This window comes from Actinacidiphila sp. bgisy167, assembly GCF_965342175.1.
In the GTDB taxonomy this organism is placed as follows: domain Bacteria; phylum Actinomycetota; class Actinomycetes; order Streptomycetales; family Streptomycetaceae; genus Actinacidiphila.
In genome coordinates, this window is sequence record NZ_CBDRBL010000059.1 from 1 (window position 1) to 44,263 (window position 44,263).

The 44,263-nt window shown below is 71.8% G+C and carries 40 protein-coding genes and 2 tRNA genes; 24 read left to right on the forward strand and 18 right to left on the reverse strand.

The annotated features are described in order from the left end of the window. Positions 1 to 20 precede the first annotated feature (20 nt). On the reverse strand, positions 21 to 2,657 hold the full coding sequence (locus tag ACRWND_RS21245; protein WP_431951726.1) for a valine--tRNA ligase: 2,637 nt from the start codon (positions 2,655 to 2,657) through the stop codon (positions 21 to 23). 440 nt (positions 2,658 to 3,097) lie between these two features. On the opposite strand from ACRWND_RS21245, the gene ACRWND_RS21250 reads away from it, so the two are divergent. Then, positions 3,098 to 4,045, forward strand: coding sequence for a hypothetical protein (locus ACRWND_RS21250; protein ID WP_431951728.1), 948 nt, complete (start codon positions 3,098 to 3,100; stop codon positions 4,043 to 4,045). A gap of 38 nt (positions 4,046 to 4,083) precedes the next feature. Here the strand turns inward: ACRWND_RS21250 and clpX are convergent, their stop codons facing one another. The 5 genes from clpX to ACRWND_RS21275 all read right to left on the reverse strand — a co-directional run bounded on the left by clpX (position 4,084) and on the right by ACRWND_RS21275 (position 8,762). After that, positions 4,084 to 5,370: an ATP-dependent Clp protease ATP-binding subunit ClpX gene (gene clpX, locus ACRWND_RS21255; protein ID WP_431951730.1), complete on the reverse strand. Its 1,287-nt coding sequence runs from the start codon at positions 5,368 to 5,370 to the stop codon at positions 4,084 to 4,086. 174 nt (positions 5,371 to 5,544) lie between these two features. Then, the gene (locus ACRWND_RS21260) at positions 5,545 to 6,210 is read right to left on the reverse strand and encodes an ATP-dependent Clp protease proteolytic subunit (RefSeq protein ID WP_431951732.1); all 666 of its coding nucleotides are present in this window, start codon (positions 6,208 to 6,210) and stop codon (positions 5,545 to 5,547) included. Between the two features lie 70 nt (positions 6,211 to 6,280). After that, positions 6,281 to 6,883, reverse strand: a complete 603-nt coding sequence (locus ACRWND_RS21265; protein WP_319139309.1) for an ATP-dependent Clp protease proteolytic subunit — start codon at positions 6,881 to 6,883, stop codon at positions 6,281 to 6,283. Between the two features lie 242 nt (positions 6,884 to 7,125). Further along, positions 7,126 to 8,520 (reverse strand): trigger factor, encoded by a 1,395-nt coding sequence (tig, locus tag ACRWND_RS21270; RefSeq protein WP_431951734.1) that lies wholly within the window; start codon positions 8,518 to 8,520, stop codon positions 7,126 to 7,128. Positions 8,521 to 8,685: 165 nt separating this feature from the next. Next, positions 8,686 to 8,762, reverse strand: a tRNA-Pro gene (locus ACRWND_RS21275). Positions 8,763 to 8,873: 111 nt separating this feature from the next. Here ACRWND_RS21275 and ACRWND_RS21280 point away from each other — a divergent pair. Next, a tRNA-Gly gene (locus tag ACRWND_RS21280) sits at positions 8,874 to 8,944 on the forward strand. A gap of 158 nt (positions 8,945 to 9,102) precedes the next feature. After that, positions 9,103 to 9,294 (forward strand): hypothetical protein, encoded by a 192-nt coding sequence (locus tag ACRWND_RS21285; protein ID WP_431951736.1) that lies wholly within the window; start codon positions 9,103 to 9,105, stop codon positions 9,292 to 9,294. A 541-nt stretch (positions 9,295 to 9,835) separates the two neighbouring features. Here the strand turns inward: ACRWND_RS21285 and ACRWND_RS21290 are convergent. After that, positions 9,836 to 10,186, reverse strand: a complete 351-nt coding sequence (locus ACRWND_RS21290; protein ID WP_431951738.1) for a hypothetical protein — start codon at positions 10,184 to 10,186, stop codon at positions 9,836 to 9,838. Between the two features lie 301 nt (positions 10,187 to 10,487). On the opposite strand from ACRWND_RS21290, the gene ACRWND_RS21295 reads away from it, so the two are divergent. Next, complete coding sequence (locus ACRWND_RS21295; protein WP_431951740.1) at positions 10,488 to 11,477, forward strand: CorA family divalent cation transporter; 990 nt, start codon at positions 10,488 to 10,490, stop codon at positions 11,475 to 11,477. A 25-nt stretch (positions 11,478 to 11,502) separates the two neighbouring features. Beyond that, a complete protein-coding gene (locus ACRWND_RS21300; RefSeq protein WP_431951742.1) occupies positions 11,503 to 11,889 on the forward strand; it encodes an arsenate reductase family protein in 387 nt (128 codons plus the stop codon). Between the two features lie 160 nt (positions 11,890 to 12,049). Here the strand turns inward: ACRWND_RS21300 and ACRWND_RS21305 are convergent, their stop codons facing one another. Next, on the reverse strand, positions 12,050 to 12,502 hold the full coding sequence (locus tag ACRWND_RS21305; protein ID WP_431951744.1) for an Lrp/AsnC family transcriptional regulator: 453 nt from the start codon (positions 12,500 to 12,502) through the stop codon (positions 12,050 to 12,052). 114 nt (positions 12,503 to 12,616) lie between these two features. Between ACRWND_RS21305 and ACRWND_RS21310 the strand changes: the two genes are divergently transcribed. Continuing rightward, a complete protein-coding gene (locus ACRWND_RS21310; RefSeq protein ID WP_431951746.1) occupies positions 12,617 to 13,621 on the forward strand; it encodes an asparaginase in 1,005 nt (334 codons plus the stop codon). Positions 13,622 to 13,692: 71 nt separating this feature from the next. On the opposite strand, the gene ACRWND_RS21315 is transcribed toward ACRWND_RS21310, so the two are convergent. Beyond that, positions 13,693 to 13,887, reverse strand: a complete 195-nt coding sequence (locus ACRWND_RS21315) for a hypothetical protein (protein WP_431951748.1) — start codon at positions 13,885 to 13,887, stop codon at positions 13,693 to 13,695. A gap of 452 nt (positions 13,888 to 14,339) precedes the next feature. Here ACRWND_RS21315 and ACRWND_RS21320 point away from each other — a divergent pair, with 452 nt between their 5' ends. Next, positions 14,340 to 15,506 (forward strand): acyltransferase family protein, encoded by a 1,167-nt coding sequence (locus ACRWND_RS21320; RefSeq protein WP_431951750.1) that lies wholly within the window; start codon positions 14,340 to 14,342, stop codon positions 15,504 to 15,506. Here the strand turns inward: ACRWND_RS21320 and ACRWND_RS21325 are convergent. Then, positions 15,487 to 16,629 (reverse strand): PP2C family protein-serine/threonine phosphatase, encoded by a 1,143-nt coding sequence (locus ACRWND_RS21325; protein ID WP_431951752.1) that lies wholly within the window; start codon positions 16,627 to 16,629, stop codon positions 15,487 to 15,489. The genes ACRWND_RS21320 and ACRWND_RS21325 overlap by 20 nt on opposite strands. 128 nt (positions 16,630 to 16,757) lie before the next feature. Between ACRWND_RS21325 and ACRWND_RS21330 the strand changes: the two genes are divergently transcribed. Continuing rightward, positions 16,758 to 17,987, forward strand: a complete 1,230-nt coding sequence (locus ACRWND_RS21330; protein ID WP_431951754.1) for a GNAT family N-acetyltransferase — start codon at positions 16,758 to 16,760, stop codon at positions 17,985 to 17,987. Between the two features lie 158 nt (positions 17,988 to 18,145). Here the strand turns inward: ACRWND_RS21330 and ACRWND_RS21335 are convergent, their stop codons facing one another. The 5 genes from ACRWND_RS21335 to ACRWND_RS21355 form a co-directional block, all read right to left on the reverse strand. Beyond that, positions 18,146 to 18,277 carry a hypothetical protein gene (locus ACRWND_RS21335; RefSeq protein WP_431951756.1) on the reverse strand — a complete coding sequence of 44 codons (132 nt, stop codon included), beginning with the start codon at positions 18,275 to 18,277 and terminating at the stop codon, positions 18,146 to 18,148. 99 nt (positions 18,278 to 18,376) lie between these two features. Further along, the gene (locus ACRWND_RS21340) at positions 18,377 to 18,919 is read right to left on the reverse strand and encodes a hypothetical protein (protein ID WP_431951757.1); all 543 of its coding nucleotides are present in this window, start codon (positions 18,917 to 18,919) and stop codon (positions 18,377 to 18,379) included. A 468-nt stretch (positions 18,920 to 19,387) separates the two neighbouring features. Continuing rightward, a complete protein-coding gene (locus tag ACRWND_RS21345) occupies positions 19,388 to 20,203 on the reverse strand; it encodes an Fpg/Nei family DNA glycosylase (protein WP_431951759.1) in 816 nt (271 codons plus the stop codon). Positions 20,204 to 20,210: 7 nt separating this feature from the next. Further along, positions 20,211 to 20,699, reverse strand: coding sequence for a ribose-5-phosphate isomerase (locus ACRWND_RS21350; protein WP_431951761.1), 489 nt, complete (start codon positions 20,697 to 20,699; stop codon positions 20,211 to 20,213). A 166-nt stretch (positions 20,700 to 20,865) separates the two neighbouring features. Then, the gene (locus ACRWND_RS21355) at positions 20,866 to 21,459 is read right to left on the reverse strand and encodes a biotin transporter BioY (RefSeq protein WP_431951763.1); all 594 of its coding nucleotides are present in this window, start codon (positions 21,457 to 21,459) and stop codon (positions 20,866 to 20,868) included. 250 nt (positions 21,460 to 21,709) lie between these two features. Between ACRWND_RS21355 and ACRWND_RS21360 the strand changes: the two genes are divergently transcribed. After that, entirely contained in the window at positions 21,710 to 22,639 is a 930-nt protein-coding gene (locus tag ACRWND_RS21360; protein ID WP_431951765.1) for a carbohydrate kinase family protein, read from the forward strand. Positions 22,640 to 22,714: 75 nt separating this feature from the next. After that, positions 22,715 to 23,416, forward strand: coding sequence for an HAD family hydrolase (locus tag ACRWND_RS21365; RefSeq protein WP_431951767.1), 702 nt, complete (start codon positions 22,715 to 22,717; stop codon positions 23,414 to 23,416). 14 nt (positions 23,417 to 23,430) lie between these two features. Here the strand turns inward: ACRWND_RS21365 and ACRWND_RS21370 are convergent, their stop codons facing one another. After that, positions 23,431 to 24,096, reverse strand: coding sequence for a DsbA family oxidoreductase (locus ACRWND_RS21370; RefSeq protein ID WP_431951769.1), 666 nt, complete (start codon positions 24,094 to 24,096; stop codon positions 23,431 to 23,433). A 140-nt stretch (positions 24,097 to 24,236) separates the two neighbouring features. Here ACRWND_RS21370 and pepN (ACRWND_RS21375) point away from each other — a divergent pair, with 140 nt between their 5' ends. The 5 genes from pepN (ACRWND_RS21375) (at position 24,237) to ACRWND_RS21395 (ending at position 32,478) form a co-directional block, all read left to right on the forward strand. Continuing rightward, positions 24,237 to 26,816 carry an aminopeptidase N gene (gene pepN, locus ACRWND_RS21375; protein ID WP_431951771.1) on the forward strand — a complete coding sequence of 860 codons (2,580 nt, stop codon included), beginning with the start codon at positions 24,237 to 24,239 and terminating at the stop codon, positions 26,814 to 26,816. Between the two features lie 419 nt (positions 26,817 to 27,235). Next, complete coding sequence (locus ACRWND_RS21380; protein WP_431951773.1) at positions 27,236 to 28,210, forward strand: hypothetical protein; 975 nt, start codon at positions 27,236 to 27,238, stop codon at positions 28,208 to 28,210. A 251-nt stretch (positions 28,211 to 28,461) separates the two neighbouring features. Then, the gene (locus ACRWND_RS21385; RefSeq protein WP_431951775.1) at positions 28,462 to 29,904 is read left to right on the forward strand and encodes an amidase; all 1,443 of its coding nucleotides are present in this window, start codon (positions 28,462 to 28,464) and stop codon (positions 29,902 to 29,904) included. Between the two features lie 202 nt (positions 29,905 to 30,106). Continuing rightward, the gene (malQ, locus tag ACRWND_RS21390) at positions 30,107 to 32,191 is read left to right on the forward strand and encodes a 4-alpha-glucanotransferase (RefSeq protein ID WP_431951777.1); all 2,085 of its coding nucleotides are present in this window, start codon (positions 30,107 to 30,109) and stop codon (positions 32,189 to 32,191) included. Between the two features lie 50 nt (positions 32,192 to 32,241). Further along, a complete protein-coding gene (locus tag ACRWND_RS21395) occupies positions 32,242 to 32,478 on the forward strand; it encodes a hypothetical protein (RefSeq protein WP_431951802.1) in 237 nt (78 codons plus the stop codon). A gap of 287 nt (positions 32,479 to 32,765) precedes the next feature. On the opposite strand, the gene pepN (ACRWND_RS21400) is transcribed toward ACRWND_RS21395, so the two are convergent. Next, positions 32,766 to 35,336 carry an aminopeptidase N gene (pepN, locus tag ACRWND_RS21400; protein ID WP_431951779.1) on the reverse strand — a complete coding sequence of 857 codons (2,571 nt, stop codon included), beginning with the start codon at positions 35,334 to 35,336 and terminating at the stop codon, positions 32,766 to 32,768. Between the two features lie 752 nt (positions 35,337 to 36,088). Between pepN (ACRWND_RS21400) and ACRWND_RS21405 the strand changes: the two genes are divergently transcribed. The 8 genes from ACRWND_RS21405 to ACRWND_RS21440 all read left to right on the forward strand — a co-directional run bounded on the left by ACRWND_RS21405 (position 36,089) and on the right by ACRWND_RS21440 (position 42,344). Then, on the forward strand, positions 36,089 to 36,508 hold the full coding sequence (locus ACRWND_RS21405; protein ID WP_431951781.1) for a hypothetical protein: 420 nt from the start codon (positions 36,089 to 36,091) through the stop codon (positions 36,506 to 36,508). A 64-nt stretch (positions 36,509 to 36,572) separates the two neighbouring features. Next, positions 36,573 to 37,856 (forward strand): hypothetical protein, encoded by a 1,284-nt coding sequence (locus ACRWND_RS21410; protein ID WP_431951783.1) that lies wholly within the window; start codon positions 36,573 to 36,575, stop codon positions 37,854 to 37,856. Next, positions 37,853 to 38,452 (forward strand): hypothetical protein, encoded by a 600-nt coding sequence (locus ACRWND_RS21415; RefSeq protein ID WP_431951785.1) that lies wholly within the window; start codon positions 37,853 to 37,855, stop codon positions 38,450 to 38,452. The genes ACRWND_RS21410 and ACRWND_RS21415 overlap by 4 nt, the downstream gene beginning before the upstream one ends. After that, positions 38,449 to 39,195, forward strand: a complete 747-nt coding sequence (locus ACRWND_RS21420; RefSeq protein WP_431951787.1) for an ATP-binding cassette domain-containing protein — start codon at positions 38,449 to 38,451, stop codon at positions 39,193 to 39,195. Before ACRWND_RS21415 ends, ACRWND_RS21420 begins: the two co-directional genes overlap by 4 nt. A gap of 521 nt (positions 39,196 to 39,716) precedes the next feature. Further along, a complete protein-coding gene (locus ACRWND_RS21425) occupies positions 39,717 to 40,256 on the forward strand; it encodes a PadR family transcriptional regulator (RefSeq protein ID WP_431951789.1) in 540 nt (179 codons plus the stop codon). Beyond that, positions 40,253 to 40,963: an ABC transporter ATP-binding protein gene (locus ACRWND_RS21430; RefSeq protein WP_431951791.1), complete on the forward strand. Its 711-nt coding sequence runs from the start codon at positions 40,253 to 40,255 to the stop codon at positions 40,961 to 40,963. The genes ACRWND_RS21425 and ACRWND_RS21430 overlap by 4 nt, the downstream gene beginning before the upstream one ends. Next, a complete protein-coding gene (locus tag ACRWND_RS21435; RefSeq protein WP_431951793.1) occupies positions 40,960 to 41,496 on the forward strand; it encodes a hypothetical protein in 537 nt (178 codons plus the stop codon). Before ACRWND_RS21430 ends, ACRWND_RS21435 begins: the two co-directional genes overlap by 4 nt. Before the next feature lie 356 nt (positions 41,497 to 41,852). Beyond that, complete coding sequence (locus ACRWND_RS21440; RefSeq protein ID WP_431951800.1) at positions 41,853 to 42,344, forward strand: FtsX-like permease family protein; 492 nt, start codon at positions 41,853 to 41,855, stop codon at positions 42,342 to 42,344. A 150-nt stretch (positions 42,345 to 42,494) separates the two neighbouring features. On the opposite strand, the gene ACRWND_RS21445 is transcribed toward ACRWND_RS21440, so the two are convergent. After that, entirely contained in the window at positions 42,495 to 43,031 is a 537-nt protein-coding gene (locus ACRWND_RS21445; protein ID WP_431951795.1) for an HNH endonuclease, read from the reverse strand. Between the two features lie 233 nt (positions 43,032 to 43,264). Between ACRWND_RS21445 and ACRWND_RS21450 the strand changes: the two genes are divergently transcribed. After that, on the forward strand, positions 43,265 to 44,263 hold a 999-nt coding region (locus tag ACRWND_RS21450), incomplete at its 3' end, for a mechanosensitive ion channel family protein (RefSeq protein WP_431951797.1).

Below are 44,263 nucleotides of genomic sequence, written 5' to 3' on the forward strand. Positions count from 1 at the left end.
CCCGCCGCGTCAGCCCTGCGTCAGCCTTGGGGCAGGGATGCCAGCTGCGCGGTGATGCGGGCGATGTCCGCCTCCGCCGCCTCGAGGCGGGTGCGGATCTTGGCGACGACCGGCTCGGGCGCCTTCGCGAGAAACGCCTCGTTGCCCAGCTTCGCCGTGGCCTGCGCCTTCTCCTTCTCGGCCGCGGCGAGGTCCTTGGCGAGCCGCTTGCGCTCGGCCTCCACGTCGATCGCCCCGGACAGGTCGAGCGCGACCGTCACGCCCGCGACCGGGAGGGTCGCCGTCGCGGTGAAGTCCTCGCCCTCCGGCTGCAGACGCAGCAGTTGGCGGACCGCCGCCTCGTGCGCCGCGAGACCGGTGGAGCCGAGGTCGAGCCGGGCAGGGACCTTCTGACCCGGCTGCAGGCCCTGGTCGGCGCGGAACCGCCGGACCTCGGTCACCAGCGACTGCACCGCCGCGATCTCCTTCTCGGCTGCCGCGTCACGGAAGCCGGAGTCGGCCGGCCAGTCGGCGATCACGATCGACTCGCGCCCGGTGAGCGTCGTCCACAGGGTCTCGGTGACGAAGGGGACCACCGGGTGCAGCAGCCGCAGCAGCTTGTCCAGGACCTCGCCCAGCACGCGCCGGGAGACCTCTGCCGGGCGGCCGCCCGCCAGGAAGGTCGTCTTGGACAGCTCGACGTACCAGTCGAAGACCTCGTCCCACGCGAAGTGGAAGAGCGCGTCGCTGAGCTTCGCGAACTGGTAGTCGTCGTAGAGCGCGTCCACCTCGGCGACCGTGGCGTTCAGCCGGGACAGGATCCAGCGGTCGGTGGCGGACAGCTCCTCGGGGCCGGGCAGTTCGCCCTCGACCGTGGCGCCGTTCATCAGCGCGAAGCGCGTGGCGTTCCAGATCTTGTTGGTGAAGTTGCGGGAGCCCTGGACCCAGTCCTCGCCGATCGGCACGTCGGCGCCCGGGTTCGCACCCTTGGCCAGGGTGAAGCGGACCGCGTCGGAGCCGTACTTGTCCATCCAGTCCAGGGGGTCCACCGCGTTCGGATTGGACTTCGACATCTTCTTGCCGAACTCGTCGCGAACCAGCCCGGTGAGCGCGATGGTCTTGAAGGGGACCTCCCCGTCCATCGCGTAGAGGCCGAACATCATCATCCGGGCAACCCAGAAGAAGATGATGTCGTGGCCGGTGAGCAGGACGTCGGTCGGGTAGAACTTCTCCAGATCCCGGGTCCTCTCAGGCCAGCCCAGTGTGGAGAACGGCCACAGGGCGGAGGAGAACCAGGTGTCCAGGACGTCGGAGTCCTGCGTCCAGCCCTCCCCCGTCGGCGGCTCCTCGTCGGGACCGACGCAGACGACCTCCCCGTCGGGGCCGTACCAGATCGGGATGCGGTGGCCCCACCACAGCTGGCGTGAGATGCACCAGTCGTGCATGCTGTCGACCCAGTCGAAGTAGCGCCGCGACAGGTCCTCGGGATGGATCCCCACCCTCCCGTCGCGGACCGCGTCACCGGCGGCCTTCGCCAGCGGACCGACCTTGACCCACCACTGCATCGACAGGCGCGGCTCCACGGTGGTCTTGCAGCGCGAGCAGTGGCCCACGGAGTGCATGTACGGGCGCTTCTCGGCGACGATCCGCCCCTGCTCGCGCAGTGCCCCGACGATGGACGAACGCGCCTCGAAGCGGTCCAGGCCCAGGAACGGGCCGTGGACGGTGATCACGCCGTGCTCGTCCATGATGGTCAGGGCGGGCAGGTCGTGGCGCTGACCGATGGCGAAGTCGTTGGGGTCGTGCGCCGGGGTTACCTTGACGGCACCGGTTCCGAACTCCGGGTCGACATGGGTGTCGGCGACGACCGGGATGGTCCGGTCGGTGAGCGGCAGCTTGATGTGCCGGCCGACCAGGTGCCGGTACCGCTCGTCGTCGGGGTGGACGGCGACCGCCGTGTCGCCGAGCATCGTCTCGGCACGAGTGGTGGCCACGACGATGGAGTCCTCACCCTCGCCGTAGCGGATGGAGACCAGTTCCCCGGCGTCCTCCTGGTAGTCCACCTCGATGTCGGAGATCGCGGTCAGACAGCGCGGGCACCAGTTGATGATGCGCTCGGCGCGGTAGATCAGGCCGTCGTCATAGAGCTTCTTGAAGATCGTCTGGACGGCGCGGGAGAGACCCTCGTCCATCGTGAAGCGCTCGCGGGACCAGTCGACCCCGTCGCCGAGGCGGCGCATCTGGCCGAGGATCCTGCCGCCGTACTCCTCCTTCCACTGCCACACACGCTCGACGAAGGCCTCGCGGCCCAGGTCGTGCCGGGACTTGCCCTCCTCGGCGAGCTGCTGCTCGACCTTGTTCTGGGTGGCGATGCCCGCGTGGTCCATGCCGGGCAGCCACAGCGCCTCGTAGCCCTGCATGCGCTTGCGGCGCGTCAGGGCGTCCATCAGCGTGTGCTGGAAGGCGTGGCCCAGGTGGAGGCTGCCGGTGACGTTCGGCGGCGGGATGACGATGGTGTAGGGCGGCTTGTCGCTCTTGGCGTCGGCCTCGAAGTAACCGCGTTCTACCCAGCGCTCGTACAGGGGCCCCTCTACCTCGGCCGGCGCGTACTGGGTCGGCAGTTCGGGGGGCGCGCTGTTCGGTCCGCTCGCGGCGGCCTGCTGAGTGTTGTCGGTCACGGCGCTCAGTTTACGGGCGGGGCGGGCAGTGTCACGAATCCGCCGGTGCCCGGGCAGGAGGGGCGAGGAGGGCGGCCGGGGTGAGGGGCGCCCTCCGGGGGTCCGGCCGGGAGCCCCGCCGGCCCGGGTCCGGGTGGCGCTCGGCGCGACCCACCGGACATGTGGACGGCAGGCGGCTCGGCGGGCGCGGACGTGCTCCAGGCCGGCCGATCCCGGCGGCGGCACGCGAACCGGTCAGCCGCAGGGCGCCTCTGGCGGCCACTCAACCGGCCGGACACATAGGTGCGATTCACGCCTTTGGGCTGTAGGGCGATCAACCGAACATGCGTACCGCGTTGTTGCCAAGTCCTGACGGTCCCGATGTAAGGACGGTTTAAATGTTCCGCAAGGATGAGCACGAGGAGTACGAGTAGACAGCAGTTCAACGAGGGGACTCACCGATGAGCTTCAACCAGCCGCCGCCACAGCCGGGTTCCGACGGCCAGCCCGGCTACGGAGGCCCTGCGGGCCCGCCCCAGCAGCCGCCGGCCCCGCCGCAGCAGCCCGCACCCGGGTACGGCTATCCGCAGCAGCCCACGGCCCCGCAGCCGCCCGCCGGCTACGGCTATCCGCAGCAGCCCGGCCCGTACGGCCAGCAACCGGCCTCGCACGGGCAGCAGCCCGGCCCCTACGTCCAGCCCGCTCCCTACGGTCAGCAGCCCGGCCCGTACGCTCAGCCGGGCCCCTACGGCCAGCCCGGACCCTACGGTCAGCAGCCGGGCGCCTGGGGTGCCCCGCCACCGCCGCCGTCCGGCGGCAAGGGGAAGATCATCGGCATTGTGGTCGGCGTCGTGGTCGCCGTCGCGGTCATAGGAGGCGGCATCGTCGCCCTCACGAACAGCGGTGTCGCCGGCGGCGGTGGCGGCGACTACAAGCTGTCCATGCCGGCCGCGCTGCTCGACGGCCAGTACACCAAGTCCACCAACGACGCGTCGCTGAGCAACGGCAAGACCGGCGACGACACCGGCATCGCCGACGCCACGACGGTCTCCGGCACGTACAAGAAGGACGGCACCCAACTCATCGTCACCGGCGTCTACGGCGACGTCAACGACACGAACGCCGTCCTCGACAAGATGCTCAGCGCCTTCACCTCGACGGCGGGCACTTCGGGTGGCGAGCCCCCGAAGGAGGTCCGCCCCTCCGGCTTCGACGGCGACATCATGAAGTGCGGCACGCTCGGCAACGCCGCGGCGGCCTTCCCGTACTGTGCCTGGGCCGACGACAGCACGGTCGCCATCACGGTCAACATGACCATGGACTTCACCGGCGCCACCAAGGCCCCGTCCCTGACGGAATGGGCCGACAGCACCGCCTCGATCCGCAACGAGGTGCGCGTCAAGAAGTGACCCGGCCACCACGCCCCCTTCCATGTGGCGGGTGGGCGCTACGCGCTCTTCTGCTCGCCCTTGCCGATGATGCGCGGCTCACGCGGCACCAGGGTGGGGTTCACGTTCGAGTGGACGACGTCCTCGGTGATGACGACGCAGGCGACGTCCTTGCGCGAGGGCACCTCGTACATCACCGACATCAGCACCTCCTCCATGATGGCGCGCAGACCCCGGGCGCCGGTCTGGCGGAGGATGGCCTGGTCGGCGATGGCCTCCAGGGCGCCACGCTCGAACTCGAGCTCGACGCCGTCGAGCTCGAAGAGCCGCTGATACTGCTTGACCAGGGCGTTGCGCGGCTCGACCAGGATCTGCAGCAGCGCCTCACGGTCGAGGTTGTGCACGCTGGTGATGACCGGCAGACGGCCGATGAACTCGGGGATCATGCCGAACTTCACCAGGTCCTCCGGCATGACCTCGGAGAACTGGTCGGCGGAGTCCATCTCGCGCTTGGAGCGGATGGTCGCGCCGAAGCCGATGCCCTTGGCCCCGGCCCTGGACTCGATGATCTTCTCCAGACCGGCGAAGGCGCCGCCGACGATGAACAGCACATTGGTCGTGTCGATCTGGATGAACTCCTGATGCGGGTGCTTGCGCCCGCCCTGCGGGGGCACCGATGCCGTGGTGCCCTCCAGGATCTTCAGCAGCGCCTGCTGCACGCCTTCGCCGGAGACGTCCCGGGTGATCGAGGGGTTCTCGCTCTTGCGGGCGACCTTGTCGATCTCGTCGATGTAGATGATCCCCGTCTCGGCCTTCTTGACGTCGTAGTCGGCCGCCTGGATCAGCTTGAGCAGGATGTTCTCGACGTCCTCGCCGACGTACCCGGCCTCGGTCAGCGCCGTGGCGTCCGCGATGGCGAACGGTACGTTCAGCATCCGGGCCAGGGTCTGCGCGAGCAGGGTCTTGCCGGAGCCCGTGGGGCCGAGCAGCAGGATGTTGGACTTGGCGAGCTCGATGCCGTCGTCGTGCCCGCGGCCGCCGCCGTTCTCACCGGCCTGCACCCGCTTGTAGTGGTTGTACACCGCGACGGAGAGCGCCTTCTTCGCCGGCTCCTGGCCGACCACGTAGCTCTCGAGGAACTCGTAGATCTCGCGCGGCTTCGGCAGGTCCTCCCAGCGCACCTCGGAGGATTCGGCGAGCTCCTCCTCGATGATCTCGTTGCAGAGGTCGATGCACTCGTCGCAGATGTACACACCGGGTCCTGCGATGAGCTTCTTCACCTGCTTCTGGCTCTTTCCGCAGAACGAGCACTTGAGCAGATCGCCGCCGTCACCGATGCGTGCCACGAGGTGCTTCCCCTTCGCCTGGGTCCCGCCAGTTCGACGAGTCCTGGTGCTTGCCTATCGACGGTACCTTGCCGCGCCCCCGCTGCGGGCCCCCCTTGGAGCTACTGGGTCGTGACCTGCACAACCCAGCGGCTCCAAGAGGGGACTTCTCGTCGCAGAATGCCCTGCCGGGCGTCAGACCGCGACCGAGGAACCCTTGCGGGTCGAGACGATCTGGTCGACCAGACCGTAGGAGAGGGCCTCCTCAGCCGTGAGGATCTTGTCTCGCTCGATGTCGTCGCGGATCTTCTCGATCGGGGTGCTGGAGTGCTTGGCCAGCATCTCCTCCAGCTGGGCCCGCATCCGCAGGATCTCGTTGGCGGCGATCTCCAGGTCCGAGACCTGGCCGCGGCCGGTCTCGCTGTACGGCTGGTGGATCAGGATGCGGGCGTTCGGCAGCGCCATCCGCTTGCCGGGGGTGCCGGCGGCGAGCAGCACGGCCGCGGCGGAGGCCGCCTGGCCCATGCAGACCGTCTGGATGTCGGGCTTGACGAACTGCATGGTGTCGTAGATGGCCGTCAGCGCCGTGAAGGAGCCACCGGGGCTGTTGATGTAGACCGAGATGTCACGGTCCGGGTCCATCGACTCCAGGCACAGCAGCTGCGCCATGACGTCGTTGGCCGAGGCGTCGTCGATCTGCACCCCGAGGAAGATCACGCGCTCCTCGAAGAGCTTCGCGTACGGGTCGTACTCGCGGATGCCCTGGGAGGTGCGCTCCACGAAGCGCGGGACGACGTAGCGGGCCTCGGCGGCGTTCGCGCGGTCGTACAGGCCGCTGCCGGGGAAGTTCTGGGTGGTCACGTTCACCGTCCTGGAGATGAGCAGTGGGCTGGGGTCGGTCCTGCGGGGCTGTAACGGGCTCACGGCCCGGTCAGGCCCCGGTGCCGCCGCCGCCCGGCACGTTCACGGCGTGCGTGATGACGTCGTCGATCAGGCCGTACTCCTTGGCCGCCTCGGCGGAGAACCAGCGGTCGCGGTCGGAGTCGCGGGTGATCGCCTCGACGCTCTGGCCGGAGTGCTCAGCGATGAGCTCGGCCATCCGCTTCTTGGTGCGGAGGAGCTGCTCGGCGTGGATCTTGATGTCCGAGGCCGAGCCGGCCAGGCCGGCGGACGGCTGGTGCATCAGGATGTCGGTGTTCGGCAGGGCGAAGCGCTTGCCGGGGGTACCCGCGGTCAGCAGGAACTGGCCCATGGAGGCCGCCAGGCCCATGGCGATGGTGACGACGTCGTTCTTGATGAACTGCATCGTGTCGTAGATCGCCATACCGGCCGTCACCGAGCCGCCGGGGCTGTTGATGTAGAGGTAGATGTCCTTGTCCGGCTCGGCGGCAAGGAGGAGCAGCTGCGCGGTGATCTTGTTGGCGATGTCGTCGTCCACCGGCTGACCGAGGAAGATGATCCGCTCGCCGAGCAGCCGGTTGTAGACCTGGTCGCCGAGGCCACCGATGGTCGGCTCGCCGGCGGCGGAAGGCATCGGAGTCGTCACGTATCCACCTGCTCGTTGTCGGACGGCGCGGACGCCGTCACAGGGTCTTCTCGTAGGGCACGGGCCCTCGTACTTACGGACCCTAACGCGCAGGTGGGGCCCGGCAATCCCCCACGCGGAACTGTTCGCTGTGAGCGCAGGGAGGGGGTACGCGCAGAGCGGAACGAAGCAGGAACGGGCCCGGACGCCACTGTCGTCCGGGCCCGTCGGATGTCGCTTCGGGACGAGGCTCAGGCCTCGGAACCCTCACCCTTGGCGGTGTCGGCGTCCGTGTCCTCGGAGGTGGCCTCGACCGTCTCGGCGGTCTCGTCCTCCTCGTCCTCCAGGTCGACGACCTCGCCGTTGGTGTCCTTGACCGTGGCGGCCTCGACGACCAGGGCCAGCGCCTTGCCGCGGGCGACCTCGCCGACGAGCAGCGGCACCTGGCCGCCCTCGACGACCGCCTGGGCGAACTGGTCGGGGCTCATGCCGGAGGAGGCGGCACGGCGCATGAGGTGCTCGGTGAGCTCCTCCTGGTTGACCGAGAGCTTCTCGGTGGAGACGAGCTCGTCCAGGACGAACTGGGTCTTGATGCCCTTCTTCGCCTGCGCCTCGATCTCGGCGTCATACTCCTCGCGGGTCTTGCCCTCGTTCTCGAGGAACGATTCCCAGGTCAGGCCCATGGCCGGGAACTGGTGGTGCTCGAGGTTGTGGACCCGGGTCTCGATCTCGTCCTTGAGCAGCTTCTCCGGCAGCGGGATCTCGACCAGCTCGAGGAGGGCGTCCAGCACCTTCTCCTGGGCCTGGGTGGCCTGGTCGTACTGCTTGATGCGCTCCTGGCGCTTCACCGCGTCGGCGCGGAGCTCCTCGAGGGTGTCGAACTCGCTCGCCAGCTGGGCGAACTCGTCGTCCAGTTCGGGCAGCTCGCGGGCCTGCACCGAGGTGACGTCCACCTTGACCTGGGCCTGCTTGCCGGCGGCGGAGCCGCCCTTGAGCTCGGAGGTGAAGGTGGCCGAACCGCCGGCCTCCAGGCCGATGACGGCCTCGTCGATGCCGTCGAGCAGCTGGCCGGAGCCGATGGTGTAGGTGACGCCGCTGGCGACGCCGTCCTCCAGCACCTCGCCGTCCACCGAGGCCTCCAGGTCGACGACGACGACGTCGCCGTCGGCGGCGGCGCGCTCGACCACGGTGGTGGACGCGAAGCGCTCCCGCAGCTGCTCCAGGGCCTTGTCGACGTCCTCGTCGGACACCTCGACGGCGTCGACGGTGACCTCGATGCCGGAGTAGTCCGGGATCTCGATGGCCGGGCGGACGTCGACCTCGGCCGTGAACTTCAGCTCCTGGCCGTCGTTGAACTCGGTGATGTCCACCTCGGGCTGGCCGAGGACGTTCAGCTCGCCCTCGTTGACCGCCTCCGTGTAGAACTTCGGCAGTGCGTCGTTGATGGCCTCTTCGAGGACCGCGCCACGGCCGAACCGCTGGTCGATGACGCGCGCGGGGATCTTGCCCTTACGGAAGCCCGGCACCGTGACCTGCTGGTTGATCTTCTTGTACGCCGCGTCGAGGCTGGGCTTGAGCTCCTCGAAGGGCACCTCGACAGTGAGTCGAACCCGGGTCGGGTTCAGAGTCTCGACGGCGCTCTTCACGGTTGGGTCTCCTTGGGGGCTTTACGTTGATGGGCGGCCACTTCGCGATCATGCGGGGCGGCTGGTGTTCGACCTGGCTGTTCCGCGTATCAGGTGGCCGACGACCCATCCTACCGGTACCACAATCCTGCGGCCGGGCCTGCTCGGAACAGGACGGTCGAGCAGTGGTCGGGGTGGCCGGATTCGAACCGACGACCTTCCGCTCCCAAAGCGGACGCGCTACCAAGCTGCGCCACACCCCGTCGGTGCGACACGTAGAGTACATGCCCCCGCACACAGCGACCGCCACATATGTGGTGCGCGGGAGCCGGGTCGATCGGCTACGATCTGATGTGCCAGAATGACTGGCCGTTGCGGGCGTAGCTCAATGGTAGAGCCCCAGTCTTCCAAACTGGCTACGCGGGTTCGATTCCCGTCGCCCGCTCTGTGTGGCAAGGCCCCAGGTCAGCGAGATGATCGCAGGCTCGGGGCCTTGTTCGTACGCGGCCGGGTGCGGGTGCTCCTGCCGCACGCGTGCCACCGGGCCCACGGTTGACGTCCGTCTTCTGCGCTCATGAAACGGCGAGAGGTCATGATGTACGCGTGATCCCGCGCATCAGCATCGCGCTCTCGGCGTTCGGCGTCGCCGTCAGTCTGGGGCTTCTCGCCGTCTCCATCCGGGACTGCCGCTCGGGTGCCTCCGTCCTTTGGCCGGCGGGTGCAGGTGCCATCTTCCTTGCCGCGGCCTTCGCTCTCGTGCGTGACGTCCGCAACACCCGGCGCCAAGCCCGCTGACCCACCGCGAAGGCCTCATCGGTGGCCGCTGCGCGGCCGACTCGACCAGGGCACTCACGGCATCCGCGATCAATGGTTCCCGCTCGGCGCTCGCGTGCTGGTGGATCGGCGTGGCCCTGAGCGAACTGTGCCCCATCCGGGCCATGCAGCATTGGCCTCGAACTGCGGGGCTGTCGCCGCGCCGCCCTGCGGTCACGAGGATCGACAGGGGGACGGCCCCGGCCGCCCGCGCCGCGCGCCCACACAGGCAGGCCGAGGGCATGAGGCCAGAACCGCATCCGAGGCTTCGGGCGTGGAGTGATCCCGTGCGGGGCGGATCGCCAGTCGAGACGCTCGGCCTGATGCGCCCGACGGCGCGGCACCGCCCGCCCCTCATGATCCTTCCTTCGCCTCGCGCGATCCTCACGCTCGTCCCCGCCGTCCCCGCTGTCCCCACCGACGCGTCCGCGTCCCGTTCGACGGGCCACGCCAGGGGCCTTCCGGCGCGCCTGCGCGGCCGGCGTGGGGGACCGGCCGCGCGGGGCGGAGATGGCGAAGGACCTCAGTTGTTGAAGACCGGAATGTTGTTGTTCACCCCTCCCCCGAAGAGACCGCCCCCGCCGTTGTTGAAGATCGGGATGTTGTTGTTCACCTGACCGAAACCGCTGCCGTTGTTGAAAATCGGGATGTTGTTGTTCACCGGGCCGCCGAAGAATCCACCGGGATTGTTGAAGACCGGGATGTTGTTGTTCACGCCGCCGTCGTCGACGTGGAGGGCGTGCTGCTGAGGTGCGGCCTGGACGGCGCCGGCATGGGCGGGGGTGGCAGCGAACGCACTGGTCGGGAGCAGGGCACCACCGGCGGCCAGGGTGGTGGCGGCAGTCAGCATGACGATCTTGCGAGTGCGGGACATGGCAGTTCTCCTCAGACGGTCCTGGGAATGCGAGTTCCGGACGATCCCTTTTCGGATGTTCCGGCACCGGGGAAAGTCCCGGTGTTTCTTTTCGGTCGGTGTCGCTCGACCTCATGACTCCAGTAAGCCCTGGCGTACCGCCCGCGTCACGTCGCTGAATTTCGGGGCTTGACACGCGCGGGAGGCCTGCCTATGGGCGCCCCGCCCCGGACTCCGGGCCACCGGACCGAGCACTCCCGCATGCGTGGGTGGCGGAGTCTGCGCAGGCTGGAGATGTGCCGGCGACCCGCGGTGAGAAACCATGATCGTTACGGTGGTGTCGATGCCCGAGGGCGTCGCCGCCCGTGTCTCCGTCGCGGAGGCGCGTGAGCGGCTGGCGGCGTCGCGGTTCCTGCTCGTGGACGTCGAGACACCCGGTGGAGGCCAGCCCGGCGCCGAGGTGCCGATCGCCCGCGAACTCGGCCTGGGCTGCGAGGATCTGACCTGGTTGGGCAAGGAGGGCGAGTCGGCGCGGGCGGAGTTCCACGGGGACGACGCCCGCTTCGTGGTGCCCGTGGTCGACGAAGGCGGGGTCGTGCACGTCCACGTCTTCGTGACCGAGCGGCACCTCGTCACCGTCCACCGGGGGCCGAACAGGTCGGTCGAGCGGTTCGTCACCCGTTTGCCGCACGAACGGCCGGCGGACACCGCGGCCGTGCTGTTCCTGCTGCTCGGGGAGGCACTGGAGACCTTCCGCCGGTCCGCCGTGGAGGCGCTGCTGCAGGTGGAGGATCTCGAGGACGAGATGTTCGAGAGCCGGCACCCGCAGCAGGTGTACCGGCTGGCGCGGCTGCGGCGGCGGGCGGCCCTGCTGCACCACGCGCTGCTGCCGTACCTCCAGGCGGCCGACGAGACCATCACCCGGCGGATGATGAGCGGCAGCTTCCCCGAGGAGCGGCAGCGGCTCGCCGCCTCCTACCAGCGGGCCGCCCGGATGGTGCTCGCCAGCATCGAGTCGCTCCAGGACGCGACCCGGCGGGCCTTCGCCAGCTACTCCTCGCTCGTGTCCGGCGAGCAGAACGGAGTGATCAACCGGCTGGCGATCGTGTCGACGATCTTCCTTCCGCTGACCTTCCTGACCGGTTTCTTCGGCATGAACTTCACCTATATGACCGACGAGTTGGAGAGCCGGGTCGTCTTCTGGCTGCTCGCCGTGGGACTGCAGGCAACGGTCCTGCTCATCGCCGTCTATGTGCTGCACCGCACCAGGATCTGGCGCAGGCTGCGCGACGACGGTCGCGACGACGGCTGAGCGCTGGGCTCAGTACATTGGCGGGGTGGAGATCTGGATCAACCCCGCATGCTCGAAGTGCCGTTCCGCGCTGAACCTGCTGGACGAGGCGGGGGCGCGATACACCGTCCGCCGCTACCTGGAGGACCCGCCGGACGCCGGGGAGATCCGCGCGGTGCTGGAACGGCTCGGACTGGAGCCATGGGACATCGCGCGGACCCAGGAGGCCGAGGCGAAGGCGCTGGGCCTCAAGGAGTGGCCACGGGAGCCGGGCGAGCGGGAGCGCTGGATCGGGGCGCTGGCGGCGCACCCGCGGCTGATCCAGCGCCCGATCATCACGGCCGAGGACGGCACGGCGGTCGTCGCGCGCTCGGACGAGGCGGTGCGGGACGCCCTCGGACGCGTTCCGGGCGCCGCCGGGGACCCCGCCTGAGAACCGGCGGCCCGATGGCGGCGCCGAAGCGCGGCGTGGCATCGTCTCGCGCCGCATGCGGCTGTCCCGCCGAACAGCCCACCCACCGGAGGTCCGCACGCCCTTGCCCGGATCCGGCGCCCGCGGGGGCCTTGCGCGCTCGCTCGCTACGCCTGGAGCGCTAGCCGACCGGCACGCCTTGCGGCTCCTTGATCCGCTTCATGATCATCTGTGAGTTCACCTCGCTCACGCCCGGCAGCGCGATCAGCTGCTCCGTCCAGAAGCGTTCGTAGGCGTCGCTGTCGGCCACCGCGATCCGCAGCAGGCAGCCGGGCGCGCCGTAGAGGCGGTAGGCCTCGACGATGTCGGGGATGGCCTTCACCTGCTCCTCGAACGCGGCGACGGACGCGCGGTCCCGCCGCACCTCGACGGAGGTGAAGACCTCGAAACCGCGCCCCACGGCGGCCGGCGCGACGACGGCCCGGTAACTCTGGATCACCCCGCCCTCCTCCAGTTGTCGCACCCGGCGCAGGCACGGGGACGGGGTGAGGCCGACCCGGGCGGCCAGCTCCTGATTGGTGAGCCGCCCGTCAGCCTGCAGCTCGCGCAAGATTCTTCTGTCAATGGCGTCCATAGCGGGAACACATACCATGCTCACCCGTTCTACGCGGGCTGATTCGCAATCGAATGCCAGCGATGAGCGCATATCCTTGCGGAAGAGCTGGCGAACGCATGAGCGAGGGGACACGTGAAGCACATCGTCGTGATCGGCACCGGCGGCACGATCGCCAGCAGGTGGCAGGGGGCCGGGTACGCGGCCGAGGCGGCCGGCGACGAGGTGCTGGCGGCGGGCGCCGTCCCCGAGGGGGTCGAGGTGACCGTCCGGAACCTGTTCACCGTGAACAGCTCGCGGCTGACCTCCGCCCACCAGCTGGAACTGCTGCGGACGGTCCACGATGTGCTGGCCGACCCGGCCGTGGACGGCGTCGTGGTGACGCACGGCACCGACACCATGGAGGAGTCCGCCTTCTTCCTGGACCTCCACCACGACGACCGGCGCCCGGTCGTCTTCACCGGTGCCCAGCTCCCGCTGGACTCCGTGGACGGGGATGCCGCGGGCAACCTCTACGACGCGCTGCTGACCGCGGCGACCGGCCAGGACATCGGTGTGGTCATCACCTTCGGCGGCTTCGTGCACGCAGCCCGGGGCACGGTCAAGGCGCACACCCTGGATGTCCAGGCCTTCGCCGATCCCTCACACGAGCCGCTGGGCCGCGTCACGTTCGGCCAGATCGACTGGAGCGCTCCGCGGCCGCGAGCCGCGGCGCTGCCGCTGCCCGCCCCGGGCGGCGCGGTACCGCGCGTCGACATCGTGACGCACCACGTGGACGCCGACCCCGTTCTCTTCGACGCCGCGCTGGGCGCGGGGGCCCAAGGGATCGTGCTGGTGGGAACGGGGGCGGGCAACGCGACCCCCGACTTCGTGACGGCGGTGCGCCGTGCGGTGGACGCCGGCGTGCTGGTCGCCGTGAGCACCCGGGTGGCGGCGGGGCCGGTGGCCCCGATGTACACCGGGGGCGGCGCCGTGGACCTCGTCGCGGCCGGCGCCGTGCTGGCCGGGACGCTGCGGGCGGGGCAGAGCCGCATCGCCGTGCTGGCGGCGCTGCTGTCCGCGCTGGGGCCCGAGGAACGGACCGCCGCACTGCGCCGCATCGTCACCTCGGTCGAGGACCGCACACCGGCCGTCGCCTGACTCCCCGTCACCCGGCGTGTTCACCACGCTGGGTGACGGGTGACCTGCGACAGGGACGGCGGCCGGGTGCGTCAGAGGTTTATCTGGTTGATGGTGTCGGCCAGCGAGTCGAGGAACCTGCTGATCGACGGGGCCATGCCCGTGGAGGCAAGGAAGAAGCCGAAGAGCGCGGCGACGATGGCCGGGCCGACCTTCAGCGACTTGCCTCTTATCAGGACGACCATGATGACCGCCAACAACACGACCACGGACAGGGAGATGGCCACGGGGGATCACATCCTCGGTCTGCGCCTCACCATTCCCGGGGGAGCCACGGCAGCCACACCCCCACGACGTCCATCGTGCCACCTGCCACCGACACCGTGACCCCGCGGGACACCCCTTCCCCGCGCGCCGGAGCCGCACACCTGCGACGCATGACGTCGGGATCAGTCCTGCTCCCTTCGGATGAGGCAAATCTCGAAATTTCCATGCCACGTTCGAGTGAATTTCCCTCAAGCTATTTCCCCACATGGCCACTTGCCACACAAAGGATCATCAAAAAACCTGCACAGTCGTCAACCCTCCTTCCAATATGCCCCGTTCACCCCTTACGCGATCACCCATAGCAGCACGGAACGGACAGCTGCATGACCTGCGCATTACCGGGCAGCAGCGCGGCGACCGCCATTCCGGGCGGAAATTTACTCAGCCAGAGGCGCCCGCTATGGTGCATCAAATGTTCCAGCTCCCCCGCACGAACACCCTGTCCCCCGGCAGGACCAAGACCGGGAATTCCGTTCTCCCCGCCCCGCGCAAGGAACCCTCCCCCGGCCACGGGCCGGCCGCCCCCGCAGGATCCGCCGCCCCTGCCGCGCACCACTTCCCCTCCGCCGGGCGCGACCCGTTCTTCGACAACGCCAAGTACCTCGCCATCGTCCTGGTCGCGATGGGCCACGCCTGGGAACCGCTCACCGGGCACAGCAGGGCCGCCGGCGCGCTCTACCTGCTCGTGTACACGTTCCACATGCCGGCGTTCATCGTCATCTCCGGCTACTTCTCGAGGAGTTTCGACGCCCGTCCGGACCGGGTCAGAAGGCTGGTCACCGGCGTCGCCGTCCCGTATGTGCTCTTCGAGGCCGCGTACTCGCTCTTCCGGAACTGGGCCGACGACAGCGCCTCCCAGGCGATCAGCCTGCTGGACCCCTGGTACCTCACCTGGTTCCTCGTCGCCCTCTTCGTCTGGCGCCTCACCGCGCCCGTCTGGCGGGTCGTGCGTCACCCGGTCGCGGTCGCCCTGGTGATCGCGGCCCTCGCGTCGAGCTCCCCGGCCATCGGCGACGATCTGGAACTTCAGCGCGTCCTGCAGTTCCTGCCCTACTTCGTGCTCGGCATGTGCCTGAGGGCCGAGCACTTCCACCTCGCACGGCACCGGGTGGTGCGCGTGCTGTCGGTTCCGGTGGGGCTGGCCGCGCTGACCGTCTGCTACTGGGCGGCGCCGCGGATGGACCGCGCCTGGCTCTACCACCGCACCAGCGCGCAGGAACTCGGGGCGCCCTGGTGGGCGGGACCGGTCATGACCGCGGCGCTGTTCTGCTGCTCCCTGGCGCTGACGGTGAGCTTCTTCGCCTGGGTGCCGCGCCGCCGCACATGGTTCACGGCGCTGGGCGCCGGCACGCTCTACGGCTACCTGCTGCACGGCTTCCTCGCCAAGGGCTCGCGCTTCGGCGGCTGGTACGACCACGGCTGGATCCACACCCCGCCGGGCCAGGTCGCGGTCACCGCCCTCGCCGTCGTGGTGGTCACGGCGTTGTGCACCCCGCCCGTACAGCGCGTCTTCCACTTCGCGATCGAGCCGAGGATGCCCTGGGCGTTCCGGCCGGCGCCTAGTCCCGGGACACGATGAGCAGGGCGCGGTCGTCGTTGACGTCCTTGGCGACCGCCTCGATCAGCTGCCACGCCGCGCCGCGGAAGCCATGGGCGACATAGCGGTCGGCCTCGCCGATGAGCCGGTCGATGCCCTCGGTGAGGTCGCGGCCGGCGGCCTCGACCAGGCCGTCGGTGAAGAGCAGCAGGACGTCGCCGGAGCGCAGGGTGCCCTTCACGCTGTGGAACTCGGCGCCGTCGTACACCCCCAGCAGCGGTCCCTCGGCCGCCTTCTCCTCCCAGCGACCGGTGCCCGCGCTGAGCTGCATACCCGGCAGGTGGCCCGCGGAGAGCAGCTCGTAGTCGCCGGACTCCAGGTCCAGCACCAGGTGGACGGAGGTGGCGAAGCCCTCCTCCCAGTTCTGGCGCAGCAGGTAGCCGTTGGCGGCGGTGAGGAAGGCGTGCGGCGGCAGCGAGCCGAGCAGACCGCCGAAGGCACCGGACAGCAGCAGCGCGCGCGAGCCTGCGTCCATGCCCTTGCCCGACACGTCGGTGAGCACGGCCTCCAGGACGCGCCCGCCCGACGTGCGGGTGGCCACCACGAAGTCGCCGGAGAAGGACTGGCCGCCGGCCGGCCGCAGCGCCATCTCGGCGTGCCAGCCCTCGGGCAACCGCGGCAGCCTGCTCTGCACCCGGATGCGCTCGCGCAGGTCGAAGAGCATCGTGCCGCCGCGCATCCAGGGCACGCCGACCCGGGCGCGGAACTGCGCGACGATCAGCCCGGCCAGCGCCACCGCCGCCACCACGAGCACGATCCCCGGGGTCACTCGGCCCACGCCGCCGCGGTACGGGCCGAGGACGGCGGACTCCACGACCAGCGCCGCGGCGGCGGCTCCGTACAGCAGGAGGAGGCTGGAAGGGCGCAGCAGCAGGCCGCCGACGAGGACAGGCAGCACCAAGGTGGTGGGCGGGCACCATTGCGGCGCCAGCACCGTGCCCCAGGCGATCAGCGGCACGGTGGCCGTCAGGACGGTGAGGGCGAGCCAGTCGGCCGCGTCGCCGCGGAAGTAGTCCACGGCGGATTTGCGCAGGCTGACCCGGGCCCGGTGGACCGTCCTGCGCCACCGGGCCCTGAATCCGTCTCCTGCCGGGCGTCGTGCCATCTTCCCGGCGACCCTATCCACCCTCACCCACTCCTCGCATGGGTGGTGCCCCCCAAGGTGCGCCGTTCGCCGCAGGAACCGGCGAAAACCGGTCGCCCGTCCCAAGGGACGGCTGGTAGGCAGGGCACATGACGGTGGAGTTGCGGGTTCTCGAGTCCGGACAGTGGGACGAGTGGTTCAGCGCGCTGGAACGCGCGTTCGGCAGCGCGCGCGAACCGGTGGAGGAACGGGAGTTCGACCGCGGTGTGACCGAGCTCTCCCGGTCGATCGCGGCGTGGGACGGGACGGAGGTCGTCGGCACGGCGGGGGCGTTCTCCTTCCGCATGGCGGTGCCGGGCGGCGCGGTGGTCCCGACGGCCGGCGTCACCATGGTCAGCGTGGCGTCGACACACCGCCGGCGCGGGCTGCTGACCTCGATGATGCGGCGGCAGCTGGACGAGGTGCACGCGGGGGGCGAACCCCTGGTGGTGCTCACGGCGTCCGAGCCGGCGATCTACGGCCGGTACGGCTACGAGGTCGCCACCCGCCAGATGTCCCTGGAGGTCGACACCCTGCGCGCGGGCCTCAGGGCGCCCGCGGGCGCCGACGAGGTCACCCTGCGCTTCGCCGACCCGGAGGAGTCCCTGGGGCCCTGCGAGGAGGTCTACGCGCGCCTGGTGCCCACCCGGCCGGGCATGCTGGAGCGGCGGCCGAACTGGGAGCGCAAGGGCGTGCTCGACCCTGAGGCATACCGGGACGGCGCCTCGAACCTCCTCTGCGTGGTCGCCGAACGGGACGGCGAGGTGCGGGGCTACGCGCGCTACGCGGTGAAGCCCTCCTGGAACGCGGCTGGCCCCGACGGGACGGTGGTGCTGCGGGACCTGGAGGCACTGGACCCGGACACCACCGCGGCGCTGTGGCGCTATCTGTTCGGCATCGACCTCACCAGCCGCGTCACCTCCCGCAACCGTCCCGCCGACGACCCGGTGCTGCACCTGGTCGACGACGTCCGCCGCTGCGGCGTCCGCTTCCGGGACGGCCTGCTGCTGCGCCCGGTCGAGGTGGGCGCGGCACTGTCGGCCCGCTGCTACGCGGCCCCGGTGGACGTGGTGCTGGAGGTCACCGCCCCCTTCTGCCCGTGGAACGAGGGCCGCTGGCGGCTGGGCGGCGACGCCAAGGGCTCCTCGTGCGAGCGGACGACGGACCCCGCGGACCTGGCGCTGTCCGTGCGCGAGCTGGGAGCGGCCTATCTGGGCGACGTCTCGCTGACCGCGCTGGCACGGGCCGGCCGCGTGCGGGAACTGCGGCAGGGTGCGCTGCGGGAGGCCGCGGTCGCCTTCGGCGGTGACGTCGCCCCCTGGCTCCCGCACGGCTTCTAGTGCCGCATCAGGCTCGCGACCTCGCGAAGGCGTTCGTCGGCGGTGTGTTCGTTCGGCCGGACGGCGTCGCGGCAGATCATGCTTCTCTGCTCCTCATGGCTGGTGTGACGGCCACGAGAGCGAGGTGGCGCAGGGCGGTGGCCCGGGCCTCGATCCGGTTAACGCCAGGCGCTGTTGCTCGCGGCGTAGGCGAGCTCCACGGTGTTCGCCGACGCCCACGTCGCGACCCGCTGGCAGCGCCTCGCGGTCGGGTGCGGGGAGTAGTCGTCGCAGACGATCGCGATGCGCACGTCCGCCGGGTGCGGCCAACGGGCAGCGGCAGAACTCGGCACCTTCGGCCTGTTCTTGACCATCTGGGCGTGCCCGCAGAGCTGGGCCTCGGCGAGCGGTCAGCGCTGCTCGGCGGCGAACCGGCGTATGGCGACGCGCTGCCACTCGGTGACCCGCACGACCACCCACGGCAGCACGAAGAACGCCACCACTCCGGCCGAGAAGTGCAGCGCGACCGCTCCGGCCGGGGTCGGCCCACCCCAGGCGTCGGTGGGGTAGGGCTCCCAGCCCCAGATCGGGTAGGTCAGATTGCGCGCGGACACGATGGCCCAGCCGATTGCGGCCGCGAACGACAGCGCGGTCAGGGCCATGTTGACGAAGAAGAACACGACGGCGCCCGAGAAGCGGGCGGAACGGCGCGGCGCCAGGTGCTCACCGAAGAAGACCCTCAGCCGCATGCGCTCGAAGAGCGGCCCGACCGCGGCGGCGGCCACCAGCGCCGCTGACAGCACCAGGGGTCCCAGCCCCGGATGCGCGCTGTCCTGGGTGGCCTTCATCACGGACTGCAGGGCCAAAACCAGGCCGGCGACGAGCGGCACCAGCAGCGCGTACAGCAGATGCCGCCAGGTGTCGCCGCGGAACGGAAGCGTCAGCAGGCCCACGGGCCGGTGCGGAGCGGCCGGGTCTGCGTGCCGGGGCGGGTGGAGTCGGGCACGAGAGGTTCTTTCCTCTCCTGAAGTCCGGCGGATACGGAAACGTCGGGACAGGGCACGGCCCTCGCGGTCGCGTTCAGGCCGCGCTGGTCGTCGCCCGCTCGCCGGCGGACTCGGCGCAGCCAGGTGAGAGCAACTGCAGCGCCATCGCGGTGCCGGTGGGCCCAGCGCGCTGTCGTGCGGGCTCAGCACCTGGTTCACCGTCTCCCGGCCTGCACGTGCGACCACATGATCATTCTAGCCGTCCGGTGCCGCCTGGAACAGCGATCGAGCGGTGCATCACGGCAGAGCGGACGTTGCTTGATGCGGCACGGGGCGGTGTTGTCCTGGGCCGGTCCCGGGCGCCCGGCGGCCGTTCCCCGGACGGGGGCTCCGTTGCGGGCGTTTCCCCTCCCGGCCGGCCCGCAGGAGGCGGCGTCAGCTCGCGGCGGGCTGGCAGGAAGGGCACCAGAAGAGGTTGCGCGCCGCCAGGGAGGCGGTGCGCACCTCGGTGCCGCAGATGTGGCACGGCATCCCGGCGCGGCGGTAGACGTAGACCTCGCCGCCGTGGTCGTCGACGCGTGGTGGACGGCCCATGGCCTCGGGGGTGTGTTCCGGACGGACGGTGTCGATGCGGTTGTGCCGCACGCCCTCACGCATCAGGGCCATCAGATCGGCCCAGATGGCGTCCCACCGGTCGCGGTCCAGGCCGCGGCCCGGCAGGTAGGGGTCGATCCCGTGCCGGAAGAGGACCTCGGCGCGGTAGACGTTGCCGACGCCGGCCACGACCTTCTGGTCCATCAGCAGGGCGGCTACGCTGGTGCGGCTGCGCGCCACGCGGGCCCAGGCGCGTTCCCCGGTGTCGGCCGGCCGGAGCGGGTCCGGACCGAGCCGGTCGTGTATCGCCTGCTTCTCCGCCCCGGTGATCAGCTCGCACGCGGTCGGCCCGCGCAGGTCGGCATGGTGTTCTCCGGTGGCCAGACGCAGCCTGACCTGGCCGACGGGGGGCCCGCCGGGGCCGGTGCCGAAGCCGAACTTCCCGTACAGCCCGAGGTGGACGTGCACCCAGCCGACCGGGCCGAACCCGAGGAAGAGGTGCTTGCCGTGGGCCTCGGCGGACTCCATCACGGCGCCGTCCAGGAGGGCGGCGCCGTCGGAGAACTTGCCCTGCGGACTGCTCGCGCGGACCTCGCGGCCGGCGAAGCGTTCCCGGTGGTCCGCGGCCAGGCGGTGGATCGTATGCCCCTCGGGCATGCCCGGATCAGCCCTCCTGCGGGTGGTGCGGGGGGATCGGGGGCAGCTCGCCGGTGGTCTCGTAGACGCTGAGCATGTCGATGCGGCGGGAGTGGCGCGGCTCGCCCGAGTACGGCGTGCCGAGGAAGACCTCGACGAACCCGGTGGCCTCGTCCGTGGTGTGCATGCGGGCACCGACGCTGATGACGTTCGCGTTGTTGTGCTCGCGGCCGAGGGTCGCGGTCTCCCGGCTCCAGGCGAGCACGGCCCGGACGCCCTTGACCTTGTTGGCGGCGATGGCCTCGCCGTTGCCCGAACCTCCGATCACGATGCCGAGGGAGTCGGGGTCCGCGGCGGTGCGCTCCGCGGCGCGCAGGCAGAACGGCGGGTAGTCGTCCTGGGCGTCGTAGACGTGGGGGCCGCAGTCGACGGGCTCGTGCCCGTTCGCCCGGAGCCACTCGACGAGGTGGTTCTTGAGTTCAAAACCGGCATGGTCGGAACCGAGGTACACACGCATACGGCGAGTGTCGCACGGGTGCGCCGAGCGACATGCCGTGGGTGTTCCCCGAGGGGTTCCCGGCGCCGAACACGGCGGCGTACAAAGGCCGCGGGGGCGGGGCCTTGCCCCGCCCCCTCCTGGGCGCCGTACGCCGTACCGGTCCGGCGCCGGTGCGCCGCACCGGTCAGCCGCGGCGGCCGGCCAGCTTCCAGGCGGCGGGCAGCGCGCCCATGGCGAGGGCGGCCTTCAGCGCGTCGCCTATGAGGTACGGCGTCAGGCCCATCGCCAGGGCCTGGCTGGGCGACAGATGCGCGGCCAGCGCGAGGTAGGGGACGCCCACCGCGTAGGTGACGGCGCTGCCGGCCACCATGACGCCGGCCATCCGCCACACGCCGCGGTCCGCACCCCGCCGGGCCAGCGCGCCCACGAGCGCCGCCGCCAGCGCCATGCCGAGGATGTAGCCGAAACTCGGCGCCGCCGCGCCGGACGACCCCTCCGCGAACCACGGAACACCGGCGACACCGGCCACTGCGTACAGCGCGAGCGCCAGGAAGCCGCGCCGCGCGCCGAGGGCCGTGCCCACCAGCAGCGCGGCGAAAGTCTGCCCCGTCACGGGCACCGGCGATCCGGGGACCGGCACGGACAACTGCGCGGCCAGGCCGGTCAGCGCCGCGCCGCCCACCACGAGGGCCACGTCACGCAGGCGCGACGCGGGGATGAGGTCGGCGAGGACCGGGTGGGTCCGTACGGCGGAAGCGGGGGTGACTGCGCTGGCCATCGGTGACTCCGCAAGGTGAGGGCGGTTCGGGACACCGTGACGTTAACCCGCCGCGCCCTCCCTGATCATCGTCCGTCGATCACAAAGGCGGGATCACAGCGTTTATGGCGTCCCCACAAGGAAGCTCCGTCAAGCGTGAGCTTCGTCACCCGGTTCTTAGTGGGGTTTCTCCAATCCAACTGAGGCGAACGCCGGCGGGATGCTGCGCCGTGGCCCCGACCCTTGGACGGCGGCCTCCTATGCTGCCCGCATGAGCGCTCCGTCCTCCCCCTCCCGCGTCGGCGTCGTCGGCGAGGTCCTCGTCGACCTGCTGTGGCGTTCCGGGGAGCGGCAGGTCACCCCGGCGCCGGGCGGCAGTCCCGCCAACGTCGCGGTCGGCCTGCGCCGACTGGGCCGGCCCACCACCCTGGTCACCACATGGGGCGACGATCCGCCCGGTGAACTGGTGCGCAGGCACCTGGAGTCCACCGGGGTCGAGGTCGTGCGCGCCGTGAGCCCGGCCGGGCGCACCACACTGGCGGTGGCCTACCTGGACCGGGACGGCTCGGCCTCCTACGACTTCCTGGCCGCGTGGGACCCGGAGCGGCTGGCGCTGCCCGCGGACACCGCCGTGCTCCACACCGGTTCGCTCGCCGCGGTCGTCGAACCGGGGGCGACACGGGTGCTCGAACTCTGCCGCGAGCTGCACGCCGTACCAGGGCGCACCGTCGTCGTCGACCTCAATGTGCGGCCCGCCGTCCAGCCCGACCGGCTCGCCTACCGCAGGGCGTGCCTGCGGCTGGCCGGCGTCAGCGACGTGGTCAAGGCCAGCGACGCGGACCTCGCCTGGCTCTTCCCCGGGCTCGCCCCCGAGGACGCGGCGCGGGCGTTGCTCGCCGAGGGACCGCGGCTCGCGGTCGTCACACTGGGCGCGCGGGGCGCGTTCGCGGTGACCGACGGCGGCCTCGTACGGGTGGCCGCCCCCGAGGTGGGCGTCGTGGACACCGTCGGGGCGGGCGACGCCTTCCAGGCGGCGCTGCTCGACGCGATCGCGGGCGCCGGCGTACCCGCCTCGCGGGACGCCCTCGTCGCCGTGCTGGAGCGGTGTGTCACGGCCGCGGCGCTCAACTGCACGCGGACGGGCGCGGATCCGCCGTCCCGCGCCGAGCTGGACGCGGCGCTCGCCGCGCGACGCGCCTGACGCCACCGGTCCGGCGGGGCGCCGGCGGCCGCGAAAAGCGCGGCACCGGGTGCCGGCCGTGGTTACCCTCGCATGATGAGCGAGACGCGGCTGACCGGACAGGTACTCGTCTTCGACGCGGACGACACGTTGTGGGAGAACAACGTGGTCTTCGAGCGGATCATAGAGGACTTCCTGGACTGGGTGGACCATCCCGTCCTGGACCGCTCGCAGATCAGGGCGCTGCTCAACGAGATCGAGGCGGCGAACGCGGTCGTGCACGGCTACGGCAGCAAGGTCTTCCTGCGCAGCCTCGGCGAACTCCTGGAGCGGTTGCGCGAAAGGCCGGTGACACCGGCGGAGCGCCGACGCGTGGAGGAGCTGGCGGTGGCCTTCGTGGAGCACAAGGTGGAGCTCATGCCCGGCGTGGCGAGCACGCTGGAGGAGCTGGGATCCCGCCACGAACTGCTGCTGCTCACCAAGGGCGACGACGAGGAACAGGCGCGCAAGGTGGCGGCCTCGGGGCTGGCGGACCGCTTCCTCGGGGTGCACATCGTGCCGGAGAAGGCCGCCGGCACCTATAGCGCGCTCCTGGCGGAGTACGGCTTCGCGCCGGGCAGGAGCTGGATGGTCGGGAACTCCCCGAAGTCGGACATCCTGCCCGCGCGTGAAGCCGGGATGAGCGCGGTCTTCATCCCCAATGTGAACACCTGGGTGCTGGAGCAGTCCGAGCTCGACCCGGCCGACGAGCGGGTGCTGCGGCTGACGGCCTTTCCCGAACTGCTCCGGCACTTCTGACCGGAGTCGCCGGCTCAGTCGAAGATCGGGCCCTGCTCGCGGGTCCGCTTGATCTCGTAGAAGCCCGGCGTCGACGCGACGAGCAGCGTGCCGTCCCACAGGCGCGCCGCGGCCTCGCCCTTGGGCGCCGGCGTGACGACCGGACCGAAGAAGGCGATCTGCTCGCCGTCGGCGCCGGGGACGGCGATGACCGGGGTGCCGACGTCCTGGCCGACCTTGGAGATGCCCTCCTGGTGGGAGGCGCGCAGCTCCGCGTCGTAGGTGTCGCTGTCGGCGAAGTCGGCGAGGTCGGTGGGCAGGCCCGCCTCCTCCAGAGCGGCGACGATCACGTCGCGGTCCTTGTGGCCCAGGCCCTGGTTGTGGATGCGGGTGCCCAGGGCGGTGTAGAGGGCGCCGAGCACCTCGCTGCCGTACTTCTGCTCGGCGGCGATGCAGACGCGGACCGGGCCCCAGGCCGTGGTCAGGAACTCGCGGTACTGCTCGGGCAGCTCGTCGCGGTTCTCGTTCAGCACCGCGAGGCTCATCACGTGCCACCGCACCTCGACGTCGCGTACCTTCTCCACCTCCAGCATCCATCGGGAGGTCATCCACGCCCAAGGGCATGCGGGGTCGAACCAGAAGTCCACCGGGGTGCGGGTGGTTGTGCTGTCGCTCACGTCTCTCTCCTCCGGGCACGGCATGAAGACACTGCACTTCACAGCGCCCAACGCCCTCGGCTCCATCTCCATTCCCGAGTCCCGCCGCCGGGCCCGACATGCGAAGATGCCTGACATGCGCAGGAAAGATCCCCGCGACGGCGTGCGAAGGATGGAGACCCCCCGTGCCCGGTGAGAACCTCACACGTGACGAGGCCCGCGAACGGGCACGGCTGCTGGCCGTCGACGGTTACGAGGTGGCCCTCGACCTCCGGTCGGCGCTGAACCCGCAGGAGCGGACGTTCCGGTCCGTGACCACGATCCGCTTCCGCTGCGCTGAGCCGGGCGCGTCCAGCTTCGCGGATCTGCTCGCCCCCTCGGTGACGTCGGTGACGCTCAACGGCCGCGCACTGGACCCGGCGACCGTGTTCGACGGGACGCGGATCGCGCTCGACGACTTGTCCGCCGAGAACGTCCTCGTCGTGGACGCCCAGTGCGCCTACAGCCGGACGGGCGAGGGTATGCACCGCTTCGCCGACCCCGAGGACGGCGAGGTCTACCTCTACACGCAGTACGAGCCGGCCGACGCCCGCCGGGTCTTCGCGAACTTCGAGCAGCCCGACCTGAAGGCGCCGTTCACCTTCTCCGTCACCGCGCCCGAGTCCTGGGTGGTGCTGGGCAACGAGCGCGTGGCCGAGGTCCTCGACGACGGCCTGACCCGGCGCTTCGCGCCGACCCGTCCGATCTCCACCTACATCACTGCGGTCGTGGCCGGCCCGTACCACATGGTCCACGACACTTACCGGCGCGTGCTGCCGGACGGCACGGAGTTGGAGATCCCGCTCGGTGCGCTGTGCCGCAAGGGGCTCGCCCGGCACTTCGACGCCGCCGAGATCTTCACCGTCACCAAGCAGGGCCTGGACTTCTTCCACGACCACTTCGGCTACCCGTACCCCTTCGGGAAGTACGACCAGGCCTTTGTGCCCGAGTACAACCTCGGCGCGATGGAGAACCCGGGACTGGTCACCTTCCGCGAGGAGTACGTCTTCCGCGGCAAGGTCACGCAGGCGTCCTACGAGGGCCGGGCGAACGTCATCCTGCACGAGATGGCGCACATGTGGTTCGGCGACCTGGTCACCATGCGGTGGTGGGACGACCTGTGGCTCAAGGAGTCCTTCGCCGACTTCATGGGCACGTTCTCCCTGGTGGAGGCCACCCGCTTCCAGCAGGGTTGGATCACCTTCGCCAACCGCCGCAAGGCGTGGGCCTACCGAGCCGACCAGCTGCCCTCCACCCACCCGGTCACGGCCGACATCCGCGACCTGGAGGACGCCAAACTCAACTTCGACGGCATCACCTACGCCAAGGGCGCCAGCGTGCTCAAGCAGCTGGTCGCGTACGTCGGGCGGGACGCCTTCCTGGAGGGCGCGCGCCGCTACTTCCAGCGCCACGCCTACGGCAACACCGAGTTGGGCGATCTGCTGTCGGTCCTGGCCGAGACCTCGGGGCGCGACATGACCGGGTGGTCGCGGTCCTGGCTGCAGACGGCGGGCGTCAACTCCCTGACGCCGCAGGTGACATACGGTGCGGACGGCCGGATCGCCGAACTGGCCGTGCTGCAGGAGGCGGCGCCCTCGCACCCCGAACTGCGGCCCCACCGGGTCGCCGTGGGGCTCTACCGGCGCACCGCGGAGGGCACGGTGGAGCGCTACGCGCGGGTCGAGGCCGACGTCGCGGGCCCGCGCACGGTGGTGGCCGAACTGGCCGGGGCGGAGCGGCCCGACCTGGTGCTGGTCAACGACGACGACCTGACCTACTGCAAGATCCGCTTCGACGAGGACTCCCTGGCCACGGTGCGGCAGCACCTGGGCTCGCTCGCCGACCCCATGGCCCGCGCGCTGACCTGGTCCGCGGTGTGGAACATGACCCGTGACGGGCTGATGCCCGCCCGCGACTACCTCGGCCTGGTGCTGCGCTTCGCGGGCGCCGAGACCGACATCGGCGTCCTGCAGGGACTGCACACACAGGCCCGCACCGCGCTGCACGACTACGCCGCGCCCGCCTGGCGCGAACAGGGCGCGAGCGAACTGGCGGAGGGCGCGCTGCGCGAGCTGCGCGCGGCAGCCCCCGGCAGCGGCCACCAGCTGGCCTGGGCCCGCTTCTACGCGGCCGTGGCCGCCGGGGACACCGGGGCGGAGCTGCTGCGCGGGCTGCTCGACGGCACCGAGAAGGTCGACGGGCTCGAGGTGGACCAGGAGCTGCGCTGGACGTTTCTGGGGGCGCTGGCCGCCGCCGGCGCGGCCGACGAGGCAGCCGTCGCGGCGGAGCTCGCCCGCGACGACACCGCTTCCGGCAAGCGGCACCAGGTGCGCTGCCTGGCCGCGCGGCCGTCCGCGGCTGTCAAGGAGCAGTGCTGGACGTCGGTCGTGGAGTCCGACACGCTCTCCAACGCGCTGGTCGAGGCCACCATCGCGGGCTTCGACCAGGCGGGCCAGCGCGAGCTGCTCGCCCCCTACGCGGACCGCTACTTCGACGCGATCGAGCGGATCTGGAAGGAGCGCTCGATCGAGATCGGCATGGCCGTCGTCCGCGGACTCTTCCCGCACCACCAGGACCGGCAGGCCACGCTCGACGCCGCCGACGCCTGGCTGAGCGGTCACACGGACGCCGCGCCGGCGCTGCGCCGGCTGGTCGCCGAGTGCCGTGACGACCTCGCGCGGGCGCTGCGGGCGCAGGAGCGGGACGCGGCGGCGGAAGCCGCCTGAGGCACCCCTTTGGGCGGGGAACCCTCCAGGAGGGTTCCCCGCCCGGAGGCGGAACGCTGCGGGAGGGGCACGCTCCCGGAGGGGGAACGCTGCGGGAGGGGCACGCTCCCGGAGGGGGCGCTCCGGGTGGGGCACGCTCCCGGAGGGGGCGCTCCGGGTGGGGCACGCTCCCGGAGGGGGCGCTCCGGGTGGGGCACAGGCACCGGTCACCCCTTCGGAGTACAGGGCTATGGGCCCGAACCCGGTGTTGCCACGGCATCCCCGGGTCCGGCCGCAGGTGACCGGGGGCTCTTCACCCGGATAGGTGAAAACGGCAGTCGGCAACCGAACGCCTGAACTTTAGTGTGGGGATGTCCGCATTTGTCGACAGAACGGTAACAGCCGTTAGGCTCCCGGAGGGATGCGGGAATCCACCCGCCATGAACCACAACATCCCCCTCAGCCCCCGCCCCCTCGACCACCTCTCCCGCACCCGGCCGACCGTGTTGTCGGCGCGCCAGTTGCGGGAGCACGGCGTCACCCCCGAGGCGCTGGCCGAGCGCTGCCGGCCCGGCGGCCCCTGGCAGGAGGTGCTGCCCCGGGTGTACGTCCTGCACCGCGGCCGGCCCACCGGCGAGGAGCGGGTCCAGGCGGCACTGCTCTACGGGGGCCGCGAGGCCATGGTCACCGGACTCGCGGCGCTCGCCCTGCACCGCTTCTCCTCGGTGCCGCCGCTGGTCGGCCTGGACCGGATCGACTTGCTGGTGACCCGGCAGCGCCGGCTGCGCGCCATCGGCGACGTCGGGCTGGTACGCACCCCCGAACTGCCCCGGCCGCGGGAGGTACAGGGTGTGCCCTGCGCGCCCCTGCCCCGGGCGCTGGCGGACGCGGTGGAGGAGCTGGACGACGCGCGGACGGTGCGCCTGTTGCTGACCGAGGCGGTGCGCGGCGGCCACTGCGAGGCGACGGCGCTGGTCGCTGAGCTGAGCCGGGCCCGTCTGCTGTCCCGGCCGCACGTCGTGGAGGCGGTGGACGCTCTGGTGGCCGAGGGCCGCGCGATCGCCGAGAGCCGGCTGTACGCGATGGTGCGCTGCTTCGGGCTGCCCGACCCGCTGTGGAACGTGGACCTGCGGCTGCCGGGCGGCCCGCACCTGGGCGGCGTGGACGCGTACTGGCCGGAGCACGCGGTCGCGGTGGAGCTCGACACGCGTGTGCCACGGCAGGCGGACGAGGCCCTGTGGGCCGGTTACGCCCGCAGGCGCGAGCACCTGGAGCGGCTCGGCATCACCGTCGTCCACATCACGCCGCGCAAGCTGCGGGAATCACTCGAGCAGCAGGCCGCCGTCGTCCGTACGGCCCTGATGGCGTCGGCCGACCGCACCCCCGCGTCCTGGGTGGTGGTGCTGCCGCGGTGAACCCGGCCGTCAGCGCTTCTCCGGCAGGGGTTCCACGTCGACTCCGCCCGGCTCGCCGGCGAGGGCCGTGCCGGACTCCCCCGCGGAGAAAGCCGGCCCGCCGGGCTTCGTCCCGGCGTATCAGCCCCCGCCCTCGCGTGATCACCTTGATGACACGGCGGCACACGGGACATGCCCCACCTCGGCTCCGCCCTGCCCCACCTCTGCTCCGCCCTGCCTTCGCCGCGGACGACGGCCCCTACCCTGGCGGGATGTCCGCCCCTCATGAACTGACCATGCTGGAACAGGCCGCGGCCATCCGGGCGGGCGAGTTGTCGCCCGTGGAGCTGACGGCCCACTACCTCGACCGGATCGAGCGGCTGGACCCCGTCCTCGGCGCCTACCTGACCGTCACGCCAGAACGCGCCCTGCAGGACGCACGGCGCGCCGAACGCGTTCTCACGGAGGACGGGCCGCTCCCGCCGTTGCTCGGCGTGCCGGTGCCGGTGAAGGATCTGACGCCGGTCGCCGGGGTGCGCTTCACCTCCGGGTCTGCGGTCTTCGCCGATCGGGTCGCCGACCGGGACGCGTACCTCGTCTCGCTGCTGAGGGACGCCGGGACGGTGCTGACCGGCAAGACCAACACCCCCGAGTTCGGGCTCCCCGCCTACACCGAGGGTGCCGCGGGCCCGCCGGCCCGCACCCCATACAACCTGACGCGCGGGGCGGGCGGCAGCAGCGGCGGCGCGGCCGCGGCCGTGGCGGCCGGGCTCGCGGCGGCGGCGCACGGCAGCGACGGAGGCGGCTCGATCCGCATCCCCGCGAGCTGCTGCGGTGTCGTCGGGCTGAAGCCCAGCAGGGGCCGGGTGAGCCCGGCTCCCGGGGGCGACGCGAGCGGGCTGGCCGTCAGCGGGCCCATCGCCCGCACGGTCCGCGACGCCGCGGCCCTGCTCGACGTGCTGGCCGTGCCCGCGCCGGGCGACCCCTTCCGGCTGCCGCCGCCGGAACGTTCGTTCCTGCGCTGGTGCGAGCGCGAGCCGCACCGGCTGCGGATCGCCCGCTGGGCGGTGCCTGACGTCCAGGGCGTGGCGGTCGACCCGCAGGTGCTGGCGGCGTACGAGCGCACCTCGGCGCTGCTGGCCGGGCTCGGGCACGAGGTAGTGGACGTGCCGCAGCCGCTCGCCCCCGGTGACCGCGACGCCTTCACCCCGGTGTGGGCCGTGCTGGCCGCGCTCACCCCCGTGGCGCCGGAGCGGGAGCGGGAGCTGCTGCCGCTCACCCGCTGGCTCCGGGCCCAGGGACGGGACGTGAGCGGCCTCGACTACGCCCGCACATTGGGCGTGATGCAGGGCGTGGGCCGCAAACTGGCCGAGGCCGCCGAGCCGTACGACGCGGTGCTCACCCCGACGCTGGCCCGGGTCCCGGCCCCGGTGGGCGGCCTGCGCGACGACGGGGATCCCGAGGCCGACTTCGCGGCGCAGCTGGCGTTCACGCCGTTCACCGCACCCTGGAACATCGCCGGTCTCCCCGCGGTGTCGCTGCCGCTCGAGTGGTCCCCGCAGGGGCTGCCCATCGGCATGATGCTCGGCGCCCGGCACGGCGAGGAGGGCCCCTTGCTGGCGCTCGCCGCGCAGCTGGAGGCCGCGTCCCCCTGGCGGGCCCGCACGGCCCGCGCGTTCGACGTACCGGGGGCCGCCCGCCAGCCGTCCGCCTGAGCACGCCGGGGAAGACACGGCTCCGGGTGTCCCGGGGGCGCCGCCGGCCGCTCCGTGCGGGTCTCCGGGGACGCGTGGGCCGGGTGCCGCCACCCGGTGGGAACCCGTGCACGGAAAGCGACTGCGCCGCCACGCGGTGGGTATGGCTGAGGCTGTCCGGAGAACGCGCACCCGCGATACGACGCCCCGGGAGGGCACCCCCATGACCGAAGCCGCCGACCGGGACAGACTCGCCGCGCTGCACGGCGTGGACGTCGCCTACCGCCCGTCGCCGGACCGCGAGGTGCGCGTGCCGGTCGAGACGGTCGTGGCGGTGCTGGCCGCGCTGGGCGTCGACGCCTCGACCCCGGCCGCGGTGCAGGGCGCGCTGGCCGCGCACGACCTCCAGGCCGGACGCCGGCTGCTCCCCCGCACCGTCGTGCTGCGCAGCGGCCGCCCCCTGCGGCACCCGCTGCCCGAGGGCACCGCGCTGCGGCTGACGGCGGAGGACGGCACCGAGACCTCCTGGGACGGCGGAGCGCCGCTGCCCGTAGGACGCCATGTGCTGCGGGCGCAGGCCCCCGACGGGCGCAGCGCCTCGGCGCAGCTCGTCGTGGCGCCGCAGCGGCTGCCCGGCCCCCCGCAGCGGGTCATGGGATTCATGGCGCAGCTGTACTCCGTGCTGTCCACGCGCTCCTGGGGCATGGGCGACCTCGGCGACCTCGCGGACCTGGCGGCGTGGACGGGCCGGACGCTGCACGCGGGCTTCCTCCAGGTCAACCCGTTGCACGTGGCCGTGCCCGGGCGTCCCACCGACCCGTCGCCGTACCGTCCGTCCTCACGGCGCTTTCCCGACCCGGTGTACCTGCGGGTGGAGGAGATCCCCGAGTACGCCTATCTCGGCCCCGACGACCGCGAACGGGCGGCCGATCTGCTGCGCAAGGCGGCCGTGCTGCGCGACTCGGTGCTGCTCAAGGACGCCCTGATCGACCGCGACGCGGTGTGGGGGCTCAAGCGCGAGGCGCTGGCGCTGGTCCGCAAGGTGCCCTTGTCCCCGGGCCGCCGGGCCGCGTACTGCGACTTCCTCGCGGAGCAGGGGCAGGCGCTGGACGACCACGCCACCTGGTCGATGCTGGCCGAGCTGCACGGCCCTGACTGGCGCCGCTGGCCCGCGGGGCTGCGCGACCCGCGTTCCGGGCAGGTGGCGCGGCTGCGCGGGGAACGTCTGGACGAGGTCGACTTCCACTGCTGGCTGGCCTGGCTGACGGACTCCCAGCTCGCCGCGGCGCAGCGCTCGGCGCGGGACGCCGGGATGGCCGTCGGCATCGTCCACGACCTCGCGGTCGGGGTGCACCCCTCCGGTTCGGACGCCTGGGCGCTGCAGGACGCCCTCGCCCATGGGATGTCGGTCGGCGCGCCGCCGGACGCCTTCAACGCCCACGGCCAGGACTGGGGCCTGCCGCCGTGGCGCCCGGACGCCCTGGCCGCCACCGGGTACGCGCCCTACCGCGATCTGCTGCGCCATGTGCTGCGGCACGCGGGGGGCCTGCGCATCGACCATGTGATGGGGCTCTTCCGCCTGTGGTGGGTGCCCGAGGGCGAGCCGCCGACCAGAGGCGCGTACGTCCGTTACGACGCGGAGGCGATGCTCGGGATCCTCGCGCTGGAGGCACGGCGGTCCGGCGCCGTCGTCATAGGGGAGGACCTCGGCACGGTCGAGCCGGGCGTCCGCGAGGAGTTGGCCGACCGGGGCATCCTCTGCACCTCGGTGCTCTGGTTCGAACGGGACTGGGAACAGGCCGGCGGCTCCTCCCGCGCCCGGCCGCTGCCGCCCGCGGCCTGGCGGGCGGACGCGCTGGCGACGGTGACCACCCACGACCTGCCGACGACGGCGGCCCGGCTGACCGGCGAGCACGTCGGGCTGCGGCACCGGCTGGGGCTGCTGACCCGGCCGCTGGAGGCGGAGCAGACCGAGGACGCGCGGGAGGTCGCGGAGTGGCTGGCGCTGCTCGGCCGGCTGGGGCTGCTGCCGGAGGGCGCCCGGGACGAGGAGGCGGTCGTCAAGGCCGTCCACCGCTTCCTGGCGCGGACGCCGTCCCGGATGGTCGGGGTGTGGCTGCCGGACGGGGTCGGTGACCGCCGTCCGCAGAACCTGCCGGGCACCTGGGACGAGTACCCCAACTGGCGGCTGCCGATCGCCGACCCTGAGGGACGGCCGGTCACCCTGGAGCAGCTGACGGCCTCGCCGCGACTGCACGCGCTGGCCCACGAGGTGCGGACCGCCATGGCGGCGCCCCCGGAGTCGTAACACCACCCCCCGGACGCGCGGGCCGTGGGAGGGTTCGCTACTTTGAGAGCGTGGACAAGCTCAACAAGAACGCCCTGCGCGCCGGTGCCGTGACGGCTGGTACGGCGCTGATGCTGCTGATGTCGTCCCCCGCGTTCGCGCTCAACCGCGACGACGGCGACGACCCGGGTCCCGGTCTGAGCGTGATCCAGACGCTGGGTCTGTACCTCGCCCTGCCGATCGTCCTGTTCCTGGTCATCGCGGGTCTGGTCATCGTGACCGACAAGTCCCGCAAGACGCAGGGCTGATCTTCTTCTCACTTCGCTGACCGGGTCGTGGAGCACCACGGCCCGGTTTCCGGCGTGCCCGGCACCATGTGACGGGGTTCCGGAGACCGACCCTGTGTGCCGGGTCGCGGGCGCGCGGGGGGCCGCGCGGGCGCTTTCCCCCCGACGGCCTCATCCGACGTGACGATGGCGTAGCGCACGGGCTGCGTCGCTCGGGCAGCGCACTCGCCGCGGCAAAAGAGCCCGGAAGACGCGAGGCCCCCTGCGGCGGTGTGCCGCAGGGGGCCTCGCGCTGCTCCGGGTGAGGATCAGCCGGCCGCCGCGTCCGCGGCCCGCGCCTTCAGGGCGCGCTCGACGCCGGCCCGGCACTCCGTCACCATGCGCCGCAGCGCGGGCGCCGGACCGGTCTTCGCCAGCCAGGCGTCGGTGGCGTCCAGGGTCTCCTGGGAGACCTGGAGCGCCGGGTACAGGCCGACGATGATCTGCTGGGCCATCTCGTGGCTGCGGGAGGCGAAAACGTCAGCGACCGCCTCGAAGTACCGCTGCGTGTAGGGCGCCAGCAGCTCGCGCTGGTCGGGCTCGGAGAAGCCCGCGATGACGGCCTCCTGGACGGCGTTGGTGAGCTTCTCCGCCTCGACGACCGAGGCCCACGCCTCGGCCTTCGCCTCGGCCGTCGGACGCGCGGCGCGCGCGGTGGCCGCGTGCCGCTCACCGGCCGCCGTGGCGTCCCGGCCGAGCTCCGCCGCGATGGCGTCCTCGTCGGCACGGCCGGTCGCGGCCAGCCGCTGCAGGAAGGCCCAGCGCAGCTCGGTGTCGACGGCCAGGCCCTCGATCGTCTCCGTGCCGTCGAGCAGCCCGGCGAGGAGGTCGAGCTGCTCCTTGGTGCGGGCCGTGGTGGCGAACGCCCGTGCCCAGGCGAGCTGGTGGTCGCTGCCGGGGGCGGAGGCCCGCAGGTGCTCCAGTGCCGCCTCGGTCCACCGGGCGAGGCCGGTCTCGCGCCAGCCGTCGGCGGCGTAGAGCTCCAGCGCCGTCTTCACCTGGCGGTGCAGGGACTGCACGACGCCGATGTCGGTCTCCTTGCCGATGCCGGAGAGCACCAGCTCGAGGTAGTCGCGGGTGGCGAGTTCGCCGTCGCGGGTCATGTCCCACGCCGCCGCCCACACCAGGGCGCGCGGCAGCGACTCGGTGAAGTCGCCCAGGTGCTCGCGGACGACGGCCAGCGAGGCCTCGTCGAGCCGCACCTTGGCGTAGGACAGGTCGTCGTCGTTGAGCAGCACGACCGCCGGCCGCTTGACGCCGGTCAGCTCGGGCACCAGGGTCAGCTCGCCGTCGACGTCCAGCTCGACGCGCTGGACGCGCACGAGCTTGCCGTCCTGGAGCTCGTAGGCGCCGACCGCGATGCGGTGCGGTCGCAGGATCGACTCGCCCTTGGCGCCGGCCGGCAGCGCGGGGGCCTCCTGGCGCACCGAGAAGGAGGTGATCGTGCCGTCGTCGGCGGTCTCGATCTCCGGGCGGAGGACGTTGATGCCGGCGGTCTCCAGCCACTTCTTCGACCAGGTCTTCAGGTCACGGCCGGAGGTCTCCTCCAGGGCGGACAGCAGGTCGGTCAGGCGGGTGTTCTTCCAGGCGTGGCGCTTGAAGTACGTCTGGACACCGGCGAAGAACGCGTCCTTGCCGACGTAGGCCACCAGCTGCTTGAGGACCGAGGCGCCCTTGGCGTAGGTGATGCCGTCGAAGTTGACCTGGACGTCCTGCAGGTCGTTGATCTCCGCCATGATCGGGTGGGTGGACGGCAGCTGGTCCTGCCGGTACGCCCAGGTCTTCATGGTGTTGGCGAAGGTCGTCCACGACTGCGGCCACGTGCTGCCGGGCGCGTCGGCCTGGCAGGCGATCGAGGTGTAGGTGGCGAACGACTCGTTGAGCCACAGGTCGTTCCACCACTCCATGGTCACCAGGTCGCCGAACCACATGTGGGCCAGCTCGTGGAGAATCGTCTCGGCGCGCCCCTCGTAGGCCGCGTCCGTCACCTTGGAGCGGAAGACGTACTGGTCGCGGATGGTGACCGCGCCCGCGTTCTCCATGGCGCCGGCGTTGAACTCCGGCACGAAGAGCTGGTCGTACTTGGCGAAGGGGTAGGGGAAGTCGAACTTCTCCTCGAACCAGTCGAAGCCCCGCCGGGTGACGTCGAAGATGGCCTCGGCGTCGAGGAACTCCGCGAGCGACGGCCGGCAGTACAGGCCCAGCGGCACGCTGCGGCCGCCCTCGCCCTCCCAGGTGCTGTGCACGGCGTGGTACGGGCCGACGATCAGCGCGGTGATGTACGTCGAGATGCGCGGGGTGGGCGCGAAGCTCCACAGGTCGTCGACCGGCTCGGGGGTCGGGGAGTTGGAGATCACCGTCCATCCGGCCGGCGCCTTCACGCTGAACGTGAACGTCGCCTTCAGGTCGGGCTGCTCGAAGCAGGCGAACACCCGGCGGGCGTCCGGCACCTCGAACTGGGTGTACAGGTAGGCCTGCTTGTCGACCGGGTCGACGAAGCGGTGCAGGCCCTCTCCGGTGTTGGTGTACGCCGCGTCAGCGACGACCCGCAGCTCATTGGCGCCTGCCTGCAGCGACGGCAGGGCGATGCGGCTGTCCGCGAAGACCTCGGCCGGGTCCAGCGCGGCGCCGTTGAGCACCACTTCATGGACCGTGGGGGCGACCAGGTCGATGAAGGTCGAGGCGCCCGCCTCGGCGGAGTCGAAGCGCACCGTGGTCACCGACCGGAAGGTGCCGCCCTCCTGGGCCCCGCTCAGGTCGAGCTCGATGTCGTACGCGTCCACGGTGAGCAGGCGCGCTCGCTGCCGCGCCTCCTCACGGGTGAGGTTGGTGCCGGGCACGTGTCCGTCTCCTTCGTCGAGTTTTCGGCCATCCTCGCATGCCGGAGCGGTGCGACGGTCAGGGGTTTTCCCTCGATGTGCCGGTGTGTCCCCGGCCGCCGCCCGACACCGCCGATGCGGCCACACGGGCTTCAGGGCGGTAGCGGCCCGTCCGCACGACGGCGGCCCTGCGGGCCTGACCGACCCTTTCGGCTGCGTTCTCGCCCGCACGCGAGGCCGCGCCGGCGTCGGGTCGGGGAAGGACTCCCACACCGGCGAGTGGGCGAGTCTTCATCACTGGCACGCAGCGCCGTGCGGACATCTCACTTCGGCAGCGCCGCGTCATCATTTCCGGTGCATTCGAGGCGCCGGACCGGAGCCGCCCGTCGGGCCAAAGCGAGGCGCGGCACTTCGCCTCCTCGCCGGTGCCGAGCAGTCGGACGTCGTCGGGGCGATGAGTGCAGAGGGCGCGACTCCCTCCACGGGGTGCCCGTCCTGCGCAAGGGCGGGTGCCGTCCGGCGACCTCCCGGCCGGAGAACTCGCACGGCCGTGATCACGTACGGCATTCGGCCGGGCCCTTACACCGGCAACCACGCGAGGCGCAATTCACTTCAGGCCGCAAAAGGTGACCGGAGAGTGAACACCTCGATCCATGCGGGTTGTCAGTGGCGCATGACGAGTGCATGATCAACGGGGCGTCCCGGGCTGCATCCCAGGACGCCTCGTCGCGACGAGCAGTACACCTGATCCCTGCAAGGAACAGGAGATACGCATGCCCATCCCCACCAGCATACGGCGCGTCGCGGTCGCACTTGCGGCGACCGCGAGCATCGGGCTAGTCGTGGCACCGGACGCCTCCGCCGCCGAGTGGACGTCGACAATCGCGAGCTGGGCCAAGGGCAACGAGTCCCACCGCTGGGCCGACGAGTCGTACTCGCAGCTCCAGTTCACCGGCTGCTTCGTGCAGAACGGGACCCAGGACGTCACCGTGGCGTACTACCGTGACGTGGCGGTGGCGGTGGACCCCAAGTACGACTCGAAGACGTTCACCGCGTGCTTCGGCAGCGGCACCAGCAACGGCGAGTGGACCGGCCTGCCGTCCGGTGACTACTACTTCAAGGCCATGGACGTCGGCGGAGGCGGCCTGCTCTGGGTCAGCAAGGTGTACGTCGACACCACCCAGGCCGACTGACGGTCCATCATCAGGCGGGTCGCGCGGCAGTGTGCCGTGCGGCCCGCCGCGACTGGAGAAAATCGTGACGCTTCGCAGTCACCTTAGGATCGGCAGCCCCATCTGGCTGGGCCTTCTCCTCATGTGCTTCACCGTCTACTACTACCTGGACGTGGCGGCCGAGTGGAGCGATCCCCATGGCATCGGGTGGGCCCCCGGAATCGTGGCCACCGCAGTGGGGTCACCTTCCTCCTTCGGCACGGCCTTCGTGGCCGTGATGGCGGCCTGGGAAGCGGGCCGGCTCGCCCGGGCCGGCTTCTGGGAACTGGCCCCGGCACGCACCCGGGCCCAGGTGGTCGCACGGCAACTGTGGCCCGCGGTGACCATGGCGTGGCTCGCCGCCGTGGCCCCGGTGGTGGTGGCGCTCGTCCAGAACCGGACAGTCCCCGACGGCTGGAGTCTCCTCCCGCTGGGCACGGTCCTCGTCGACCTGGCCCTGTGGGCGGTGGTCGGATTCGTGGCGGGGAGCAAGGTGAGTCCCCTGATCGCAGCGCCGGCTGTGGGCGTTGTGTCGTTCCTGCTCGTCGCGACCTCTGTCGCAGTCGACCCCGCGTGGTGGCGGCACGTCGCGGGAATGATCTCGGAGCCGCCGACGCCGGGCGAAACCTACAGCCTGACGGCGGCCACGGTACCGGTCCTGTTCACCGGCGGCCTGGCGGTCGCCGCCGTACTCTTCTGGGTCCTGGCGGCGCCACGGACCGCGCGCGTCGCGGCGGCCCTCGTCCTCGTGGCCGCCACGACGCTGGGCGCGAGCCGGATCGTGGACGGCTGGGGCTACTTCGGCGGCATGCGCACGCAGGCGGTGCCGTTGAGCTGCGCCGGGCACGCCCCCGAGATCTGTGTGGCGGCCTCGAGCAAGGCCGGGCCCGAGACTCTCCGGGCGCAGGTCGCCAAAACCGTCGAGCGGCTCGGCAGCGCGGGTGTCGCCCAGCCGCCCGCACGGGTCGTCGACACCGCGGTGGAGGGCAGATACCCGGAGCGGTCGTCCGCGCGGGTCTGGCACGTCCCGCTGACCGCGTCCGCCCGCAGAGGCGACCTCGGCTATCAGGTGATGCGCAACGCGGTCCGCTTCCCCTGCCGGGCACCCCAGCAGGCGTGGGTCCGCGTCGTCCTCGCCTGGGCGGCCGAGCGCACCGGGCAGACGGCCCCGTACGAGAAGGCTCTGAGGGCGGACCCTTTCTTCAACACCGTGATCTGGCAGAAGGACCGGAAGCAGGTGGCCACGGTCCTCGACCTGCCCGAGTCGGGACAGCGCGCCTGGTTCGCCCACGGTCTGGACGCCGCATGCGCGAAGGGGGGCGCCGCATGACGCTCTGGATCCGCTGCCGCAGAGCGACGACCACGCTTCCGGCCGGGTGCGCGGCCGCCTTCGTACTGGCGCTGCTGCTCGGAGGCAGCGCTGTGCCCCTGCCGGCCCTCACGCTCGGTGGCACGGCCACCGTCCAGCTCAACCAGTTCGTCCCGGTCCTCGTGGCGGCGGTACTCGCGTACTGCCTGGACACGCGGATCCCGGCGGCGGAGGCCAGCGGCATCCGCAGGATCCGGCGCCTGGACGCGGCACTCGTCCTCGGGGTGATCGCCCTCCTGGAGCTGGCGGGCGCCCTGACCGCGCTGGCCCTCGACGAACCGTCCACGCATCCGCTGTGGACACTGGGCCGCAACACCGCGTGCGCGGCCGGCCTGCTGCTCCTGGCGCGCCCGTGGCTGCGCGGAGCGGCGGTCATGGTCCCCGTGGCCATGGTCTTCGGTGTGGTGCTCTTCGGTTACCGGCGGCCCACCGACCCCTACCCGTGGGGCTTCGTCCTGGAGCCCGCCACATCGCCGTTCGCGGCAACCGCGTGCATCGTGATCGCGGCCGCAGGCGTCGCCACCCACGTTCTCGCCGCGAAGAAGGAGGAACTGTGAGCCTTCGCTATGACTCCTGCACCTACACCTACGGACGTCGCAAGCGGCCCGTCCTGGACGGGTTCACCTACGAGGTGCAGCCGGGACTCACGGTTCTGCTCGGCCCCAACGGTGCCGGCAAGTCCACCTTGCTGCGGCTGGGCGCCTCCGTCACCACACCCCGGTCCGGCAGCGTGAGCCTGGGAAGGCTGCAGGGCGGCAGCCGGGAGTTCCGGCGGAATGTCGCCTGGATGCCGCAGCACATCGCCCCCGTGCCGTCGCTGACCGCACGCGAGTACGTGGCCTACGTCGGCTGGCTCAAGGGCATGAGCCGCCGGGAGGCCTGGGACGCCGCCCGGGGCGCCCTGCGCCAGGTGGAACTCGGTGACAAGGAGAACGAACGCACCAGCGACGTCTCCGGCGGACAGTTGCGCCGCATCGGAGTGGCGGGCTCCCTGGTGCACGGCGCGCGGGTGCTGCTGCTCGACGAACCCACGGCCGGCATGGACCCCCGCCAGCGACGTGTCTTCCGCGACCTGCTGCGCGGCCTGTCCGAGAACGTGGCGGTGCTCCTGTCCACGCACGATGTCGCCGACCTCGCCGAGGAGGCGGACCAGGTGGCCGTGCTGGAATCCGGTCGCCTGCGCCACTCGGGCACGACGGCCTCGTTCCTCGCCCTCTGCCCGCCGGACGTCCCCGGCGCAAGGGCAGCCGAAGGCGCTTACAGCGCGCTGCTGGAAGGGTTTCCGAGCTCGCTCCTGTGACGGTCGCGTCCTCCGAAATGGTCAACGGTGTCGGCGGGGCGACGGTCGACGGGGCAGCGGGGCCGGGGAACGGCCGCGGTCCGACCCCCATGCCCGGGGGGACCGCTCGGTGCTGATGCTCGCCACGCTCGTGGAGCGGAGCCCGGACCGCACAGGGATCCCGGCAACGGTGCCGCTGACCGGCCGTCCACCGCGACGGCAGGAACCCGGCAGGGTCCAGCGCGGCGCCGTTGAGCACCACTTCGCGGACCGTGGGGGCGACCAGGTCGATGAAGGTCGAGGCGCCCGCCCCGGCGGAGTCGAAGCGGTGCGCGTCGCCATGGGCGCGGCGGCGTGGGCGGTGCGGCCGTGCCGCACCGTCGGCTGTCCCGGCCCTGGGGGGACCCACTCCGTCGGCCGCCCCGGCCCCTGAGGGACCCACCGGCGGCGCCTCCGTTCCCCGGGGAGTGTTGTGCGGCGGCCGCACCCCTGCCACTATTCACTCAGTACATGTACGAAGTGAATAGGAAGGGGGGTGTCGCGTGAGCACCGGCAATGTCCTGCTCGGGCTGCTGGCCGCCGGCCCCGCCCATGGCTACGAGCTCAAGCGGCGGCACGACGAACGCTTCCCCCAGGCCCGGCCCCTCGCCTACGGCCAGGTCTACACAGGCCTTCAGCGCCTGGTGCGCGACGGCCTCGCCGAGGTCGACGCCACGGAGAGCGAGGGCGGCCCGGAGCGCACCGTCTACCGGCTCACCGAACACGGCTCGCTGACGCTGCGCGCCTGGGTCGGCGAGCCCGTACCGCCGGCGCCCGTCAGCGCGGCCAACGAGATCTTCGCCAAGGTCACGGCGATCATGGCCTCCGGCCACGGCGACCCGGCCGCCTTCCTGCGTCTGCAGCGCGCCGCGCACCTCGCCCGGATGCGCGAGCTCACCGCGGTGAAGACGGCACCCGGCACCCCGCTGTCGGCCGTGCTCTCCGCCGACTACGCCCTCACCCATCTCGACGCCGACCTGCGCTGGATGGACAACGCCGCGCAGCGCCTCGGCGCACTGGCCGAGGAGGTCACCTCACCATGACCACGCCCCTGCTCGAGGCCCGCGGCCTCGTCAAACGGTACGGCGCCACCGAAGCCCTGCGCGGCGCCTCGCTGCGCCTGATGCCCGGGGAGATCCTTGCCGTCACCGGGCCGAGCGGCAGCGGCAAGTCCACCCTGCTGCACTGCCTGGCGGGCATCGTCCGGCCGGACGAGGGCGAGGTCCGCTACCTGGGCGGCAGCGCCGGCGGGGAGCGGATCGACCAGGCCGGTGAGAACCGCCGCTCCACACTGCGGCGCACCGACTTCGGCGTCGTCTTCCAGTTCGGCCAGCTCGTCGGGGAACTGACGGCCGTGGACAACGTGGCTCTGCCGCTGCTGCTCGCCGGCGCCTCGAGGGCCGCCGCCCACGAGAGGGCCGGCACCTGGCTGGAACGCTTCGGCGTGCGGGGTCAGGCCGCCCTTCGGCCGGGCGAGATGTCGGGCGGGCAGGCGCAGCGGGTGGCCCTGGCCCGCGCGATGGTCACGGGGCCGAAGGCGGTCTTCGCCGACGAGCCCACCGGCGCGCTGGACTCACTCGCGGGCGAGCAGGTCATGACCGCCCTGGTCCACGCCTCCCGCGAGTCCGGCACCGCTGTGCTGCTGGTCACGCACGACGCACAGGTCGCGGCGTACGCGGACCGCGAGGTGACGGTGCGGGACGGGATCGTCGAGGGAGAGGACGAGCATGCCGCGGAGGTGACCCGGTGAGGGGGCTGCGGACGGACGCCCGGCTGGCCTGGCAGGTGCTGCGGGGCTCCCCGCCCAGCGAGTGGTGGCGTCTGGCGCTCACCGCGCTGGGGGCGGCCCTCGGCACGGGCTTCGCCCTGGCGGCCGCCGTCGTGGCCGCGATCGGCACTCGCGACGACGGGCCTCCCCGGTACACCAACAACCTCCTCAACGAGGCGGGACTGCGGCCGGGGGTCATCGCCGTGCTCCTGCTGCTCCTGCTGCCGGTCTTCGCCTTCCTCGGCCAGTGCACCCGGATCGGCGCGCTGCGGCGGGAGCACCGGCTGGCCGCGCTTCGGCTGTCCGGGGCCACCCCGCGGCAGGTGCGGCGGATCGCCGCCCTGGAGACGGGCGCCGCCGGCGGTCTGGGGCGGTGGCCGGGCTGGTGGGCTTCCTGGCCCTGCGCGGAGTGCTCTCGGCGGTGCAGGACGAGGGCAGGGCGCTCACCTGGCCCTCCGACGTGCCCGTGCCGTGGTTTTCCGCCGCCTTCGTGGTCCTCGCAGTGCCGCTGCTGACCACTCTGGAGGCGCGGTTCGCCCTTCGCCGGTCGGCCACCGACCCCTTGGGCGTGATCGCGAAGCGCCGCCCGCCGCGCGGCGGTGCGCTCCGCTGGCTGCTGGGCCCGGTGGCGCTGCTCGCCGTCATCGCCCTGTCGACGGCGGGGTCGCGGGTGGCGCTGGACCGCGTGCCGTTGGAGGTGGTGACGCCGGTCCTCCTGGCCCTGTACGTCTACGGGCTCCTGCACAGCAGTGCCGGGCTCGCGATGTTCACCGGGCGGCTGGCCGCGAGGTCGGGCCGGCCGTCGCTGCTGATCGCCGGCGAGCGGCTGCGCTCCGATCCCTGGGCCGCGGCCCGGGCCCACTCGGTGCTGATGCTCGCCGCGCTGGTGGGGGCGGGCTGGGTGGCCACGCGCCGCGCGGTGCTCGAGACGCTGCGCGCGGAACCCGGCTACCGCGCCGAGGCGGTGGCCTTCCACACCACCGGCTGGAACCTGGTGGGGCTGGCCGTCCTGGTCGGCAGCGCGGTCACCGTGAGCGGCGTGGCGGTGGGGGTGGTGGAGTCGCTCATGACCCGCCGGCGGACCCTGGCCGCGCTGTCCGCGGCGGGCACGCCACGGAGGGTGCTGTGGCGGGCCACGCTGCTGGAGACCGCGCTGCCGCTGGCCCCGGCGCTGCTGCTGGCCGCCGGCAGCGGCCTGGCGCTCGTCGCTCCCTTCGTGCTCCACGGCATGCGCAGCTCCCTGGCGCTGATGGAACCGGCCCTGCTCACGGGCGGCCTCCTGGCCGCCGCCCTGCTGGCCACCGCCGCCGGCCTGCCGCTGCTGCGGCGCACCGTGCACCCGGCGCAGTTGCGCCACGAGTAGGGGCGCGAGGGCGCCGGCAGGAGGCCCAGGACCGGCACGGGGGTGCGGTCCTGGGCCCGAGCCCGGCCCGGGGCTCCGAGCCGGTCCGGCGTGGTGGAGGTGCCGGGGACGGTGGAAAAGACGTCTTCACGGCAACATGAAGGCCCGGTCTCAGGCGGATATGCCGTCGATCCGGGCCATGGCGTCCTCCGCGCCGAATGCCTGCAGGTAGGGCATCCAGCGCGGGTCCCTATGCCCCGTCCCGATGATCCGCCAGGCGAGGCCCGACGGCGGGGCCGGCTGGTGGCGCATCCGCCAGCCGAGTTCGGCGACATGGCGGTCGGCTTTGAGATGGTTGCACCGGCGGCACGCCGCGACCACGTTGTCCCACGTGTGCTGGCCCCCGCGGCTGCGCGGGATCACGTGGTCGACGCTGGTTGCGACGCCTCCGCAGTACGCGCACCGGCCGCCGTCCCGAGCGAACAGCGCCCGCCGGGTCAGGGGCACGGGGCCGCGAAAGGGGACTCGGACGAATTTGGTGAGCTTGACGACGCTTGGAGCCGGGACGGTACAGGTCGCGCTGTGCATATAGGCGCCGGATTCCTCGAGGCACACGGCCTTCTTGTTCAGCACGAGGATGAGCGCGCGGCGGAGCGGTACGACGCCGAGCGGCTCGTACGACGCGTTGAGGACCAGGACATGCGGCACGGGTGCCTCCTTTTACGCCGGCGGCGCGTGGCTCGCGCCGGGACGATCTGCCCACAGTCTCTCCGGAAGCCCGGTCGCGGCGCCACCATGACCGGGTAACGGAGCGAGGGTGTTTTCAACCACACCCCTTGTACATGCCCTGAATCACCGCACGTCGCTCTCGAACAACACAACGGAGCCGAGCGCCTACCCCGTTAGTGTGGGAAGCCTGCCCAACCCGGAGGTTTCCGCCCGTGTCCCCATCGCCGTCCACCGCCACGACGATCGACGACGCCCAGAAGAGCGCGACCGACGCCGCCGACTACATCAGCCGGAACTGGGCGGACTGGCTGTCCGCCGGACTGCGCATCCTGCTGATCCTGGTCATCGCCCTGGTGCTGCGGTCGGTGGTCCGCCGCATGATCACCAAGCTCATCGAGCGTATGAACCGCGGCGCCGAGGTCGCGGCGACCAGTGCCCTCGGCGGACTGCTGGTCAACGCCGAGCGGCGGCGGCAGCGCAGTGAGGCGATCGGCTCGGTGCTGCGCAGCGTCGCCTCGTTCGTGATCTTGGGTACGGCGGCGCTGACCGTGCTGTCCGTGCTGAACATCAACCTGGCCCCGCTGCTGGCCAGCGCGGGTGTGGCCGGTGTGGCGATCGGCTTCGGCGCCCGGAACCTCGTGACCGACTTCCTCTCCGGCGTCTTCATGATCCTGGAGGACCAGTACGGCGTCGGGGACGTCATCGACGCGGGCGTCGCCAGCGGCACCGTGGTCGAGGTCGGACTGCGGGTGACCAAGCTGCGCGGCGACAACGGCGAGATCTGGTACATCCGCAACGGCGAGGTCAAGCGGATCGGCAACCTCAGCCAGGGCTGGGCGACCGCCGTGGTGGACGTCCAGGTCGGCTACGGGGAGGACCTGGACCGGGCCCGCACGGTGATCGAGGAGACGGCCGCCGCGATGGCCAAGGAGCAGCCGTGGGACGAGATGCTCTGGGAGCCGGTCGAGGTGCTGGGCCTGGAGTCGGTGACCTCGGAATCGGTGCTGATCCAGGCGCAGGCCAAGACCATGCCGGGCAAGGCGGCGGCGGTGGCGCGAGAACTGCGCTGGCGGGTCAAGCGCGCCTTCGACGCGGCCGGGATCTCGATCGTCGGCGGTACTCCGCAGGCCGCGGAGGAGGACGAGCCGGCCGACCCCGCGGCCGCCGTCGCCCCGCCCTCCGCGCTGGCGAACCCGGCGTCCCCGCAGGCG

What these genes read in the sequence shown, in the direction of transcription:
- ACRWND_RS21430 (WP_431951791.1), top strand. Translation starts at nt 40,253, where the DNA reads ATGACCACGCCCCTGCTCGAGGCCCGCGGCCTCGTCAAACGGTACGGC.
- ACRWND_RS21295 (WP_431951740.1), top strand. Translation starts at nt 10,488, where the DNA reads ATGATCGTTACGGTGGTGTCGATGCCCGAGGGCGTCGCCGCCCGTGTC.
- ACRWND_RS21385 (WP_431951775.1), top strand. Translation starts at nt 28,462, where the DNA reads ATGTCCGCCCCTCATGAACTGACCATGCTGGAACAGGCCGCGGCCATC.
- ACRWND_RS21330 (WP_431951754.1), top strand. Translation starts at nt 16,758, where the DNA reads ATGACGGTGGAGTTGCGGGTTCTCGAGTCCGGACAGTGGGACGAGTGG.
- ACRWND_RS21290 (WP_431951738.1), bottom strand. Translation starts at nt 10,186, where the DNA reads ATGTCCCGCACTCGCAAGATCGTCATGCTGACTGCCGCCACCACCCTG.
- ACRWND_RS21360 (WP_431951765.1), top strand. Translation starts at nt 21,710, where the DNA reads ATGAGCGCTCCGTCCTCCCCCTCCCGCGTCGGCGTCGTCGGCGAGGTC.
- ACRWND_RS21345 (WP_431951759.1), bottom strand. Translation starts at nt 20,203, where the DNA reads ATGCCCGAGGGGCATACGATCCACCGCCTGGCCGCGGACCACCGGGAA.
- ACRWND_RS21380 (WP_431951773.1), top strand. Translation starts at nt 27,236, where the DNA reads ATGAACCACAACATCCCCCTCAGCCCCCGCCCCCTCGACCACCTCTCC.
- ACRWND_RS21325 (WP_431951752.1), bottom strand. Translation starts at nt 16,629, where the DNA reads ATGGCACGACGCCCGGCAGGAGACGGATTCAGGGCCCGGTGGCGCAGG.
- ACRWND_RS21365 (WP_431951767.1), top strand. Translation starts at nt 22,715, where the DNA reads ATGAGCGAGACGCGGCTGACCGGACAGGTACTCGTCTTCGACGCGGAC.
- ACRWND_RS21370 (WP_431951769.1), bottom strand. Translation starts at nt 24,096, where the DNA reads ATGCCGTGCCCGGAGGAGAGAGACGTGAGCGACAGCACAACCACCCGC.
- malQ (WP_431951777.1), top strand. Translation starts at nt 30,107, where the DNA reads ATGACCGAAGCCGCCGACCGGGACAGACTCGCCGCGCTGCACGGCGTG.
- ACRWND_RS21250 (WP_431951728.1), top strand. Translation starts at nt 3,098, where the DNA reads ATGAGCTTCAACCAGCCGCCGCCACAGCCGGGTTCCGACGGCCAGCCC.
- ACRWND_RS21320 (WP_431951750.1), top strand. Translation starts at nt 14,340, where the DNA reads ATGTTCCAGCTCCCCCGCACGAACACCCTGTCCCCCGGCAGGACCAAG.
- ACRWND_RS21405 (WP_431951781.1), top strand. Translation starts at nt 36,089, where the DNA reads ATGCCCATCCCCACCAGCATACGGCGCGTCGCGGTCGCACTTGCGGCG.
- ACRWND_RS21305 (WP_431951744.1), bottom strand. Translation starts at nt 12,502, where the DNA reads ATGGACGCCATTGACAGAAGAATCTTGCGCGAGCTGCAGGCTGACGGG.
- ACRWND_RS21355 (WP_431951763.1), bottom strand. Translation starts at nt 21,459, where the DNA reads ATGGCCAGCGCAGTCACCCCCGCTTCCGCCGTACGGACCCACCCGGTC.
- ACRWND_RS21265 (WP_319139309.1), bottom strand. Translation starts at nt 6,883, where the DNA reads ATGCCTTCCGCCGCCGGCGAGCCGACCATCGGTGGCCTCGGCGACCAG.
- ACRWND_RS21350 (WP_431951761.1), bottom strand. Translation starts at nt 20,699, where the DNA reads ATGCGTGTGTACCTCGGTTCCGACCATGCCGGTTTTGAACTCAAGAAC.
- ACRWND_RS21440 (WP_431951800.1), top strand. Translation starts at nt 41,853, where the DNA reads ATGCTCGCCGCGCTGGTGGGGGCGGGCTGGGTGGCCACGCGCCGCGCG.
- ACRWND_RS21415 (WP_431951785.1), top strand. Translation starts at nt 37,853, where the DNA reads ATGACGCTCTGGATCCGCTGCCGCAGAGCGACGACCACGCTTCCGGCC.